At 60.3% G+C, this 46,287-nt stretch carries 49 protein-coding genes and 2 pseudogenes; 16 read left to right on the top strand and 35 right to left on the bottom strand.

Annotated elements, in window-relative coordinates; all coding sequences use genetic code 11:
* On the bottom strand, positions 1 to 455 hold a 455-nt coding region (locus FFR93_RS38085), incomplete at its 3' end, for a Crp/Fnr family transcriptional regulator (RefSeq protein WP_171049333.1).
* Positions 456 to 514: 59 nt separating this feature from the next.
* Between FFR93_RS38085 and FFR93_RS38080 the strand changes: the two genes are divergently transcribed.
* On the top strand, positions 515 to 1,033 hold the full coding sequence (locus FFR93_RS38080) for a hypothetical protein (protein ID WP_246661417.1): 519 nt from the start codon (positions 515 to 517) through the stop codon (positions 1,031 to 1,033).
* A gap of 1,062 nt (positions 1,034 to 2,095) precedes the next feature.
* Positions 2,096 to 2,974, top strand: coding sequence for a sugar phosphate isomerase/epimerase (locus tag FFR93_RS38065; RefSeq protein WP_138396942.1), 879 nt, complete (start codon positions 2,096 to 2,098; stop codon positions 2,972 to 2,974).
* 278 nt (positions 2,975 to 3,252) lie between these two features.
* Here the strand turns inward: FFR93_RS38065 and FFR93_RS38060 are convergent, their stop codons facing one another.
* Positions 3,253 to 4,017, bottom strand: coding sequence for a DNA polymerase III subunit epsilon (locus FFR93_RS38060; protein ID WP_171049332.1), 765 nt, complete (start codon positions 4,015 to 4,017; stop codon positions 3,253 to 3,255).
* A gap of 521 nt (positions 4,018 to 4,538) precedes the next feature.
* On the opposite strand from FFR93_RS38060, the gene FFR93_RS38055 reads away from it, so the two are divergent.
* The gene (locus tag FFR93_RS38055) at positions 4,539 to 6,506 is read left to right on the top strand and encodes a methyl-accepting chemotaxis protein (RefSeq protein WP_246661416.1); all 1,968 of its coding nucleotides are present in this window, start codon (positions 4,539 to 4,541) and stop codon (positions 6,504 to 6,506) included.
* A gap of 117 nt (positions 6,507 to 6,623) precedes the next feature.
* Here FFR93_RS38055 and FFR93_RS41790 read toward each other — a convergent pair.
* The 8 genes and pseudogenes from FFR93_RS41790 to FFR93_RS38015 form a co-directional block, all read right to left on the bottom strand.
* Positions 6,624 to 6,851: pseudogene (locus FFR93_RS41790) on the bottom strand (two-component sensor histidine kinase); the annotation flags it as partial.
* 491 nt (positions 6,852 to 7,342) lie between these two features.
* The gene (locus FFR93_RS38045) at positions 7,343 to 9,235 is read right to left on the bottom strand and encodes a PhoX family phosphatase (protein ID WP_138396941.1); all 1,893 of its coding nucleotides are present in this window, start codon (positions 9,233 to 9,235) and stop codon (positions 7,343 to 7,345) included.
* Positions 9,236 to 9,547: 312 nt separating this feature from the next.
* Positions 9,548 to 10,051 carry a protein tyrosine phosphatase gene (locus FFR93_RS38040; RefSeq protein WP_138396940.1) on the bottom strand — a complete coding sequence of 168 codons (504 nt, stop codon included), beginning with the start codon at positions 10,049 to 10,051 and terminating at the stop codon, positions 9,548 to 9,550.
* Positions 10,052 to 10,249: 198 nt separating this feature from the next.
* A complete protein-coding gene (locus FFR93_RS38035; RefSeq protein ID WP_138396939.1) occupies positions 10,250 to 11,407 on the bottom strand; it encodes a glutathionylspermidine synthase family protein in 1,158 nt (385 codons plus the stop codon).
* Between the two features lies 1 nt (position 11,408).
* Positions 11,409 to 12,002: a DUF1190 domain-containing protein gene (locus FFR93_RS38030; protein ID WP_138396938.1), complete on the bottom strand. Its 594-nt coding sequence runs from the start codon at positions 12,000 to 12,002 to the stop codon at positions 11,409 to 11,411.
* A gap of 11 nt (positions 12,003 to 12,013) precedes the next feature.
* Positions 12,014 to 12,415, bottom strand: coding sequence for a DUF350 domain-containing protein (locus FFR93_RS38025; protein WP_138396937.1), 402 nt, complete (start codon positions 12,413 to 12,415; stop codon positions 12,014 to 12,016).
* A 33-nt stretch (positions 12,416 to 12,448) separates the two neighbouring features.
* Positions 12,449 to 13,108 carry a YjfK family protein gene (locus tag FFR93_RS38020; protein ID WP_138396936.1) on the bottom strand — a complete coding sequence of 220 codons (660 nt, stop codon included), beginning with the start codon at positions 13,106 to 13,108 and terminating at the stop codon, positions 12,449 to 12,451.
* Entirely contained in the window at positions 13,105 to 14,160 is a 1,056-nt protein-coding gene (locus tag FFR93_RS38015; protein WP_138396935.1) for an ion channel, read from the bottom strand. Before FFR93_RS38015 ends, FFR93_RS38020 begins: the two co-directional genes overlap by 4 nt.
* Before the next feature lie 100 nt (positions 14,161 to 14,260).
* Between FFR93_RS38015 and FFR93_RS38010 the strand changes: the two genes are divergently transcribed.
* Positions 14,261 to 14,707 (top strand): YjfI family protein, encoded by a 447-nt coding sequence (locus FFR93_RS38010; RefSeq protein ID WP_138396934.1) that lies wholly within the window; start codon positions 14,261 to 14,263, stop codon positions 14,705 to 14,707.
* Entirely contained in the window at positions 14,704 to 15,438 is a 735-nt protein-coding gene (locus FFR93_RS38005; protein ID WP_138396933.1) for a PspA/IM30 family protein, read from the top strand. The genes FFR93_RS38010 and FFR93_RS38005 overlap by 4 nt, the downstream gene beginning before the upstream one ends.
* A gap of 132 nt (positions 15,439 to 15,570) precedes the next feature.
* Here FFR93_RS38005 and FFR93_RS38000 read toward each other — a convergent pair whose 3' ends face one another.
* Entirely contained in the window at positions 15,571 to 15,963 is a 393-nt protein-coding gene (locus tag FFR93_RS38000) for a nuclear transport factor 2 family protein (RefSeq protein ID WP_138396945.1), read from the bottom strand.
* Positions 15,964 to 16,165: 202 nt separating this feature from the next.
* Here FFR93_RS38000 and FFR93_RS42025 point away from each other — a divergent pair, with 202 nt between their 5' ends.
* From FFR93_RS42025 to FFR93_RS41785, 4 genes are all read left to right on the top strand, one after another.
* Entirely contained in the window at positions 16,166 to 16,288 is a 123-nt protein-coding gene (locus FFR93_RS42025) for a hypothetical protein (protein ID WP_281407924.1), read from the top strand.
* A gap of 226 nt (positions 16,289 to 16,514) precedes the next feature.
* The gene (locus tag FFR93_RS37995; protein ID WP_138396932.1) at positions 16,515 to 17,108 is read left to right on the top strand and encodes a TetR/AcrR family transcriptional regulator; all 594 of its coding nucleotides are present in this window, start codon (positions 16,515 to 16,517) and stop codon (positions 17,106 to 17,108) included.
* Between the two features lie 210 nt (positions 17,109 to 17,318).
* The gene (locus FFR93_RS37990; RefSeq protein ID WP_138396931.1) at positions 17,319 to 17,981 is read left to right on the top strand and encodes a metal-binding protein ZinT; all 663 of its coding nucleotides are present in this window, start codon (positions 17,319 to 17,321) and stop codon (positions 17,979 to 17,981) included.
* Positions 17,982 to 18,251: 270 nt separating this feature from the next.
* On the top strand, positions 18,252 to 18,740 hold the full coding sequence (locus tag FFR93_RS41785; protein ID WP_138396930.1) for a cupin: 489 nt from the start codon (positions 18,252 to 18,254) through the stop codon (positions 18,738 to 18,740).
* Positions 18,741 to 18,801: 61 nt separating this feature from the next.
* Here the strand turns inward: FFR93_RS41785 and FFR93_RS37980 are convergent, their stop codons facing one another.
* From FFR93_RS37980 to FFR93_RS37935, 10 genes are all read right to left on the bottom strand, one after another.
* On the bottom strand, positions 18,802 to 19,527 hold the full coding sequence (locus FFR93_RS37980) for an amino acid ABC transporter ATP-binding protein (protein WP_138396929.1): 726 nt from the start codon (positions 19,525 to 19,527) through the stop codon (positions 18,802 to 18,804).
* The gene (locus FFR93_RS37975; protein WP_138396928.1) at positions 19,505 to 20,164 is read right to left on the bottom strand and encodes an amino acid ABC transporter permease; all 660 of its coding nucleotides are present in this window, start codon (positions 20,162 to 20,164) and stop codon (positions 19,505 to 19,507) included. Before FFR93_RS37975 ends, FFR93_RS37980 begins: the two co-directional genes overlap by 23 nt.
* Positions 20,161 to 20,832, bottom strand: a complete 672-nt coding sequence (locus FFR93_RS37970) for an amino acid ABC transporter permease (protein WP_138396927.1) — start codon at positions 20,830 to 20,832, stop codon at positions 20,161 to 20,163. The genes FFR93_RS37975 and FFR93_RS37970 overlap by 4 nt, the downstream gene beginning before the upstream one ends.
* Positions 20,833 to 20,909: 77 nt before the next feature.
* On the bottom strand, positions 20,910 to 21,695 hold the full coding sequence (locus FFR93_RS37965; protein ID WP_138396926.1) for a transporter substrate-binding domain-containing protein: 786 nt from the start codon (positions 21,693 to 21,695) through the stop codon (positions 20,910 to 20,912).
* 4 nt (positions 21,696 to 21,699) lie between these two features.
* Positions 21,700 to 22,449 carry a GntR family transcriptional regulator gene (locus FFR93_RS37960; RefSeq protein ID WP_138396925.1) on the bottom strand — a complete coding sequence of 250 codons (750 nt, stop codon included), beginning with the start codon at positions 22,447 to 22,449 and terminating at the stop codon, positions 21,700 to 21,702.
* Between the two features lie 247 nt (positions 22,450 to 22,696).
* Entirely contained in the window at positions 22,697 to 23,467 is a 771-nt protein-coding gene (locus tag FFR93_RS37955) for an amino acid ABC transporter ATP-binding protein (protein ID WP_138396924.1), read from the bottom strand.
* A gap of 12 nt (positions 23,468 to 23,479) precedes the next feature.
* Positions 23,480 to 24,139, bottom strand: a complete 660-nt coding sequence (locus FFR93_RS37950; protein WP_138396923.1) for an amino acid ABC transporter permease — start codon at positions 24,137 to 24,139, stop codon at positions 23,480 to 23,482.
* 4 nt (positions 24,140 to 24,143) lie between these two features.
* On the bottom strand, positions 24,144 to 24,806 hold the full coding sequence (locus FFR93_RS37945) for an amino acid ABC transporter permease (RefSeq protein ID WP_138396944.1): 663 nt from the start codon (positions 24,804 to 24,806) through the stop codon (positions 24,144 to 24,146).
* Positions 24,807 to 24,969: 163 nt separating this feature from the next.
* Positions 24,970 to 25,806, bottom strand: a complete 837-nt coding sequence (locus FFR93_RS37940; protein WP_064713197.1) for a transporter substrate-binding domain-containing protein — start codon at positions 25,804 to 25,806, stop codon at positions 24,970 to 24,972.
* Positions 25,807 to 26,231: 425 nt separating this feature from the next.
* Positions 26,232 to 26,879: a TetR/AcrR family transcriptional regulator gene (locus FFR93_RS37935; protein WP_138396922.1), complete on the bottom strand. Its 648-nt coding sequence runs from the start codon at positions 26,877 to 26,879 to the stop codon at positions 26,232 to 26,234.
* A 234-nt stretch (positions 26,880 to 27,113) separates the two neighbouring features.
* Between FFR93_RS37935 and FFR93_RS42020 the strand changes: the two genes are divergently transcribed.
* Positions 27,114 to 27,239 (top strand): hypothetical protein, encoded by a 126-nt coding sequence (locus FFR93_RS42020; protein ID WP_259664310.1) that lies wholly within the window; start codon positions 27,114 to 27,116, stop codon positions 27,237 to 27,239.
* Positions 27,240 to 27,446: 207 nt separating this feature from the next.
* On the opposite strand, the gene FFR93_RS37925 is transcribed toward FFR93_RS42020, so the two are convergent.
* Positions 27,447 to 27,860 (bottom strand): type II toxin-antitoxin system VapC family toxin, encoded by a 414-nt coding sequence (locus FFR93_RS37925; protein ID WP_138396921.1) that lies wholly within the window; start codon positions 27,858 to 27,860, stop codon positions 27,447 to 27,449.
* Positions 27,857 to 28,105, bottom strand: coding sequence for a hypothetical protein (locus FFR93_RS37920; protein ID WP_064709517.1), 249 nt, complete (start codon positions 28,103 to 28,105; stop codon positions 27,857 to 27,859). The genes FFR93_RS37925 and FFR93_RS37920 overlap by 4 nt, the downstream gene beginning before the upstream one ends.
* Positions 28,106 to 28,357: 252 nt before the next feature.
* Between FFR93_RS37920 and FFR93_RS37915 the strand changes: the two genes are divergently transcribed.
* A complete protein-coding gene (locus FFR93_RS37915) occupies positions 28,358 to 30,175 on the top strand; it encodes a HAMP domain-containing methyl-accepting chemotaxis protein (RefSeq protein WP_138396920.1) in 1,818 nt (605 codons plus the stop codon).
* Positions 30,176 to 30,219: 44 nt separating this feature from the next.
* Here FFR93_RS37915 and doeB read toward each other — a convergent pair whose 3' ends face one another.
* The 10 genes from doeB to FFR93_RS37865 all read right to left on the bottom strand — a co-directional run bounded on the left by doeB (position 30,220) and on the right by FFR93_RS37865 (position 39,825).
* Entirely contained in the window at positions 30,220 to 31,227 is a 1,008-nt protein-coding gene (gene doeB, locus FFR93_RS37910; RefSeq protein ID WP_138396919.1) for a N(2)-acetyl-L-2,4-diaminobutanoate deacetylase DoeB, read from the bottom strand.
* 7 nt (positions 31,228 to 31,234) lie between these two features.
* A complete protein-coding gene (gene doeA / locus FFR93_RS37905; RefSeq protein ID WP_138396918.1) occupies positions 31,235 to 32,416 on the bottom strand; it encodes an ectoine hydrolase DoeA in 1,182 nt (393 codons plus the stop codon).
* A 32-nt stretch (positions 32,417 to 32,448) separates the two neighbouring features.
* A complete protein-coding gene (gene eutC / locus FFR93_RS37900; protein ID WP_138396917.1) occupies positions 32,449 to 33,441 on the bottom strand; it encodes an ectoine utilization protein EutC in 993 nt (330 codons plus the stop codon).
* Positions 33,438 to 34,439, bottom strand: coding sequence for a hydroxyectoine utilization dehydratase EutB (eutB, locus tag FFR93_RS37895; protein WP_138396916.1), 1,002 nt, complete (start codon positions 34,437 to 34,439; stop codon positions 33,438 to 33,440). The genes eutC and eutB overlap by 4 nt, the downstream gene beginning before the upstream one ends.
* Positions 34,440 to 34,443: 4 nt before the next feature.
* The gene (eutA, locus tag FFR93_RS37890) at positions 34,444 to 35,223 is read right to left on the bottom strand and encodes an ectoine utilization protein EutA (RefSeq protein ID WP_064709522.1); all 780 of its coding nucleotides are present in this window, start codon (positions 35,221 to 35,223) and stop codon (positions 34,444 to 34,446) included.
* Position 35,224: 1 nt separating this feature from the next.
* Complete coding sequence (gene ehuD, locus FFR93_RS37885; RefSeq protein ID WP_138396915.1) at positions 35,225 to 35,884, bottom strand: ectoine/hydroxyectoine ABC transporter permease subunit EhuD; 660 nt, start codon at positions 35,882 to 35,884, stop codon at positions 35,225 to 35,227.
* 4 nt (positions 35,885 to 35,888) lie between these two features.
* The gene (gene ehuC / locus FFR93_RS37880) at positions 35,889 to 36,548 is read right to left on the bottom strand and encodes an ectoine/hydroxyectoine ABC transporter permease subunit EhuC (protein ID WP_138396914.1); all 660 of its coding nucleotides are present in this window, start codon (positions 36,546 to 36,548) and stop codon (positions 35,889 to 35,891) included.
* A 78-nt stretch (positions 36,549 to 36,626) separates the two neighbouring features.
* Complete coding sequence (gene ehuB / locus FFR93_RS37875) at positions 36,627 to 37,475, bottom strand: ectoine/hydroxyectoine ABC transporter substrate-binding protein EhuB (RefSeq protein ID WP_138396913.1); 849 nt, start codon at positions 37,473 to 37,475, stop codon at positions 36,627 to 36,629.
* Between the two features lie 56 nt (positions 37,476 to 37,531).
* Positions 37,532 to 38,317, bottom strand: a complete 786-nt coding sequence (gene ehuA / locus FFR93_RS37870; protein WP_138396912.1) for an ectoine/hydroxyectoine ABC transporter ATP-binding protein EhuA — start codon at positions 38,315 to 38,317, stop codon at positions 37,532 to 37,534.
* A gap of 122 nt (positions 38,318 to 38,439) precedes the next feature.
* A complete protein-coding gene (locus FFR93_RS37865; protein ID WP_138396911.1) occupies positions 38,440 to 39,825 on the bottom strand; it encodes a PLP-dependent aminotransferase family protein in 1,386 nt (461 codons plus the stop codon).
* Positions 39,826 to 39,925: 100 nt separating this feature from the next.
* Between FFR93_RS37865 and FFR93_RS37860 the strand changes: the two genes are divergently transcribed.
* From FFR93_RS37860 to FFR93_RS37840, 5 genes are all read left to right on the top strand, one after another.
* Positions 39,926 to 40,423, top strand: coding sequence for an Lrp/AsnC family transcriptional regulator (locus FFR93_RS37860; protein WP_138396910.1), 498 nt, complete (start codon positions 39,926 to 39,928; stop codon positions 40,421 to 40,423).
* A 119-nt stretch (positions 40,424 to 40,542) separates the two neighbouring features.
* A complete protein-coding gene (locus FFR93_RS37855; protein ID WP_138396909.1) occupies positions 40,543 to 42,039 on the top strand; it encodes an NAD-dependent succinate-semialdehyde dehydrogenase in 1,497 nt (498 codons plus the stop codon).
* A gap of 26 nt (positions 42,040 to 42,065) precedes the next feature.
* Positions 42,066 to 43,445 carry an aspartate aminotransferase family protein gene (locus tag FFR93_RS37850; protein WP_138396908.1) on the top strand — a complete coding sequence of 460 codons (1,380 nt, stop codon included), beginning with the start codon at positions 42,066 to 42,068 and terminating at the stop codon, positions 43,443 to 43,445.
* A 13-nt stretch (positions 43,446 to 43,458) separates the two neighbouring features.
* Complete coding sequence (locus FFR93_RS37845; RefSeq protein WP_064709530.1) at positions 43,459 to 44,532, top strand: alcohol dehydrogenase family protein; 1,074 nt, start codon at positions 43,459 to 43,461, stop codon at positions 44,530 to 44,532.
* 158 nt (positions 44,533 to 44,690) lie between these two features.
* Positions 44,691 to 45,083, top strand: coding sequence for a DUF4112 domain-containing protein (locus tag FFR93_RS37840; RefSeq protein WP_138396907.1), 393 nt, complete (start codon positions 44,691 to 44,693; stop codon positions 45,081 to 45,083).
* A 28-nt stretch (positions 45,084 to 45,111) separates the two neighbouring features.
* Here FFR93_RS37840 and FFR93_RS37835 read toward each other — a convergent pair whose 3' ends face one another.
* Positions 45,112 to 46,149 (bottom strand): Gfo/Idh/MocA family oxidoreductase, encoded by a 1,038-nt coding sequence (locus FFR93_RS37835; protein ID WP_064709532.1) that lies wholly within the window; start codon positions 46,147 to 46,149, stop codon positions 45,112 to 45,114.
* A gap of 26 nt (positions 46,150 to 46,175) precedes the next feature.
* Positions 46,176 to 46,287 (bottom strand): annotated as a pseudogene (locus FFR93_RS37830) (trehalose utilization protein ThuA); the annotation flags it as partial.

Below are 46,287 nucleotides of genomic sequence, written 5' to 3'. Positions count from 1 at the left end.
AGCTCGCCGTCGTTCCATGCGAGCCAGGATTCAAGACGAGCGGCCACTGTCTTCAGGCTGGCGATCTCCGCGCGCTTCCTGGTCTGCTGTAGCTGGAAGGAAAGATAGGACGCCCAGCCTTCCGCGAATTCCGGATCGCTGCGCAGGGCACGTCTGATCGAATGGATCGGAACCGATGTTGCGTCCACGTCGGTGACGGCGACGGCGTCACAATGGTAGACGCTGGAGAAGACGGAAGCTTCCGCAAGGACCAGCTCCGCTGACGCCCGCTGCAGCACCGCAACGTTGCCGTCGGCCTGATGCCGAACGAGATGAACGACGCCGGACTCCACGAGATACAGGCTTCCCACCTCGTCGCCCTGGTTGAAGAGGTGCCGACCGGCGTCGAATGTTCTTCTTCCGCTCGAGAGGCTGCGGACTTGATCCAAGAGGATGTCGGACATGACTTCGATCATGTCCGACATCCGGGCGGTAAGCAATAGTGGTAGCCCCGTCCGCAATTGGAGCGCAATCGATGAAGTCCCTGCTTGTCAGCTTTACGTTCGCCATTCTCGCCACGCAGGCGTTGGCCCAAGGGCCGCACCACGCCACGTCGCCATACGCTCAGGAGGCGGGAAGGGAGATCAAGTCCTTGTCGGAAACGGACGTCGACGAATTGACAAGAGGGGGCGGGTGGGGTTTTGCGAAGGCGGCCGAGCTCAACGACTATCCGGGCCCCTCGCATGTGCTGCAGATGAAAGATCGGCTCGGACTGAGGGACGATCAGCTCCGCGAGGTGCAGAAAGCCTTCGACCTCATGCAGGCTCGGGCGTTGGAGGAGGGCAGGACCTTCGTCGAAACCGAGCGGGCGCTCGACAACGCATTCAGGAATCGGACCATTACGGAATCCATGCTTCAAGACCTGATCGCCAAGGCCGAGGTGAGCCGATCGCGGCTGAGGTTCATTCACCTCGCGGCACATCTTGAGGTGACACGGGTTCTCGGCGCCGACCAAATCGCGGCCTACGGCAGGCATCGCGGATATTCGAAATAGCCTGTGGAAATCCCGGTTGGAATTGACGTTCCCCACACCGACCTTGGCGAAGATTGCCGTGAGGGCAGCAAACCCCGCTGATCCATTGTCCGCGCTCTCAGAGGCTGACCTGTCGAGCGAGATCATGAATCCGCCGAGAAGACTGGTCGTGAGGAACAGGCGAAGCTCCTGCGGCAGACCGGAGCGCACCGTGACCGGCGCAACTCCGTGAGTTCACTGACGAACGCCTTGTCCGGGCGTTGATGAAACAACGTGACATCGCCAGCGGCGGGCCCTTTTCCTCTCAAGCGCTTGTGATAGGCTCAGTGCGAACGATCCGCATGCTTACTCCCAGTGGTAGAAGATGAGCTCCACGTACCTGCCCGCCGAGCGGCTCCAGCAGATCCTCGACAGTGCGGTGGACACCGGCATCAATCATCCTTGGTCCCGACGGCATTGTTATCAGCTGGAGCAAAGGGCGAGCAATCTCCTTTGGAGTGAAGATGAGATGCTATCCTGCTCGAGATCTTTCCACCGTAAATGGATGCAGCAGGCTTGCTTGCGGCCGAACTCAACGATGCAAGGGCAAAGGTGGTGGCGGAGGGGCATCTTCCCGTCCGCAGTTATCTGGCAGTTCCCGTCGTTTCCCGCACCGGTGATGTGATCGGGGGATTGTTCTTCGGGTACGCCGCTATCGATTGTTCAGCGAGGAATCCGAAGGGGCTCCGGCTGTCGTTTTGGAGCTGGTGCGCGCTCGTGGAAAGCTCTCATTCGTTACCTGGAGCGGCTCGTTGCCAGTCAACAGCATCACCGGCAAGGGCATCGACATCTTTGGATGCTGGCACTGGAATTACAATGTCCATGCAGACGAATTGTTGGAGCGGGTGCGCGACTCGAGGCCCCTCGTTGATAAGCAGATATGCGATCTCCGAGATTGGCGCTGCATCTGCACTTCAGGAAACAGCAAATTGCGGGAAGGTCCTGCTTTACCCTGGCGGCGCTCCGAAAGGCTGAGCGCCGCCGACATCGGAGAGCGTTCGAGGTGTTACGGCCCGATAGGCTATTAGATTTGGGAGACTGATCATGACCTTCAGACTGGGTGGCTACGGGATCGATTACAACGGTGATCCCGAAGCCTACGCGCGAGAGCACGTCGAATTTGGCTACAATGCCGCGTATATGCCAAACATCAAACTTGAGAGCCGCGAAGAGATCGCTGCACTGGTAAAGGCATTCGCCACTGCAGATGTTGTCGTTGCCGAAGGCGGCGCATGGAAGAACCTCATTGCTCACGATGAGGCGACGCGAAAAGCTAATCTGGAGTACGCCGTACATCAGCTAGCCCTCGGCGAGGAAATTGGGGCAGGCGCCGTTGTCGCATTCCACGGTACTGTCGGACATCCGGGGGATCCCTGGCAGTTGAGCGACAATTACGATTATGGTCCGCATCCGGACAATCAAAGCGAGGCTGGGTTCCAGCGAGCCGTCGACACCGCCCGCTATGTCATCGACTTGGTGAAGCCGAAGCGTACCAAGTTCTGCCTGGAGATGGTTCCATGGCTGGTGACGGACACGCCAGAGAACTATCTGAAACTGCTAAAGGCGATCGACCGGCCTCAGTTCGGCGCACACATCGACGCTGCAAACATGGTCATAACACCCAGGTTGTATTTCAACACGGGCAAGATGATACGGGATTGCTTCGCCCTTCTCGGTCCTTGGGTCGTCTCATGCCACGCCAAGGACCTGGTGATGAAGGGAGGGCCGGGAACAATCTCCTTTCATCTGGATGAAGTCGTGCCTGGCGAAGGCAATCTGGATTACGATGCCTATGTAACTGAAATCGCCAAGCTGAAACGTGAGGTTCCCCTGATGCTGGAGCACTTTGATGTCCCGGGCTACCGTCGCGGTCTTGCACACATCAAGGCGGTGGCGCGCAGGGCCGGACTTATTGCGGGGTAGGGACGCACCACTCGGCATTCGGCTGACGAAAGGTCGTCAGTGCGTAATAGCCAAGCAGCCATGGTGTCTTGGTTGAACGCTAGGGGTGACGCTCGCAAAGGCCGACGCTACGCGGCCACTGACGAAGCTGATGGCTGACCGAGACGTTGAGGACGGTGGCGTCAGGCCTCGAGTCGACCGCCAGCTTAGATCTAGAATAGGATTGCTCCTGCGCAAGAGGGCTGCGACGACGAAATACGACCGCCGGGCGTATAGCGATCGGTCATTCGCCGTCGACCTCAGAGAAAGGACTTCTGCGCCGGCTCGACGACTGACTGCTCGGTGTACTCACCCCGACGCCTCAGTTCGGTCTGTGCACTGAAGCGGATGTCAGCATCCCGGTCTCGGGCAAACTCTTGCAGCGTTTCGTCCGTCAGCCGATCCCAGCCCTTTCCTCGATCCGGTCCCGATGGGACGCGAGGCAGGAGTCCAGGCTCGTTGCTCCAGCTCAGAAGTTGCAGAAGTGATGACGCGTTCAGGAGATCGCGAAGATGGTGCGCGGTCACATAGGCGTCCGGCATGGCGCGATGCGCTGGCAGGCCGATCTCATGGACGAGACCCGAAGGCATGCGTTGATACCGAAGCATCTGGTTGGAGAACCGCGGCAGATCCGGCCAGACCCGCATCGCGCACTTCCATGTGCAGATCCATGGTGTGCCGCCGGTGAATCTTGGTGTGCAATAGCGCTGCTCGAACGCTGCTCGGTGCGCTGCGAGCGCGTCGATCCGGCCGGATGGCCGAAGAATGCTTGCGGCAATCTCTTTCCAGAAGGGTGCGTCTGCGACCTGAACGTCGAGGATATGGTGGATCGCCATAGTGTCCGCCGTGATCGGACGGCCGGGATTTACTAGCAGCGCGCCGCGTTCGGCCGTGACCTCCCAGGTGCCATCGCTATCTTGGATGACGTCCTGCCATCCGATCTCGCAAACGTCGTTCGCGCCGTTGCCGCCGGTCTCAAGATCGATAACGCGAACTCTAGGTCTAAAGGTCTCGATGGCGGTCACCTGCTATCCTGGATCACTGCTTCCATTATAAATCAAGATCGAGCCGCGGTTGTTCCTCCTTCCCATTGCCACGCCGGGCGACGATTGCAATCCGGTAAACCGGATCCCCGGAGGCCAGCAATCATTTGTTTAAGGCGGTCTTGGACAAGCCTGTGAATGATGAAACATTGCAACGCGGAGTCGCCGCAATGCTCCGCGTCGCACTTGGGGACTTTCCATTCTTGGCAGCATGCGAGATTGGGTCGCTTCCACTCACCTGCGTGGTCGAATGTTCGACCAGAAAGAATATTTTCAGCTCATTACATTCGATTTATCCAGGCGCGCAGTCCTCTTCTGTCCGTTATCGTACCGACGATACAGTCTAAGCGCTTGTATTTACAAGAATTCGGGCGGGTGCTTTACCAAGCCTTAAATCAAATCCCTCAAATTTTAGGGGTCCGGAATGAAATCGGTCTTAGCTGTTCCCCAATGCAGATGAATATGCGCGAGGCGGGAGCATCCCGCACGCACTGGAGAGTATTTTGTTCGCATTCATTGCCAATCTTCGGACGATGGCCAAGCTCGTTATATCGTTCAGTCTGATCCTTCTGGTTGGACTTGCCGTCAACCTTATCAGCATGGGATCGTCCAGCACACAACAGGAAGCGACGGGCTGGACTGAGCATACGTACAAGGTTCTTCGGGCAGTCGATGAAATGATTGCGGGGATGGTCAATCAAGAGACTGGCTTGCGTGGTTATCTGCTGGCAGGCGACGAGCAGTTTCTCGATCCGCAAAAGGCGGGGGAAACTCAGTTCAGGGTAGCCTTTGAACTGACCAAGCGCTTAACGTCTGACAATGCCGCACAGCAGAAGAGGCTGGCGGACCTTCAAGTTCAGGTCGATGGTTGGACGAACGAGGTGATGAGCGAGGAAATCGCCTCGATGCGCGAGGCCACGACCATCGACCAAGCTCGCGACATGGAGATCTCTGGCGCTGGTAAGAAGTATATGGACTCCATCCGTGCGATCGCGAAAGAAATATCTGACGAAGAAGCCTCGCTGCTCGACGAGCGTGCAGCGGCTTCTGCGGCTGCAGCCAACCGCACTTTTTGGAGCATCGTCTTTGGTATTGCGGCCACCATCATCGTCATAGCAGTCTCACTGGTGCTGTTGTCTTCAACCATGATCAGACCAATCCAAGCGATTACCGCATCTATGAAGAGACTTGCAGGTGGTGATGCTGACGCGCCAATTCCCTACGCAGGACGCGCCGATGAGATCGGCGAGATGGCAGCTGCGGTCGAAGTGTTCCGCACCAACGCATTGGAGAACCGGCGCCTTGAGCAGCAAGCGAACGCGCAGCGCAACGAGTCCGAAGAGCAGCGCCGCAGGACTGCCGAGCAGGAACGCATTCGCGCCGAGGCGATGTTTGAGGCGACATCCGGCTTGGCGGATGGCCTGAAGCAGCTTGCCGCCGGCAATCTCGCCTTCCAGCTCCCGAAGTCCTTTGCCGAGGAGTTTGAGAGCCTGCGTGCTGACTTCAATCAGGCCGTCGCCCAGCTGAGGGAGACGATGGCTTCAGTCTCGGAGGCGGCCGGCTCGATCGATTCCGGATCCCGTGAGATTGGCCAAAGCGCTGAGGATCTTTCGAAACGCACCGAGCAGCAGGCCGCCTCGCTCGAGGAAACGGCTGCGGCCCTCAACCAAATCACCATCAATGTGGCCAGTTCCACCAAACGTGCCGAAGAGGCCCGCAGCGTCGCGATACAGGCAAACGACAGCGCCCGGCAGTCTGGTGCGGTTGTCGCCAATGCGGTCGATGCCATGGGCAAGATCGAGCAATCCTCGAACCAGATCTCCAACATCATCGGCGTCATTGATGACATCGCCTTCCAGACCAACCTTTTGGCGCTCAATGCGGGGGTGGAAGCGGCGCGCGCAGGAGACGCGGGCAAGGGCTTTGCCGTGGTCGCTCAGGAAGTCCGTGAACTGGCCCAGCGTTCGGCCACTGCTGCCAAGGAGATCAAAGATCTGATCCGCAACTCATCTGTCGAGGTCGGAAATGGGGTCAAGCTCGTCAGCGACACAGGCGAAGCGCTGAGGACGATCGAAACATACATCGTCACCATCAACCAACATATGGACGCGATTGCCACCTCGTCGCGCGAGCAGTCGGTAGGGCTGTCCGAGGTCAATACTGCCGTCAATCAGATGGACCAGGTGACCCAGCAGAACGCCGCCATGGTCGAGGAAGCGAATGCCGCCGGAGCCACACTTGCAAATGAGGCGAGTCGACTGCGCGGCTTGATTGGACAGTTTCAGCTCGGTACCCAGACGGTTGATCCGCTCGCGTCGCAGCGGCGAACAAGCGCCTTCGCGAAAGCCGGAGTGACCCCAGCTCCCGTTGCCTCGCCTGTCCGCGGCATGATCGGCAAGGTCGCGAACGCATTCGCGGTGAAGGGGTCTGCGGCTGTCGCAGTGGCGAACGAAAGCTGGGAAGAGTTTTAAGTGGTAAATTTCAGGCGGGAGCTTGAGAAGTCCCGCCCGAGTATCACGGTTCCTGAAGAACCGCTTCGCAACTCGCGGCCGGCGCTCGAGTGGCCAAAGCCACCCAGGCGCGTCCGAGTGGCGTAGCACTGACCGGTCGGACAGGAGGCCGGCCCGGCAGGAGTGCCGGATCGATCTCTGGCAGCGACGTTACGAACTGCGGAGCGGCAATTTTTTGACCGAGCCAGACCAGCCGACCAACGTCGATCACACCGCGGGTCGGCCGCGCGGATCGAACAGCGCGATACCCTCGTTCATGCTGCGGAAGGTGGAGCGGATGGTGCGGGCGGCGGCCTCCGCCTCTTGGTACTGCCTCCATCATTGAGGACGTCGAAGGAAAAATCGAACGCATAGTTCCATAAATCGTCTTATGCTACTTTTTAAAGTAAGGGGGGCGGATTCCATTTTCAAATGCAGCTAGGAGAATAACCGCCATAGTTACAAGGAGGATGGAATGGCCCGCTCTTTCGTGCAGTTGAGTTTGGACGAACGCGCAGATGCATGCGAGGAAGATCAGTCAGGCAGAGATCGCACGCACCCTCAGCCGTGACCGCTCGACGTTCTGCCGTGAGCGTCGTCGAAACTACTGGCATGATCGCGAAGTTCCTCTCGTCCAAGGTACTGGCATGTGACGGCTCGGCGCCGTCTGCAAGGATGCAGACGCGCTTTCAGGAACCATGGACCATTTGCGCGAGGACATCGAGAAGTCGACGAACCGCGATCAAAGGCGATGTTCGAGACCTGCGAGGGGGCGCTGAAACCAGCGCCTCCCAATCTGTCGTCGTGACGCTCAGTGGCTATCCGACAAGCGCATTGTCGGCGCGCTTGATCGCAAGGATGGTCGAGCGCGGCAATTTGCCTTCGCCGTCTGGAAAGGGCGCATCGGGGTGCTGAATGCCGACGAACATCGTCCGCTTGTCCGCCGACCAGGTCATGCCGGTGACTTCCGAGCCTTTCGGGCCGGTCAGGAAACGTTCGATGCGGCCGGTCGCCGGGTCGCCGGCAAGCATCTGGTTGTTGCCCTGGCCGAGGAAGTCGCCTTCGTTGGTGTCTTCGCCGTCCGTCTGGATCCACAAGAGACCGGTCGAGTCGAACATCATGCCATCAGGCGAGTTGAACATGTTGCCGGAGTTGATGTTGGACGAGCCGGCATAGGCATCCTTGTGAACGTCGGGATTGCCGGCCATGACGAACAGATCCCACTTGAACTTGCCGCTGGCATGGTCCTCATTTTCCGGATACCAGCGCACGATCTGGCCGTAGGCGTTTTTCTCGCGGGGATTGGCACCGCCGACCGGCATTTCGTCGCCGCCGGCATTCTTCTTCACGCCACGATTGGTGTTGTTGGTCAGCGCGCAATAGGCCTCGATGGCGACCGGGTTGATGGCGACCCACTCCGGACGGTCCATGGTCGTGGCACCGACCTTGGAGGCGGCCTGGCGGGTGAAGACGTGGATCTCGTCCATCTTCATGCCGGTCGTTTCCGGCGTCAGCGCCAGCCACTCACCATTGCCGTCATCAACAAACTTGGCGACGTAGAGCGTGCCTTCGTCGAGCAGTTTGGAGGTGTCGACGCCCGGCACGTAGATGCCGTTCGAAACGTATTTGTAGAGGAACTCGCCACGTTCGTCGTCACCCATGTAGACGACCACGCGACCATTGCGGGCAATCACGACAGCGGCGTTCTCGTGCTTGATGCGGCCGAGCGCGGTGCGCTTGATCGGGGTGGACGTGGCATTGGACGGATCTATTTCCACGACATAACCGGCGCGCCGGGGTTCGTTCGGGTTTTTCGACACGTCAAAACGGGGATCGAAGACCTCATAGCCATACCGGGTTTCGGCTGCGATGCCGTAGCGCTTGAAGTCGTCGGGCATGGCAAAGTTCGGATCGGACGAGCCAAAATATCCGTTGAAGTTTTCCTCGCAGGTGAGATAGGTGCCCCACGGCGTCTTGCCGGCGCCGCAGTTGTTGAAGGTCCCAAGACAGTCGGTGCCGTTCGGATCGGCTTCGGTCTTGATAAGATCGGAACCGGCGGCCGGACCGGAGATCTTCATCGGGGTCAGATGGGTGATGCGGCGATTGAACGGGCTGTCGACCACGATTTCCCAGCCCTTTTCGCCTTCGGCGACTTCCATGACGGTGACACCCTGCAGGTTCTGTAGGATCTTCACATCGTCGGCGCTCTTCGGCATGCCCTTTTCATTGTGCGGAAGATTGATTTCGTTGTTTACATATTCATGGTTGACGGCGATGACCTGACGGTCGCCGATCACGAACAGTTCCATGCCGTCGGTGTTCTCGCCGAAGACCTTGTCGGAGTTTTCGACGCTTACGCCGTTGGCAAGATCGAGATCCGGGATATTGGAAAACAGCGGCTGGCCCCACTTCGCGAGCGGCTTCCAGGCATAACCTTCCGGGACATGCACGGTGTTGTCGGTGAAGACAGGGATCGGCTTGAACGCGAAGCGCGAATCGGTGTCCTGCGCCTGCGCCGAGGTGGAGGACATCAGATTGCCGAGCGTCCCCATTGCGGCGGCAGCTGAACCGACGGCTAGGATGCCACCGAGGAAACCGCGGCGTGAAACAGCCGATTCGACGACGCGGTCGAAATCGGTTTCGGCCGGCGGTGGGTTTTGCAGTTCGTCCCATTCGTCCCAGGACAATTTGCTGGTGTCGATATTAGCCATGGTGCTTCTCCTTTGTTGTTTCTTGGAACAATTCCGACAGCGGCTTTATCTTTGTAAGATCACAACCGGATGATGAACGAGTGACCGTCGGCATGAGGTGGGTGAAGCTGTCTCTGGAGCGTCATTCTCTGCAAAAGGCCAACTCCAACCAACTTTCCGCCTCCGAAATGCAAGCCGGAAGATGATCACGGTGGACGGGGATCTGCTTGCCCATTGTCAGGAAACGGCGCTCGATGCAGCCACACGAACCACCCTGTAGCTGGCCAGGTTGCCTGTTCTCTGAACGTCGCTAACTATTCCAGCGTCAGAGCCCTAAGCCTTCTCCGCGTCACCAATGTCCTTGATGTGGTGCTGCAGGCTCATCCGATCCAACGAAGCAAATGGCAGGTTGATAAAGATGTTCAGGCGCCTCTCCAACCCGGTCAGGACCTGCATAAAGGCCTGCTTGCGTTGCCAAGCCTCGTCTTCGACAAGGATCGGGTCAGGACAGCGCCAATGCCCGGTGATCGGCAGGCCCGGCCATTCCGGAAGCGCTTCGCCGGCGGCGGTATCACTGAGGGTGAAGACAAAATCCAGGTCGGTCGCCCCAGCATCCGCAAAATCCCGGAAATGCCGAGGCTTGATGTCTTCAATCGGGTAGTCTTCGTTCCGAAGCAGCTGCAGGACGGTGGGCTCGATCACCGGCGCCGGATCGACAGCAGCGCTGAAGGCTTTGAATCGTCCCTTGCCGATCTTGTTCAGGATTGCTTCAGCCATCACGCTACGTGCGGAATTGCGCCGTGATAGAAAGAGCACGCGATAGATTCCGTCCTGCATCAATCCCCCTCGGATAGCGATATCGGAAATCGATAGAGCTATGCCAAGGTTCGGTGACAGTTTTATGAAGCGGAACGACTGTGGCCTCCCCGACGACAAGGGCAGGCAAAGCAGTCCAAAATCCTGCCGGTGTCCGACGCTCAAAAACGGCCTCGCGTTTGAGACCATGGGAGACGGACGACTGCTTCGCCGATCCATTTACCCGACTATGACGTGCGGCACGAAACGCGATAGATTTGCGGTTATACGCGAGCGGTCCTCGCGGACGGCAAGGCCGCAGGCACGGTCGCCGGCGATCCAGCTGCCAAGCACGGCAAAACCGCTGTCGCTTTCGAAAAGCGGTGCATAGGCCTGAACGATGAACCCTTCGTCGCCATAATCGCCGGGCGCGGAAATCAGCTCCCTCCCCTCTCGAAATATCGTCACGTTCTCGCCTTCTCTCGACAAGAGTGGTTTGCGCACGTAGTCGGTCAGGGTCGAAGCGGCCGGGTCATCGTGGAAATAACTCGGCAGCAGGTTCGGGTGATTGGGGTGGCGCCGCCAGAGCAGCGGCAGAAGCCCTTTGTTGGAGAGCACGGACTTCCAGGCGGGCTCAACGAAAACATCGCCGGAGCGCGCCAGTTCGCGAGCGAAGGGCTCGCGCAGCATGAATTCCCATGGGTACAGCTTGAAGCAACGGTCGATCACCCGATCCTTGAGGTCGGTGTAGCGACCCTGCGCATCGATGCCGATCTCCCGAATGTCCAGAAGCTCGACGCGATGGCCCGCCTGCACCGCACAATCCATGAGGTAGACCGTCGTGCCTCGATCCTCCTCATTGTCGGTTATCGCGGCGAAGTGGAAGATTGACTCCTTGGGAAATTGGTCGAACGCCTCGACAAGGCTTTCCTGCAGGAAATTATACTGGTCCGCATCTTTGGGCAGAACACCCAAAGCAACCTGATCGGTCAGCCAGTTGAACTGGAAATAGGCCGTCTCGAATACCGAGGTGGGGGTATCGGCGTTGTATTCGAGCAACTTGGCCGGGCCGTTGCCGTCATAAGCAAGATCAAAACGGCCATAGAGGTGCCGGTCGCGGCGCTGCCAAGATCGCTGCACCACATCGCGCAGATCCTCCGGAATGGCCAGCCTGTCGAGCGACTCTTCGCTGCTGACGATCTCGCCGACCAGATCCATGCACATATCATGCAGTTCCTGGCTCGGCTCCTCGATCTGCATCTCGATCTCATCGAGCGTGAACGTATAAGCGGCATCATCGAGCCAATAGGGCTCACCATACATGACGTGAAATCCGAAGCCGACGGCCCGCGCCTTGTCACGCCAGTCAGGACGCGCCGGAAGGGTGATGCGATTCATGTCAGCCGCCGAAACTGAAGGACGAACGGCCGCCGAAGCCTTGCCGGGCAACGGTGCGGGTATTGACGTTGACCGGCTTGACACTCTGGCGCGAGGGCACCGTCACGCTGTCGCTGCCCGAACGAACGGTGGTTGTGACCGTCTGCCCCGAGCGGTTGCGATAGATAGGCGTCGAGCCGTAATAGGAACCACTCGCCTCCTGGCGCCGGCGATAGTCGTAATAGTCGCCGATATTGTTGAGTGCCGAAGACAGCACGTAGCCTGCCAGGAACGGCACGAAGAAGTTGCCGCCTCCGCCGCCATTGTTGGTGACAGTGTTGGCCGGCTGTTCGGTGCACTGGCCCTTGCCGTATTCGGCCTCGCAGGCGGCCATGCCATTGAAACGCGGCGCTGCGGCGAGATGGGCGCGCATGGCATCCTGATAGCCGGTCTGGCAGACCTGCCGATCCATGCCAGCGGCCACGCATTGGTCGACGGAAGTGAACATTATATCCGAAGGAGCTTCCTCGCCGCAGCCGGACAGCGCCAGGGTTGAGGCAGCGATGGTGCCAAGGGCCAGGAAAGGTCGCCTGTGCCCGCTCATGCGTCTGCGCATCTTTCCCTCCCTCAATAGGTCATGCAGGCGGCGTTGAGAATACCGACGACGAGCGCGATTCCGCCGCCCCATATACCGGCAGCGATGTCGTCGGCAGTGATCTTGTCATGCAGATCTTTCATGGTGAAGTTTGCTATGTAGAAAGCGAGGATCTGCGCCAGAGTGCCTATCACCGCCCAAATGATATAGTCGACGATGCTGACCGAATTGGCTGCGGCCGAAGCCAGAGGCAGGCTGAAGCCGACAAGTGCGCCTAAGAAAGCCGTGACGGCCGCAAGATTGCCGGCGCGAATAAGCTGAACCTCCTTTTGCGGGGTCAACCAGGTATAGATCACCGCGAAAACCGCGTATGCGGCAAGACCGACGGCGAAATAACCGAGGAAGGCAGGCAGGCCCGCCACGTAGTCGAGCATCGAAAAAGTCCTCCATTGAAATCGACAAGTCTCTCAGACGCGACGAACGTCGGCCGGAGCCAATCCATAACCGATCAGAAATTCCACCGAGCTGCCCGCCTGCCTCTGTCCGAGATCGAGGTCGCGCTCGACGTTGATCAGAAGCATCTCCCGCGTCGAGCCAAGTGGGCGGTAATACAACATGCAGGTCTGATGGATGGAGCGCTGCGCCTCACCATCGTCGACCTTTTCGACAAATTCCACTAGTTGCGCCCGTTCCGGCCCGTCGCCCCAGAATCGGTTATAGAGGATCCCATCAGCATCATAAGATGGCTGGCCGATCAGGCCATTCGGCCCGGTCCAGCGGTTCCATTCGCTTTGGCTGACGGGCACGACGCTGTCCCAAGGCTGATAAAAGCTGATGTCGTCGATCGCTTCACCCGGCTTGCCCGCCGCCGACATCACCTGAATCATCCGGTTCTCTTCATCATAATAGCGCGACAGAACGGTTGCGGCATCGAGTGAAACCTCACCGTAGCCGGCGATGATGAACGGCCCGCTTCGAGGCAGCGGCATGGCCGGCTCACCGCCCAAAGCATCGGCTTCGAGGGAGAGGAAATCGATCTCGAGCGCCCCGCCTATGGCCGCGCTCAGCGGGCCAAGCTCTTCGGCCAAGGGCTTCTCATTCTTGTTTCCGCCGAACCAGCCGATCATGTCACGTCTCCCAATCGAGCCCAGGCAATGACAGCGGGATCTAGCCGCATTCCGCTGATGTAGTAAAGGGTCTCGCCGCCCTGCATCAGCGTCTCGTCCCGGCAATTGAGGTCCGTTACGCCGTGGCTCAGCATGCCTACGAGCGTTACATTATGCCGACGCTTGAGGCTTAAAAACACGTCGCCATAGGACAGGGGCGTTTCCAAGGGCGGCACCGCCAGGGAAAAGGCCGTGTCAGTGGATGCGGCCGATAACAACCGTGCGGCTATTTCCGAAGAGCCCGGATCCCGTGCGGAGCGCGACAGAAGCTCCTCGGCGAGCGAACCCACAGCCTCGACACGCGGCCGACGCTGCTTGACCATCTGCGCTGTGCGATCATCGGCGAAATAGGCTACGATATGGGCATTGGGCGCCTGATCCTCGGCAATCAGGACGGCGGCCAGCGTTTCATCGTCATTTGCTCCGCGCGCTATGATCGCACGCGCCTTGGCCACTCCGGCCCGCAGCAAAGCGTCGGCATCGGCCAGCCGCTCCGTTCTGATATAGTCGGCATAATTGCTGGCGGGATTTTCCGGCAAGTCCTTGGCGACCAGAACGGTCATCGGTTCGTTGGCATGCCGCTCGGAATGCAGCAGCCGCAGCGTTTGGTATGTCTGCCCCTCCTGCCAGCCCAAAACGATGATATGACCGGTACGTTCGCTGTAATCACCCAGTCCGCGCATGCGATTCCTCCAGATCGTACCGATAGCCGTCAACAACTTGCCAAGAACAGCGGTAAAGATGGCAATGCCACCAGGCAGGACGACCAGAACGGTGATGATGCGGCCGAGTCCTGATTTCGGGGAAAGATCGCCATAGCCGACAGTCGTTGCCGTAACCATATAGTAATAGAGAAAATCGACCGGGCTGCCGACGAGATCGTCCTCGCCGGCCAGCAAAAAGAGCAGGTAGGAAGCAACCAGATGGGCAACAAGGATAAGCAGAAGGGCTGACCACGCCAATTCGCTGAGCGACAGATATACACGCCGCAGTAATGAAGCGATAAATGGCAAGCGATTCCCCCCGTTCTAAGCTGTAGCCTACCGGAATTTATTTCGCGCGCCAGACCTTTAAGTTGTAATCCGACTACCCAGATATTTGCGACGCCAACCGATGGAGGACCTTTTGGAGACCTGGAACCTTACGACTTTAACGCGCCTATTCGCGGCCGATCCGGAAGCGCTGGGCGATGTTGATGTAGCCGTACCCGAACATGGAGACGTCATCTGCGTAACCCTTAAGGAAAGAGGCGATCTGGACGTCTTCGTCACGGTGAGCGGAGAGCGCGATATTCTCGTCAGCGTTGTCCTTGCACCATGCAAAGACGTGCCCAACCGGGAAGCCTTCGAACGGATGGTTCTCAAGACGCACAAGTTCGTGCCGCTGTCGAGCTTCGGCATCACCACGATTGATGGCGAGGAATGGTATGAATTGTTCGGCTCGCTGTCGGCGCGCTCGTCGGGCGAGACCGTGGTCGAGGAAGTCGCCATACTGGCTGCCAATGCGGTCGATGCGGCGCACATGATTGAAGAATGGAAAAGCGGGGAGATTGCAGCGTGAGCACCTGGGGAAAGATTTTTACCGCCATTCGCGGCGGCATTAACGAGGCAGCGGAAGCGGCCGCCGACAGCCAGTCAATGCGCATCCTCGACCAAGAAATCCGCGATGCCGAACAGTCGCTGCGCCGGGCGCGCTCCGATTTGGCCGGCATCATGGCGTCGAACAAGAGCGTCATGCGCCGGCTCGAAGAAAACCGTGCGAAGGAAGCCAAGGACACCGACAGCGCCCGGGCGGCGATCTCAGCGGGCCGCACGGATCTCGCGCAGGGTCTCGCGCAGCGCATTGCCAACAGTCGCGCCGAAATGCAGCGAGACCAGGACGAACTCGATCGGCTGCTGCCTCGCCAGCAGCAGATGCTGCGCACGATCCAGGAGACCGAATCGCGTATCGCGCAGATGAAGCGCGAGGTGGAGAATGTCAAAGCCAATGAGTCGCTGCTGCGGGCTCAGTCGGCGATTGCCCATAGCCAGTCGGGCATCAACACCCGTCTCGGCAGCGCCGTCCAAAGTCTCGAACGCATCAAGAAGCGCCAGGAAATCACCGCCGGCCGCATCGAAGCCGGCGCTGAACTGGCAGCGCTGGAAAACGGCAGCGATCTCGATCGTCAGCTGCGCGAGGCCGGCATTGGCAGTTCGAGTGAATCGGCAGACGACATCCTTGCACAGCTGATGATACCGAGGCATTCCGCCGACCCGGTCTTGCTGCCAGCGCCCGCCGGCAACAAAGACTGAAAATTCCCGGAGCGGCGGCCCGTCGACAAATTTATTCCTGAAGACGGAGCGGCCGCACGAGGAACTTCGGTGGATCTCGCAAAGGCGAAGATCTCTTTCGTCACGGACGGCAGTGAAAAGCCGATCCCGTGGCTATTGGCGCCCGACGGCTGTTGCCTGCGACCAGACAACCATCCATTCGCCTTCGCGCTGTTCATAAGTATCTGTGTGCCAATATTCCGCAGGCGGCACGGCGTGTCCGTTGAAGAAAACTTCGAGGCGCGCACGATACCGTATCACGGCGACGGGTCCATGGAGGCGAACCGCAATGTCACCCGGCTCCCAAAACCGATATTTGATGTGTCCGGCTGCGACGGCGCCTAGATATTCATCGCGCGAGAGGGCCACGCCGATTGGCGTGATCAGTTGAAAATCATCGGCGTGAAGAGGTTTGGCTGCTGATATATCGGCTTCGACCAGTGCACGCAGTCGGGTCCGCTCGATCTCACGGATGTTGTCAGCCTCAGTTTGAACATCGCTTGTCATTCTCAACTCCTGAATGCATTTGCTTTTCGCGGCGCGGTCAATTTCGACGAGCGGTGCCACAAGGCCCGATGGATGAGGTAAGGGCGACCTTTTGCACTTTCCCGGAATGGGCCGCGCGCAACACGCGGAGAGCACCCTCCCGCGCTGTCCGGATGAGTCCTGCCACATCCCACACCACGCCGCTTGGAAATGGAAACGCCGTATGGATGACATAATCACAGCCCTCGACCGCGTCCGCCCAGCAGAGGTCTTGGTCGAGGCCGGCTTCGACGAAGTTGAGACTTTTGGCGAACGGCTGGAAGCGCGACGGGATCTCCGGCGCTGAATGGATCCCCACGAATGCTTCCACGAACGCGATAACCTTGTTGCAGCAACTGCAGCGCCACATGCCCGCGGAGGAAGCCACTGATACCTGTGACGAGGGCCGTGTATCTTTCGGCAATGCCGACGGGTTTATCATCCTACTCCTACGATGGCGCCAATTAGACAATTGGACTCAATTTGTCCATGTGGCTTTTGACACCTCTGACAAATAATGTCAATGTGTCCATATGAAGGATGAAGATCGCAAATTAGCCCACATCCTGGATTCGGCGCTACCAGTGTTCGCCCGGTACGGTTTTCAGAAGACCACTATGGCGGATATTGCGCGCACGGCGGGGATATCGCGCGCTTCGCTCTATCTTGCTTTCAACAGCAAGGAAGAACTGTTTCGGGCCGGTTCAGCCCGTGCGCACCGATTGACGATGGCCGAGGTGGAGGCGGTGCTTGATCGGGTGGGAGACGTAATTGATCGCATTGCAGCTGCCATTTCCGCCTTCCAGGAAGGGTTGATCGCCCCGTTCGGCAAAAGCGAAAACGCCAAGGAACTGTTCGATGCGAACATGGAGCTCGCCGAGGACATAACGATCGCCGCCCGATCGAAGCTCATCTCGCTACTGTCAGAGGCCGTGGAGGACGCCCAAGATCGAGGGGAAATCGATTTGGCGGCATCAGGAGCCCGACCTGCCGACCTCGCTGCCCTTATTGCGGCTGCGATGGATGGAATAAAGCACAATTTCCGCGCCGATGGCTCATCCGATGACTCCATACGGCTGTTGATGCGGGTTTTGCGATTGGCACTCATGCCCGAAAGCAGAAGGTGACTGCCCGATGCGGGGTTGAACCGGAGCTTTTGCAGCGGTGGGCGCCTTCTGAGCCCTGGATGTCATGCATTTGAATGGTGATCACCACGCGACGCGCATCAGCGGTTTCCCCCTTGCGCTTGCAGTCAAAGCACGCTAATCGGCTTGTGTAATGTTATTACATCACGAACAAGCGAAGGCCGTGCCGGCCAATCGAAAGGATTTCGGTGAATGACCAAGGCGATCACAACACTCAGCTACGCACTGGCTGTATCCGCAACATTGACCTTTGCAGGAACGGCAGGCGCCCAGTCATCTTCGGGAAGCAATCACAGCCACAGCCATTCCCGCGATAACAAGGGGTCGGTGTATGATGGGTATTTCGATGACGATCAGGTAAAGGCGCGTGAACTGTCAGACTGGGAAGGCGACTGGCAGTCGGTCTACCCCTATCTTCTTGACGGAACCTTGGATCCTGTGATGGTGGACAAGGCGAAACATGGCGACAAGAGCGCCGGAGAATATCGTGCCTACTACGACACCGGATACAAGACTGACGTCGACCGGATCGTCATCAATGGAAAAAAGGTTACGTTTTTCCAAAGCAAGGACTCGGCGACCGGAGACTACGAGACGGATGGGCACGAAATCCTTACCTACAAGAAGGGCAATCGAGGGGTTCGTTTCATCTTCAGGAAAATCGCCGGTCATGACGCCGCACCTCGATTCATCCAGTTCAGCGACCACATCGTCGCTCCCGAGAAGGCCGATCACTACCACCTTTATTGGGGCAATGACCGCGCCGCGCTGCTGAATGAGGTCACCAACTGGCCGACCTACTACCCCGCGAGGCTGACTGGTAAGCAGATCGCCGAAGAGATGCTGAGTCACTGACTGGCCGAGGCGACCGCACATAGGCGGAGCGGGGGCCAAAGCGCCTCTCATGTGCTTGCTTGGAGCGTGGAGCATCCGGCGGCAGCTGCCGGGTCTCCGCTATCCTCACCTAGGCTGCAGCGCGCGAGGAACCTTTGGCAATCACAGAAGTTTCTGAAGTACGCGATCGTCAATGACTTCAGTCAAAAGAGCCGCAATCTACCTGTGTGAACAGCTTCAACGGCTCTGCGCCCTCGCGCCGCGGCATCGGTGACAAACTAGGCATTCAACATGCACGTCGAAACGACAATTTTCGAGCCGAGCGACTGGGTCCCGAACAATCAGCGCCTTCCTGTGATACTTTACAAGGGGGTTTTTGGCGACCACGGACATTGTGACTTCAAAGGTCGCTTCGCAGCAAGCGGTTGGGCAGGCATCTGGACAAACGGTGTCTTTGATTATCAGCACTACCATACCAGCGCACATGAGGCACTCGGAGTGGCATGGGGTAGCGCCACTCTTCTAATTGGCGGTCCCGGCGGTCAAGCAATGAAGGTCACGGCGGGGGACTGTCTGGTGCTGCCAGCCGGGACAGGGCACCAAAATCTCGGCTGTACGTCGGACTTCCAGGTTGTCGGCGCTTATCCTGAGGGACAGCATGCCGACATTCAGACCTCGGCTGCATCAAGCGAAATGCTCGCAAGAATCTCGTCAGTACCCATCCCACACAGCGACCCCGTCCAAGGCCCGTCGGGATTTCTCACCGAGAGCTGGCGGTAGCCATTCGCCAACAATCGTGCGGCCGCAAGACCGGTTCGAGAATGGGATGCGCGAAGCGCGCCTAGCTGACACCGAGAAACTGCCTAAGCTCGGCAGTCTGCGGATTGGCGAAGACATCCTCCGGGCGGCCTGCTTCATGGACCCGGCCCTGATGCATGAACACGACGCGGCTGCAGACGTCGCGGGCGAACTTCATCTCGTGGGTGACCATGAGCAGCGTCATTCCCTCGGCGGCAAGTTCGCGCACCACGGCCAGCACTTCGGCGACCAGTTCAGGATCGAGCGCCGACGTAATCTCGTCGCAGAGAAGTGCTGTCGGCTGCATGGCGAGCGCGCGGGCGATGGCGACGCGCTGCTGCTGGCCGCCCGACAGCTCATCCGGATAGGCGTCGAACCTGTGCCCCAGCCCGACCCGCTCCAGCATCCTGCGAGCGGTCGCCTCTGCTTCAGCCTTGGGAGTCTTTTTGACCACCGTCTGCGACAGCATGACATTGCCGCCGGCGGTCAGGTGCGGGAATAGGTTGAACTGCTGAAAGATCATGCCGACCTTGAGGCGCAGCGCCTTCAGATGGACTTCGTCATCGAGAAGCTGCGCGCCGGCGACGGAGATGGATCCGTCGGTGATGGTCTCCAGGCCGTTGATGCAGCGAAGCAGGGTCGACTTGCCCGAGCCGCTCTTGCCGATAATGGCAATGACCTCGCCAGGCTCGACGTTGAGGTTAATGCCTTTTAGCACCTCGTTGGTTCCGTAGCTCTTGCGAACGTCAGTGATTTCGATGAGCGACATTGAGCTTCCTTTCCAGGATCTGGCTGCTTTTCGACAAGGGCCAGCAAAGGGCGAAGTAGATGAGAGCGACGAGCCCATAGACGGTGAAGGGCTGGAAGGTGGCGTTGGTAACCACGGTGCCGGCTTTCGACAATTCGACGAAGCCGATGATCGAGGTCAAGGCGGTCCCCTTGATGATCTGAACGGAGAAACCGACGGTCGGCGGTATAGCGATCCTCAGCGCCTGCGGAAGGACGACGTAGCGCAACTGCTGCAGACGGCCCATCCCGAGGCTGGCGGATGCCTCCCATTGGCCCCTCGCAACCGCTTCGACGCAGCCTCGCCAGATTTCACTGAGGAAGGCGGCGCTCCACAGGATCAGCGCCAATCCAGCCGCAAGCCAGGCCGGCACGTCTATTCCGAAGAGGCCAAGGCCGAAAAAGGCGATGAAGAGCTGCATCAGCAGCGGCGTTCCCTGAAAGAGCTCGATGTAATATTTTGCGAATACCCTGGCGGCTTTGCGCCTGCTGATGCGCAGAAATAGCAGACACAGGCCGACCATACCGCCGCCGATAAACGAGACCAGCGAAAGAAGGATCGTCCAGCGGGTGGCGAGCAGCAGGTTGCGCAGGATGTCCCAGAGTGTGAAGGTGATCATCGTGCTGCTCTCCTCGGGAAAATGGACAAGCCGATCAGACCCAGCACCTGCCGGAGCAGGATCGCCAGCGCGAGATAGATTGATGTCGACACGATATAGGCCTCGAAGGCGCGGAAAGTTCGCGATTGGATGAAGTTCGCCGCGAAGGTCAGATCCTCGGCAGCGATCTGCGATACGACTGCCGAGCCGAGCATGACAATGACCACCTGCGACGAGAGTGCCGGCCAGATGCGCTGCAGCGACGGCACGAGAACGACATGACGGAAGGTCTCCAAGCGCGTCATGGCGAGGCTCTCGCCTGCCTCGAACTGTCCTTTCGGCGTCGCCTGGATGCCTGCACGGATGATCTCGCAGCTATAGGCGCCGAGGTTGACGACCATCGCGAGATTGGCGGCCGTCAATTCGGAGAGCTGAAGGCCAAGCGATGGCAGACCGAAAAAGATGAAAAAAAGCTGGATCAGAAATGGAGTGTTGCGGATCAGTTCGACATAGGCCGCAACGACCGGCTTCAGCCAAAGGGGCCCGAGTGCCCGCACCCAGGCGCAGAATATGCCCAGAGAAATGCCGAGCACACCGCCGAACGCGATCAGCTCCAGGGTGATCAGTATGCCCTTGATGATCTCAGGGTAATATTGAAGCAGCCAGCCGAATTCGAAATGGTAGCTCAAGGAATGTCCCCTCCTGCGGTGACGGGGCGCATGTCATCCCACGGGGCGCGGGAGACATGCGCAATATCCGGATTTCCTTACAGATCGGACGGCAAATCGGCGCCGAGCCACTTTTGCGATATGGCGTTCAGCGTCCCATCGGCTTTGGCTGCGGCGACAATGCTGTTCACTTTCTCCAGCAGCGCAGACTGTTCCTTGTTGAGGCCGATATAACAGGGCGAGTTCTTGATCAGGAACTTCAGCTCAGGGCGTTTGGGAGGATTTTTGGCAAGGATTGCCGCCGCTACGACGTTGCCGGTAGCGACGATGTCGACCTGGCCGGACAGGAACGCCGAGATGGTGCCGTTATTGTCCTCATAACGCTTTATCGTCGCATCGGCCGGCGCGATCTTCGTCAGTTCGAGGTCCTCCACGGCGCCGCGTGTGACGCCGACGCTCTTGCCCGCGAGATCTTCGGCCTTGGCAACCGAAAGATCGGCTGGCCCGAACACGCCATTGAAGAAGGGCGCATAAGCGACCGAGAAATCGATCACCTTTTCGCGCTCCGGATTCTTGCCGAGGCTTGATATGACGAGATCGACCTTGTTCGTCTGGAGATAGGGGATGCGGTTAGCGCTTGTGACCGGCACGAGCTCGGCTTTGACGCCCAGCTTTTCAGCAATGAGATTGGCCATGTCGATATCGTAGCCCATCGGTGCCATGTCGGTGCCGACGCTGCCGAAAGGCGGGAAATCCTGCGGGACCGCGACACGCAGTGTGCCGCGGGCGGTAATGTCGGCCAGAGCATCGGCGTGGGACGGCGAATTGAAGCTGAAGGTTGCGGCCAGGGCCGCGATTGCGAAGAAGATTCGTCTTGTCAGCATGTGTTCATTGCTCCTTTGAAGTTGCGGTTTTGCGGTCAGAGTGTCGGGAGATGGAGGCCGCAGTGCTGGGCGGAAGCGATAGCGACTTGCGCAGATCCGAAAGCGGATCCGGGCGCGCAGTGAGGTCGAGGCCCATTTCCACTTCATCAAGATGTTCGACGGAGAGCTCCGCAGCTCTGCCGAAATCACCTTCTTGCAGGGCCTCGAAAATGCGGCAGTGACCCTCGTGGGACTGCGCCGCATGAAATTCGGATTGATAGAGCATCGAAATGAGGATCGTCCGTGCGGTGAGGTCGCGCAGGATATCGACGATGATGGTGTTCCCGCTCAGTTCCGCGATACGGATATGGAAATCGCCCATCAAATAGGTCAGGCGCTGGCGGTCGCCCGCCGCCATCGCATTCCTCTCCTCGTTCAGATGGGTGTCGAGCGCCTTGCGTCCCTCCTCCGTCAGCACGCCCATACTGCGCAGCAATCCTGCCTCGATGACGCGCCTCGCCTCATAGACAGCGACCGCGTCCTCGGCAGATGGCTCAACGACGAACCAGCCTCGCCGGGGGCTGACATGCACGATGCCGCGTGCCTCCAGGCGCATCATGGCTTCGCGAACGCGGGTTCGGGACACTGCGAAGAGCGCCGCCAGCTGGTTTTCGCCAAGACGCGTGCCCGGCCGGATCTTGGCCGAAAGGATCCCTGAGACGATCGTTTCCTCGATGGACTTCTGCGTGGTTTCGGATGCGTGGCTGTCTTGCATACAAGGCAGAAAGCAAGGCTCGTGCCAAAGATCCCGTACTCAGTATTTTTAAGCTGTCTCGGATGTTTCGCGGGAAATTTGCCTTCGGGGAATGCAGACTGAACGTAATTTGTGCGAGCGCACATCCCTCACCCGACATCGGCCCCATCGCCGATCCCGCCGCTCAGAACCCGACCGGCTCGAAGCCAGCGGATCGATCAGTCCAGCGGCGCCGACGACAGTTTTGACGGGCAACCGCATCGCCGCTTTAATTGAAGCTCGAGGTTTTGAGGAATTCCGCCAGCCGCTCGGTCTTCGGGCGCACAAACATTTCCTTCGGATCGCCCTCCTCGCAGATGACGCCCTGATTCATGAAGATCACGCGGGACGAAACCTCGTAGGCGAAGCGCATCTCATGGGTGACGAGCAACATGGTCATGCCGTCGGCGGCAAGCCCTTTGATAACCTGCAGGACTTCGCCCACCAATTCCGGGTCAAGCGCTGAGGTCACCTCGTCGAACAGCATCAGCCGCGGCGACATGGCGATAGCGCGGGCAATTGCGACACGTTGCTGCTGCCCGCCGGAGAGTTGACCGGGATAATGGTTGGTGCGGGCGGCGAGGCCGACCCGGTCGAGCCATTTTTCGGCAATGATGCGGGCTTCAAGCTTCGTCATCTTCTTCACCTTGACGAGGCCGAGCATGACGTTTTCGGCCGCACTCATATGCGGGAAGAGATTGAACTGCTGAAAAGCCATGCCGGTCAGCGCGCGCTGGCGCGCAATTTCCTTCTCGCTCTTGCGCCGCCGCGTCCCGCCGTCGACACGATAGCCGATTTCCTCGCCGTCGAGGCTTATCGTGCCGCCCTGGAACTCCTCGAGCATGTTGACGCAGCGCAGCAAGGTGGTCTTGCCGGAACCAGACGAGCCGATGATGGAGATGACCTCGCCTTCCTGCACGGCGCAATCGACGCCCTTGAGAACTTCGTGGATGCCATAAGTCTTGCGCAGACCCTTGATGTCGAGAATGGTCTTGGCCATCGGGGAGTCTCCTCAGGACGGCAGGGCGGTCTTGCGCTCGACATATTTGCCGAAGTGCTCGATGCCGTAGTTGACGATAAAATAGAGACCGCCGGCCAGAAAATAGAACTGGAGGCTCATGAAATTACGGGAAATGATCTCCTGCGTGCGCAGTAGAAGCTCCGCGACGCCGATGACGGAAAGCAGCGTCGAGGCCTTCACCATCTCGGCCGCCGTATTCACCCAGGCCGGCAGACACTGGCGCATGGCCTGCGGCCACAACACCGAGGTGAAAGTCTGGGTAAAGGTCAGGCCGATCGCCTTGGCGGCTTCGGTCTGGCCCTTCGGAATCGCTTGAAGCGCTCCGCGCACGATTTCGCCCACGTGGGAAGAGCAGAAGACGGCAAGGGCGAGGACTCCGGCGGAGAAAGGTCCGAGATCGAGACCGACCGCAGCGGAGACGTAATAGCTTGCCAGCACGAGCACGAGCACCGGCGTACCGCGGATAATGTCCGTATAGGCACGCACGATCAGACGTAGGACGACGCCGCCGTAAACCAGCGCCAGGCCGACAAAAACGCCGAGAATGGAACCTGCGAGAATGGCCAGCAGAGAGATCGACACCGTCATGGCCATGCCGTTCATGACGACATAGCGGGCGATCCAGAGTTGTTCGAGAAATGTGTGAGACATAGGATTATCTCGGCAGGGCCAGACGGCGCTCGACGAGGCGCATCAGGGCGGCGATGAGGAAACAGGTCGCAACATAGAGGGCTGATGTAACCATCCAGGTTTCAATGACGCGGAAGCTCTCGACGTTGATCTTGCGGGCGGCGAAGGTCAGTTCGGGCACGGCGATGGCGGCGGCGAGCGAAGTGTCCTTGAAGAGCGAGATGATCGTCGAGGAGAGCGACGGCAACACGTTGCGCAGCATCAGCGGAGCGATAATCGAACTGCGGATCTGCATCCCCGTCAGGCCGATGGCGAGGCCGGCTTCCGTCAATCCTCTCGGGATGGACAGCAGTCCGGCGCGGAACACCTCGGCGAGATAGGCGCCAGAATAAAGTGAAAGAACCAGCACGAAGCTTTTCATCTTGTCGAGGCGCAAGCCCATCTGCGGCAGCGCGAAAAAGGCGAAAAGCACCAGGACGAGAATCGGCAGGTTGCGAATGACAGTGACATAGACGCGCGCCGGCACGAGCGCAAAGCGGCTCCTCGACGTCAACGCGAAGGCCACGACCAGACCGATCGCGGCCCCAATCAGGATCGAGATCACTGCAAGGCCGAGGCTGAGGGCAAGTCCGCTTAAGAGAAAGTCGAAATTGCGCCAGACGGCAGCGAAATTCAGCGTGTAACCCATGCGGGTCCTTTCAGACCAGAGCATGCCGCCAAACCTACCAGCGGCACCGACGACGTCATGCTCCAATCATTCGATTCAGAACCGGATTCAGATCTTGGCCCGACCTGGGCCAAGATCACCCTGTTCCAGCGGAGCGGGATTGAGCTCCCGCCCCGCATCGCGCTCACTGGAATTCAACGGGAAAGCCGATCTGCGGCGGCGTCAGATCTTTTCCGAACCAGGTCTTGAACGACTTGGCGTAGAAGTCGAACTCGACACCCGTCATCGCTTCATGAAGAGCGGTGTTGACGAAGTTCAGCCAGTCCTGATCACCGCGCTTGACGGCGCAGGCATAGGTCTGGGGGTTCCAGCCGTAGCCGGCGTCCTTGTAGCGGCCCGGGTTCTGCGTCATGTACCAGGCGAGCGACGACTGGTCCGTGGCCGCGGCATCGGCACGCCCCGACTCCAGCGCCTGATAGATCAGGTCGACGGATTCGTACTGGTCGACGGTCGCCTCCGGCAATGCGGCATGCACCATCGCTTCGGCATAGACGTTCTGGAGAACCGAGATGGTGACCGAGGAGCCGGCAGCCTTCAGGCCGGCATAATCGGCATATTTTCCGTCCGCCTTGAGCATCAGGCCGACGCCCTCACGATAATAGGGAATGGTGAAGGCAACCTGCTGGGCGCGCTCGCCCGTAACGGTCATGAACTGGCAGGTGATGTCGACCTTATCGGTGGTGATGTTCGGAATGCGGGCGTCCGACGACTGGTTGACATATTCAATCTTATCCGGATCGCCGAAGAGGGCCTTGGCGATGATGTGGCCCATGTCGACATCGAAGCCCTGCAGCTTGTCGTCCGCGCTTTTGAAGTGCCAGGGCGCATTGGTGCTGCCGGTGCCGAGCACGAGATGGCCGCGGGCCAGCACTTCGTCAAGCTTGCCATCGGCGAGCACAGGCGTCGACATCAGGGCGGCGACGGCCAGTGACATTAGGCCGGTGCGAAAGGAAATGATCATGGCGTTCCCCTTTTGTGGATGTTTGGGTGATCCAATATACCGGACATGTGTCTATTTTATTGGATTTTGATATCAAGTGCTATCGGAGATGAATTGTCAATGGGGCGTGCCGAAAAACGCGCAGCAGAATGCTTACCGATGTTTTCGGCAGCACTTTTGCGTTGGCATTCGATATCCCTCGCCGCGTCGGCCACCAGCCACCGCGTACCGGCGAGCCTGCGTGGCTTTTTCCCTCGCCCTAACCTTCTCTCGGCTTGCGGCGCAGACGCGCCCTTCGAGAGGCTAATGGGGACGGAGAGGCTGCAGCATCCCCGCCGCCTCTTTTACAGGAGAAGGCGCCGCCAAGTGGATGAGCCGCAAGCGGCAATCACTTGATCCAGGGATTGCGCGGCATAAGAACGAGGCTTGCTGCGCGATCGACCGCTTCAAGCGGCCCCGACGCCGGCGGCAAAGATTGCGATGCAGCGGTGAAGATGGGCAAGCATCAGGGTTCGGTCCGGCCAGGCTTGCACGCGGCCTTCCGGCGGGCCGATGCCGCCAAAGATCATATCCATCAGCATGCGGGCGCCGCTCTCCGGATCATCCAGCGACAGCCTGCCTTCCGCACGGCGATCTCTAAGCCAATCGGCGAGATACTGCCGGCTGGCGAGTATGCCTTCGCGCTGGAGAATATCGATAAGCTCGGGAAACTGCGCGGCTTCGCGAAAGACAAGCTGCAGGAAGCCAGCGCGTTCCGCATCCATATCCTCGTCCATGTCGATCATGAAGATACGCTCGAGACTCTCCGCGATCGAGATATCTTCAGGTGGCCGCGGCAGGTCAAGCATCAGGCGCCGATGCGCGCCGACCACAGCTGCAAACAGCTCTTCCTTGCTCTGAAACAGCTTGTAGAGCGTCTGCTTGGAAACACCCGCCTCCGAGGCGACTACCGCCGTGGCGCTTCCGGCATAGCCAAATTTTACGAAAACGCGGCGGGCGACTTCGACGATATGAGTGCGCTTGTCTTCGTCGCTGGAGACTTTCGGCCGGCCCCTTTTGCGCGGCTCATCTGAGCTCTCGTCGGTGATATTCATGACGATCAGGCCGCTTTGCCGGAATGCATGCCGACGATCCTAAAAAGCAGCCGGGAATATCGGATGGACGATTTTTTCGGTCGTGGCATTAGCAATTTCGATTTAGAGAACTCGTCAGTTTGCAATACGACGTCCGCATCTTAAGGCATTCTGTCCTGTAGTACGGTTTCAGCAAAAAAATCAACCACGAGCGGGCAGGTCGACTAAGACACGTCCAGCAGCGCCGACAAATTGATGCCCCAACTGATGACGCTGGCGATAAACCGCTTCGATCAGTCCGGCTCCGGCAGCGAGGATGGCGGCGGCGCCGGCATGGACGTTGCCGATCTGGATACCGAGGCGGCAAGGCTTAACTCGTGACGGGCCGGCCGTCGGACGTCAGGGAAGGTCAGACAGGCCGGCTCTGCCAGGAAGATACGGACGGGCTGATTGAACTGCTGCGATAGATCGGCAAGCTCCACGATATGCTGATGCGATTGGCCTGAGAGCGCCGTCGCAGAGCACGATTTTCAGCAATCTACAGAAACCCGTCGGCGGATTAATTCCCGCTGTCAGTGCTTCGGGAAATCAAAACTCCCAAGGGGAGATCAATTCGAGGTCCGTGGTCGCGAAATCGCCCAGGTTTCGGGTGGCAAGTCGACCGCCATTGACCCGCGCAATAGCTGCGATCATGCCATCCGGCGCTGACATGCCGCGTCCTTGGCGAGTTGCGGTTCCCATGATCTCACCATAGGCAAGAGCGGCCTCCTCGGTCAGGCCAAAAATCCGGTCCGCGAAGCGGCGACGCCAATCGGACAGTCCTTGTTCGAGGCGCTCGGCTCTTTGATCAGGCCGGATCTTCTGGATACCGTAGGCGATCTCGGCAATCGTCACCGTCGGCAGAGCCAATTCAGCATCATGACGAACGAGCCATGCGATCACCGCTTCATCGGGTGATTTTCTCAACGTTTCCGAAACAATGTTGGTATCGAGAAAAATCAAAGCTCGATGCCCTTATGCGCCTGCCGGCCTTCCTTGAGGACAGTCTCAAGGTCGATATCCGTTCCGCTTTGCTGCGAAAGCCTGGTGTAGAAAGATGACGCCGGCTCCCGGCCGGCCTGGCGTATTTCATAGGATTCGAGCGCCCGCTCGACGATGTCGGCAATCGAGCGGTTTTCACGGCGTGCCAGCCGGTGGGCAAGATCACGCGCCCTCGCGCTTCGTACCGAAAGCTGAGGTTCAGCCATGTTCATCTCCTTTGCGATACATATAGCGACCTCCCGTTTAGCCATCAAGATGGCAACTGATGGCTTGGTACCGAAAATATGTTGGTTGTCTTCAACCATCCCAATTTTGGACGGCTGCCTCCTTGCCAGGACGGTTAGTCGACTTCTCATCCGAATAAGAAATTAACCACATTTCAGCGTTCTTGAGAAATAATGCTCTACGTAGATCAGGCGTCTCGAAGAAGAGAGCCGCAAAGTTATTTGGAGACAGTCTTGGCACTTACTATTGCGCGCAGCTTGGTGGCCTTCGGCGTCGCTGTTTCGACTGGCCTTTTCATGTCGATCGGATTACAGCAATCGGCGCTCGAGCGGCTGAAAGTCAACGGTCCGGTTTACGAGCAGGTGGTCTACGGCAAGGATCTCATCGCCGATATCCTGCCGCCGCCGCTTTTCGTGGTCGAATCCTACATGCTCTCTTTCGAAGCCAGCAAATTTCCCGAACTCACCGAGACCAATCTTGCCAAGATCGCAAGTCTGAAGGCCGCTTACGACGACCGCCGCGCCTATTGGAAAACCACCCGGCTACCGCAGGCTTTGAAGGACGAGCTCGAAAATGGTGTGCTGACCAAGGGCGATGCATTCTGGAACGTGATGAACCGCGAGATCATCCCCGCGCTGAAGGCAAAGGATGAAGACAAGGCGCGTGGTGCGATCGAGCAATTGCGCGTCGCCTTCCATACGCACCAGGATGCTGTGGAGAAACTCGTCGCACACTCCGACGCTTTCCTGAAGGGCGAGGAAAAGAACGCCGCTTCGGAAATCGTAACCTGGACGATCTATGCGGGAGCTGCCGGCTTCGGCTCCTTCGCCCTGCTGCTCGCGGGCCTCTATTTTCTGCGCCGTCGGGCCATCGTGCCGCTGGATGGCATGAAGGCCTATATGGGCAACCTCGCCGAAGGCGATTTTTCGACCGAGGTTCCCTATTCCGACCGCTCCGACGAGATCGGCGCCATGTCCAAGGCCGTGGCGGTGTTCCGCCGCAATGCGCTGGAACGACAAGATGCTCAAAAACGAGAGACGGCGCTTCGCGACCATGAATTCCAGCGCGAACGCAGCCAGATGGCTGAAAAGGCCGCCGAGGAGCAACGACGCGAAACGGTGATCGAGGAGCTGACCTACGGTTTGGACCAGCTTTCGCTCGGCAATCTCAATTGCCGCATCACCACAGCCTTCGCACCCGCCTATGAAACGTTGCGTGCCAAATTCAACGACAGCCTGGATGCGCTTTGCGTCTCGATGGCGGAGGTCGCCCAGACCTCCAGGCAGGTCGGCAGTTCCTCCTCCGGCATCACGGATGCCGCCGACAGCCTTGCATTGCGGACCGAACAGCAGGCGGCGATGCTTGAAGAGGCTACGAGCGCGCTGGGCGAAATGAACGCCAAGGCCAAGGACGCCTCGAACCATGCCGGCAAGGCGACCGGCATGATGGCCGAGACCCGCAGCAGCGCCGAACATTCGGCAGCCATCGTTCGCGATGCGATCGCCGCCATGCAAAAGATCGAAGGTTCGTCAACCCAGATCGGCGAGATCGTCAACGTCATCGACGAGATCGCCTTCCAGACCAACCTTCTGGCACTCAACGCCGGCGTCGAAGCCGCCCGCGCAGGCGAGGCCGGCAAAGGCTTCGCCGTTGTGGCGCAGGAAGTGCGTGAGCTAGCTCTCCGCTCAGCCAATGCCGCCAAGGAGATCAGATCCCTGATCTCAACCTCATCGTCTCAGGTTTCCACCGGCGTGGAGCTCGTCAACCGCACCGGCAAGGCGCTTATGGAAATCGAAGGCCAGGTCGAGCAGGTCGCCGGGCTGATCGCCCGCATCGTTTCGGTTTCTTCTGAGCAGGCGCTCGCAATCGGGGAAATCAATGCCTCCGTCAACGCGCTCGATGAGGTCACCCAGCGCAACGCCGCCATGGCCGCGGAAACGGTCTCAGCCTGCCGTGCGCTCGGCAGCCAGACGCAGACGCTGGAAGGAATTGTCAGTCGCTTCCAGACCGATGCGGCAGCTGCAGAATCAAAATCGCGCAAGGTGGCTTGACCTTGATCGGCCAGTGACATTCATCTCACGCGCCTGCCGTGATTTCAATTCGTCACAACCGCCACGACCCCGACGCAGTCGCCTGATTTGACCAGGCCCGGGAAATGCCGCGCACAGAGAATGCCGTCCATTGCTGCACGGATCTCGCGCGGCGCCTCACCCGTCCTACCGGTCGGGTGGATGCAAGCGATGACGTCATCCTTGGCGACCGCTTCACCGAGATCGACGATAGGTTCGATCAGTCCGCCTTCTTCTGCGAAGGAGAAACAGCGGCCGTCCGGCATGTCCAGCCAGGTCGTAGGACCGGTATCGACGGCGCCGCCGACGATACCGGCATGACGCAGAACGTTTATAGTGCCGCGTTTGGCAATCGCCGCACTTCTCGCCGTGGCGGTACCTCCACCGCCGAGTTCAGTCGTGATAAAGATCTTGCCCATTTCCTCGGCCGCCGTGTCATACATGCCGACTGCATCGATCTCCAGCATCTTCATCGAAAAGGGTGCGGCAAAAGCTGTCACGAATTGGAAAGCCTGGGCCTCCTGTTGTTTGTTCGGCACGATATGGGCCGCGCAGAACGGGAGAAAATCGAGCGTCTTGCCTCCGGAGTGGAAGTCGAGCACAAGATCGGCCATCGGCAGAAGCACGCGCTGGAAATAATCGGCGATCTTCTCGGTCACCGTGCCGTCCGGACTACCCGGGAAGCTGCGGTTCATATTGCCCCTGTCGATCGGCGAGGTCCGGGTTCCCGCCAGGAATGCCGGATAATTCATCGCCGGCACGATAATGACCGCGCCTCTCACCTCTTCGGCCCGCAGCGTGCGGGCGAGATCGAAAAGCGCGATCGGCCCTTCATATTCATCACCATGATTGCCGCCGGTGAGCAGCGCCGTCGGTCCCTCGCCGTTCCTGACGACCGTGATTGGAACCATCACCGAGCCCCAAGCGGAATCGTCGCGGCTGTAGGGCAGCCTGAGGAAACCGTGTTGGACGCCTTCGGCGGCGAAATCCACCGTCGCGCTGATCGGCGACGGCCGCAAGCCAGTCTCTGTCATGACAGCCTCAATCCTTGACCATCAGCTTGCGCGGCACGCTGGCGAGGCATTCGACACCGCTCTCGGTTATGAGGATGCTCTCCGTCGTTTCGAAACCCATGTCCTCGAGCCAGAGGCCGGTCATGAAATGGAAGGTCATGCCGGGCTTCAACTCCGTCCGGTCGCCCGGCCGCAGGCTCATGGTGCGCTCGCCCCAGTCCGGCGGATAGGAAAGCCCGATCGGGTAACCCGTACGGTTGTCCTTGACGATCCCGTATTTCTTCAGCACCGCGAAGAAGGCATTGGCGATATCCTCGCAGCTATTGCCGGGTCTCGCGACGGCAAGACCCGCTTCCATGCCTTCCAGTGTGGCTTTTTCAGCGTCGAGAAAAGCCTGCGTCGGCTTGCCGAGGAAGACGGTCCGCGACAGCGGCAGATGATAGCGGTTGTAGCACCCGGCGATCTCGAAGAAAGTGCCCTCCCCCTTCTTCAACGGCCGGTCGTCCCAGGTCAGATGCGGTGCGGATGCTTCGACGCCGGACGGCAGCAGCGGCACGATGGCCGGATAGTCGCCGCCGATGCCGTCGACGCCGCGCGTGCCGGCATCATAAATTTCCGCCACCAGATCGCATTTACGCATGCCGACCTCGATCTTGTCGAAGATGCGGGCGTGCATGGCTTCTACGATCCGGGCCGCATTGCGCATGTAGCGGATTTCGGTCTCGCTCTTGACCGCGCGCTGCCAGTTGACCAGCGCGGTCGCGTCGACGAAACGTGCATTGGGCAGATGCCTCTGCAGCGCTGCGAAGGCGGCGGCCGAAAACCAGTAATTGTCCATCTCGACGCCGATCGTCATCTTGGCGAAGCCGCGCTCCGTCAGGATGCCGGAGAGGTAGTCCATTGGATGACGCTCGGTCGACTGCACGTAATGATCGGGATAACCGACGATGTTATCATGCTTGAGATAGGCGGTGAGCTTGGCGCCATTGGCGTCCTGACCGCGGCCGAACCAGATCGGCTCGCCCTGCGGCGGTACGATCACGGCCTGGTGCACGTAGAAGGACCAACCGTCATAGCCGGTCAGCCAGGCCATGTTCGAGGGGTCGCTGACAACAAGCAGATCCACACCCTTCGCCTCCATGGCACGCCGGGTTTTTTCCAGCCGCGCGGCATATTCGCCGAGCGAAAACTTCAGATTGGGCTGGGTCATATCTCTTCCCTTCTTGTCCGGCGCCGCGCCGGTCAGCTTTCGAATGTGGTGCCGGCATTCGTCGCGCCGGCGCGGGCAAAGGCGAGCGTGGCGATGGCGGTGTCCTGAATGCCAGTTCCCGTGAGGTCGGCGATGGTGATCTGGTCGCTGCTCGTCCTGCCCGGCATCAGGCCGGAAACGATCCGGCCGAGTTCGGCGAAATCAGCATCCCTATTGACGAGGCCTGCTTCGATCGCATGGTGCAACTCGCCCATCCGGCGGGTCTGCTTCAGGCTGTCGGCGACATAGAGACCGGCGCCGGCTATGGCCGCGGGATCGATCTCGTTCTTGTGCTCAGCATCCGATCCCATGGCCGTCAGATGCTGCCCGGCTTCGAGCCAGCCGGCGTCGATGATCGGTTTTTCTGCCGGCGTTGTGGTCACGATGATGTCTGCGCCGGACATTGCTTGCCGCGGGTCGGATATCGCGTTGACGGGAAAGCCGAGCCTGGCCGCCAGCTCCGCAGCCACGCCCTCGGCCCTCGCCGCATCCCGCGCCCAAATCCTGGCGTCACGGATCGGCCGCACCAGCGTCAGCGCTTCCAGCTGCAGCCGCGCCTGCATGCCGGCGCCGAAGATCGCCGCCACGCTGGAATTCTGGCGCGACAGATGCTTCGCCGCGACGGCGCCGGCCGCGGCCGTGCGCACGTCGGTGAGATAGCCGTTGTCGAGGAGCAGCGCCTGCACCAATCCGGTTCGGCTCGACAGCAGCACCATCATGCCATTGGTGCTCGGCAGACCGATTTTTGGATTGTCGAAGAAGCCGGGGCTGATCTTGATCGCAAAACCCTCGATGCCGGGCACGTAGGCGGTCTTCACATCGACCTCACCCCGATACTCCGGAATGTCGAGCCGCAAAATCGGCGGCATGGCGACCGCTTTCGTCGCAAGCGCGGCGAAAGCCTGCTCGATACAGGCGACGGCATCGCGATCGAGCACCACCACGTTGCGCAATTCCGCTTCCGTCAGAATGATCATGCGGCTCATGGTCTATCCTCCGCGAACGCCGCACCCTCGCCGTTGATCACTCGGCGGTGCTGTTCCATGTCGACATTCCGCCCCGAAAGGATTGCAACGACAGGGCCGCCCGAGCTGATCTTTGCCGCCAGCAGCGCCGCAATTCCGACCGCTCCAGCCCCCTCGACGATCTCGTCCTCGCAGGCAAAGGCATGGCGCACGCCTGCGGCGATCTCGGCCTCCGTCAACAGGACGACGTCGTCGAGAAGCGCGCGGCACATGGCGAAGGTCAGGCGATTGTCGAGGCCGATGCCGCCGCCGAGAGAGTCGGCAAGGCTCCTCACCTCCTCGACCTGCACCGGCCGTCCGGCATCGAGGCTCGCCTTCATCGCCGCGCCCTGTTCCATCGTCAGGCCGATCACCTTCGTCTTGGGATTGACGCCCTTGACCGCGGCGGCGACGCCCGCCGCAAGGCCGCCGCCGGAAAGCGGCACCAGCACCGTGGCCACCTCAGGCAAGGCGTCGACGATTTCGAGCCCGAGCGTCCCCTGCCCGGCGACGACGTCAGGATGGTCGAAAGGCGGGATCATCACCAGACCCTCCTCTCGCACCAGCCGGTCCACTTCCTGCTGCGCCTCGTCCTGCGATCGGCCGACGATGCGCACATCGGCCCCGAGATTGCGGATTTCCGCAACCTTGTTCTCCGGCACCAGCCGCGACATGCAGATCGTCGCGACCGCGCCTTGCGCCTTCGCGGCGTGGGCAAGCGCCCGGCCGTGATTTCCGGTCGAGGCGGCGACGACGCCGCGCGCGCGCTCTGCCGGTGACAAGGACAGCACCGCATTGGTCGCCCCGCGAAGTTTGAAGCTGCCCGTCGTCTGGTGATGTTCGAGCTTCAGCCAGACCGGAACGCCGGCAATCGCGGCAAGCGATGCCGACAGCACCATCGGTGTTTCGACGACCCGGCCGGCGATCCGCCGCGTCGCTGCGCGAATATCCTCCAGTGAAACCGGCAAGGCGCTCACCATGATCTCAGCCTTCCCCATAGGGCATGGTCATCAGCTGACCGAGCTCGGGCCGCACCCGATCATCACCGCAAAGCCTCAGGCAGGCCCAGGCGGTTGCGAGATTGCTGGTCACCACCGGCTTGCCGGCCTCGCCTTCGATGCGGGCGGCGACCTGTGCGGCGCGCAGAGCCGTGCAGGAAATAAACAGCGCATCGGACTGCGGCGCCAGCGCCTCACGCGCGAAGGCCGCGATCTCATCCGGCGCGATCCGCGCCATCTCGCGGTCGTCGCTGAGGCCGAGGCAGGTAAAGCGGTCGATCGCAAAGCCGAGATCCGCGAAATATTCCGCCATCGGCCGGCTGGTCTCGATCGTATAAGGCGTCAGCACCGAAATCCGGCGGGCGCCGAGCGCCTTCAGGCCTTTCACCGCCGCCGCCGTCGGCGTCACCACTGAAACACCCGGCTTGGTCGCATGGATCGCCGCCTCGATATTGCGGTCGCCAATGACGACCGAAGCGGATGTGCAGGAATAGATGATCGCATCCAGCGCTTCGTCCGGCAGAATGAGCCCTGCGCCTTGCGTCAGCGACGGCTGCATCTTCAGGAGATTTTCCGGCGTCACCGGGTTGGCGTAGTGGATGCGGCTGACATAGACGCCGATCCGGTCGCTGGCGACCATACGCCGGAAGTCCACCTCCGTCGTATGGTCGGTCGACAGAATGACGAGGCCGATGCGCTTTTCCAGCGGCCGTTCGTCAAGTCGTGGCAGTCGGCCGGCGGGAATGATCTCGATTCCTGCGGTCATATCAATCATCCATCCTAGCATAGCGTTCCTCGAGCCAGCGCAATCCGACGACCGAGACCAGGCTGATGACGAGGAAGAAGATGCCGACGAGCGTCATCGGTTCGATATAGCGATAGTTGCTGTTGGCGATGCTTTTGGCCTGGTTCATCAACTCGAGCACGGTGATCGCCGATAGCAGCGGCGTTTCCTTGAACATGGCGATGAAATAATTGGCGAGCGCCGGGATCATCGGCGGGATCGCCTGCGGCAAGATTACGTGGATCCAAGCCTGGCGCGTCGTCAGATTGGTGGCCTTAGCCGCTTCCCATTGTCCGCGCGAGACGTTCTCGATGCCGGCGCGATAGACCTCCGCGGTATAGGTCGCGTAGTGAATGCCGATGCCGATGACACCGGCGGTGAGCGGTGACAGCCGGATGCCGATATCGGGCAGCACGTAGAAGATGAAGTAGAGCTGTACCAGCAGCGGCGTCCCGCGAATGAATTCCGAGACGAAGCCGACCGCCCGGGAAATGGCGGCGACCGGGGATCGCCGCGCGATGGCGAGCGCCAGCCCGACGACCATGGCGACCGCAGCGCCGAGGATGGTGGCAAGAATGGTGATCTTGAACCCTTCGAGAAGGGTCGGCAGGATCTGCCAGACGAAATCCCAATCCCATTCCATATGATCAGGTCCTCACGCCGTCGAGGCCGCGTGTCATCCGCCGCTCCAGCAGGCGCATCGCCGCCGAAATGGCGGAGGCCATGAGGAAATAGAGGATGAGGATCGCCGCAAAAGGCACGAGCGTATTGCCCGTCTGCGCCCGCACCACCTGCGCCTGGAAGGTCATGTCCGTCAGCGAGATCAACGACACGACGGCCGTGCCCTTCAAGAGCTCGATCGCGTTGTTGCAGAAGGTCGGCAGCATCAGCGGCAGCGCCTGCGGCAGGATGACGTGGCGCATGCGCTGGTAGCGCGACAGGTTGAGCGCGATGCAGGCTTCCGACTGTTCGCGCCCGACCGCCTTGACGGCGCCACGCACCACTTCCGCTCCGTAAGCGCCGACATTCAGACCGAGAGCCAGCACGCCCGCCTGCAGCGGCGTCAACGTCAATCCCGCGAAAGGCAGCACGAAATAGACCCAGAAGAGCTGGACGAAGATCGAGGTGCCGCGAAAGAATTCGATATAGGCGGTCGCCAGAGCCCGGAGGGCAAAGAAGCGCGACAGGCGGCCGAGGCCGGCCAGGAAGGCCATGACGAGTGCCAGCGCCGAGCCCATGATCGTTAGCTCGAGCGTCACCAGGGCGCCCTGAAGAATCAGCGTCAGATAGCCGGACCACACCGACATCGGCAACTCACTTCTCTATGGATCGTGCGAGAGGCGAACCGGCCATGGCGGAACGCATGGCCGGCTGTTCACACCAAGTTACTTGGCTGCGGCGCAGAGCTTTTCGCGGCTCGTCGACATCGCCGCCTTGGCCGAGAAACCATAGGGCTCGATGATCTTGGCGAATTCGCCCGATTCCTTTAGCTTCTTCAGCTCGACGTCGAAGGCGTCACGCAGCGCGACATCCTGCTTGCGGAAAGCGGCGCCGTCGCAATAGACCGGCGCATTGACGACGGGGGCGACGGTTTCGAGATTCGGATCCTTCGCCTTCGCGATCAGATCGTGGATCGACAGGACCGGCAGCGAATAGACGTCGATGCGGCCGTCCTGCAGCATCTTGATGCCGCTCTGCCCATCCGGAACCACGATAACGCGGTCACGCGGCACGCCGGCTTCCAGCGCCAGCTTCTCTTCCGTGCCGCCGCCCGGCGCGCCGATCTTGGCGTTCGGATTGTCGGCGATATCCTTGTAGCTCGTCAGCTTCAGCGGATTGCCCTTCTTGAGAGCAAAGGCTTCGGCGTCGCAGAGGATCGGTTCGGAATAGGCAACGGCATTGCAGCGTTCCGGCTTCATGAAGAGGCCTGCCGTAATCGCGTCGTGTCGGCCGGCCTGCAGGCCGGGAATCATCGCCCCGTATTCCGAGATCGAGGCGACCACTTCCTTGACTCCGAGCTTTTCGAAGATTACCCGCGCCACATCGGGCGCGGCACCCGAAACCTTGCCGTCGGCGCCGACGGCCGTGAACGGCGGCTCGTTGGCGATGGCGATGCGGGCAAAGCCCTGTTCCTTCAACTGCTCGAGCTTGTCGTCGGCGGCGTAAGCCTGCCCGCCGGCCGTCACCAGCAGCACCGACAGGCTGACGGCGCTCAAAAGGTATCCTGCTTTCATCGTTCCCAACTCCTCTGGCTTTCCTTGCGCTCTGTTTTTGCGGGCAATCTCTGACGTCAGACGCGGTGCCCTGCCGCGATGATCTTGCGCAGGAAGATCTGCGTCCTCTCCTGCGTCGGGTTGCGGAAAATATCGCCGGGCCTGCCTTCCTCGACTATCTTGCCGCGATCGAAGAACAGCACGCGGTCGGCAAAGTCATGTGCGAAGCCCATTTCGTGGGTGACGAGAAGCATCGTCATGTCAGTCTCGGAGGCGAGGCGGCGCATGACGTTCAGCACCTCCTCGACCAGCTCCGGGTCGAGTGCCGAGGTCACCTCGTCGAACAGCATGATCTTCGGCGACAGCGCCAGCGCCCTGGCAATGGCGACGCGCTGCTTCTGCCCGCCGGAAAGCTGCGCCGGCACGCTTTTCGCCTTGTCGGCAAGGCCGACCATATCCAGAAGCTCCATCGCCCGCTTCTCGGCCTGCGGCCGCTTAATGCCCTTGGTCAGCATCGGCGCCAGCGTGACGTTGTCGAGGACGCATTTATGCGGGAACAGGTTGAAGTGCTGGAAGACCATGCCGATCTTTTCCCGCATGCGATGCAGGTGCCGCTCATCGGCCGCCACCAGCCCGCTGCCACCAGGCATGTGGTAGAGCTGCTCGCCGTCGACCTCGATGTGGCCGCCGCTGATCGTCTCCAGCGTCATCAGGATGCGCAGGATCGTCGTCTTGCCGGAGCCGGACGGCCCGATCAGCGCCAATTTCTCGCCCGGCATGACATTCATCGACAGGCCGTCGAGCACGGTCAGCGGACCGTATCTCTTGACGATGTTGTCGATGCGAATGATGGGCGCAGGCATTCATGTCTCTCCTTGTTGAGACAAGCAATGACCTAACGATGACGGCCTACGAAAATCATGTCAATTCGTAAAATAATATCATGACAATTATTCTGCACCTGCCGACAAATGCGGCGGCAGCGTCAAATCGCAAGCAGCAGTTCCTCCGGATTTCCCTGCGCCAGCGAGGCAACGATCCCGAGTCCTGTCCGCAGTTCGCCTTCCGTCGTCGAGCCGAGCGAGATGCGCACCGCCGGCGTCCAGCCGTGATCGGTGGTGTGGAAGGATTTGCCCGGCGCGATCGCCACGCCGCGCAGCCTTGCCTGCGACACGAAACCATCCTCTGTATGGCTGCCGGACAGCGGCAGCCATACATGCAGGCTTTGCGGGTGCGTTCGATAGGACAGGCCGGCCAGCATCTCCGCCGCGATCGCGTGGCGTCCGACAAGGGCGCGGCGCTGCCAGTTGACGAGTTCCATCGCCGTGCCGTCGCTGACCCAGCGGCTGGCGATCTCGGCCATGGCAGGTGTGGCCATCCAGCTGGAAACGAGATGCCGGTTGGCGACGGCGGCGACATAGCGGTCGGGCGCAACGAGATAGCCGATCCTTAGGCCGGGAACGGTGATCTTCGTGAAGCTCGTGACATAGAGCGTGCGCTCCGGCGCGAAGGCGGCCATCGGCGGCGGGCGGTCCTCGACCATAGGCCCGAGAATATCGTTTTCGATGATCGCTATGTCATGCTTGGCTGCCACGGCGGCGAGCGCCTGCCGGCGCTCGGCACTCATCAGCGCCGCCATCGGATTGATCACGGAAGGCTGCAGGAAAATAGCCCGGATCGGCCCTGTCCGGCAGGCCTCGTCAAGCGCCTCGGGGATCATACCTTCCTCGTCAATCGCCAGCCCCTGAAGGTGCAGGCCGAGATAGCTGGAGAGCGGCACTAGCGTGTGATGGCTGATCGCCTCGGTCGCTAAGGTCGAACCGGGTGGGGCGACACTCATCAGCGCCACTGTCATGCCCGAGGTCGCCCCGTTCGTCACGCTGATGTTCAGCGGCGACGCCTCGAGCCCGCAGCGCGCCAGCCATTCGGTGGCGACGACGCGGTGACGCGGGAACACCATATTCGGCCGGAATGACAGGGCCGAGCTGGAAGGCAGGTTTTCGGAAAGCCAGCCGAAGGCCTGGCGCATTTTTTCCAGATGGATCTGCTCGCAGACCGGCTTCAGGATCGACAGATCGATCACCTCGCCCAGCCGTTCCGGCAGATAAGGCGGTTCCGGCTCGCGCGGCCGCGTCTGCACGAAGCTGCCGCGCCCGATCTCGCCCGATATCAGCCCCCGGCGGTTCAACTCGTCATAGGCGCGGCTCACAGTCTGCACGGAAAGATGCAGATCATCCGCCAGCTTGCGATGCGGCGGCAATTGCGTGCCATCGGAGAGCTTGCCGTCGGTAATCGCGTTGGCGATCTGCTCGGCGAGCGAGAGATAGGCAGGCCGGCGGAGTTGCGAGGGATCGGGGCGCCAATTTGTCATGATTTAACACTGATGAAAATCAGTTCAATTGACAATGCCAAAATGCGCTTCCATTGTCTTTTCACCGCGTTTGAAATGATTTCTTTCTAAAGAAAGCACCATGAAGCTCGACGCCATAGACCTGCGCATTCTCGACGCCGTCCAGCGCGACGGCCGCATCACCAAGCTGGCGCTCGCCGAAAAGGCCGGGCTGTCGCCGACGCCGTGCTGGATGCGGTTGCGCAAGCTTGAAAAGGCGGGGATCATTACCGGCTACCATGCCCGGATCGCCCCGCGGCGCATCGCCCCGGTCGCCAGCGTGATGATGGAACTGACACTCGCCAATCATCGCCAGGCTGATTTCGAACGCTTCGAGCGCGCTGTTGCTGCAACCCCCGAGATCGTCGCCTGCTGGTCGGTCGGCGGCGGCGTCGATTATATTCTGAAGATTTTGGCTGCCGATATCGATGCCTATCAGCGGCTCGTCGACGGGCTTCTCGACCGTGAGCTCGGCATCGACCGCTACTTCACTTACATCGTCACAAAAACCGTAAAGGAGGACACCGTCCTTCCGGTTTCTTCCTTCGCCGCCCCCGGCGAAGAACAGAGCGCCTCGTAGACATTCTCTCCAGCAGGCGGCCGTCCTTTAGACCGTCTGTCTGTTTCGACCATCGGCAATGGACAATCTCTCGCCCGCTCTCGTGGAAGACTTGCGTCAACGCCACGAGGAGATTGGACATGACCGCCGTTTTTGCCCGCGCCGCCTATCATGATGCGTTGTCGCGGTTCGCCGACCGTCATCTCCTGCGCGATCTCGCCTATGTCGGCGGGCGCTGGATTGCCGGAGAGACAGGCAAGAGTTTCGCCGTGACCGATCCGGCCTCATCGGCAAGGCTGGCCTGGGTTGCAAGCCTCGGTGCGGAGGAGACGGCAATGGCGATCGATGCGGCATCAGGGGCCTTTGCGGAGTGGCGCGCGATGCTGCCGCAGCACCGCGCAGCGATCCTGCGGAGATGGCACGCGCTGATGCTCGCCGCGAAAGAAGATCTGGCGCTGATCATGACGCTCGAACAGGGCAAGCCGCTTGCCGAAGCGCGTGGTGAGATCGACTACGCCGCCTCCTTCATCGAGTGGTATGCCGAAGAAGGCAAACGCCTGAACGTCGAAAGCGTCACCAGCCATCTGGCGGGTGCGGAAATGATCGTCCGGCGCGAGCCGCTCGGAGTTATCGGCGTCGTTACGCCGTGGAATTTCCCTTCTGCCATGCTCACCCGCAAGGCGGCCGCAGCACTTGCCGCCGGCTGCACGGTCGTCGCCCACCCCTCCTCGGAAACACCGCTTTCGGCCCTCGCGCTTGCCGAGCTCGGCGAGAGGGCCGGCATTCCCGCCGGCGTCTTCAATGTGGTGACCGGCCATGCCGCGACGATCGTCGGACAGATGTGCAGCGACAGCCGTCTGCGCGCCATGAGCTTTACTGGTTCGACCGAGGTGGGCCGTCTGATCGCCGCCCAATGCGCGCCGACCATGAAACGGCTGGTAATGGAGCTTGGCGGCCACGCTCCACTGATTGTCTTCGACGATGCCGATATCGAAAAAGCAGTCGATATTGCCATCGACGCCAAATTTGCCACATCGGGCCAGGATTGCCTTGCCGCCAACCGCATCTTCGTCCAGCGGCGCATCTCCGATGCCTTCGCCAAGGCTTTTGCCGCTCGCATCGGCGAGCTGAAGGTCGGCGCAGGGATCGAGGGTGGAAGCGAGATCGGGCCGCTCATGCATGAACGCGCCGTTGGCAAGGTCGAGGACCAGGTCGCCGACGCCTTGGCGCGTGGCGCGCGGCTCGTTGTCGGCGGCAGCCGCCATGAGGCCGGCCCGCTCTTTTATCAGCCGACGCTTTTGACGGATGTGCCAGCGGATGCTCTGATCATGCGCGAGGAGACCTTCGGGCCTGTGGCGGCGCTTGCCACCTTCGACACGGAAGAAGAGGTCGTCGGCCGTGCCAACGATACCGAATATGGCCTCGTTGCTTATGTCGTCACCGAGAATGGCGCGCGCCAGATGCGCCTCGGCCGCGCGCTGGAATATGGCATGGTGGCGATCAATCGCGTGAAGATCACCGGTGGCCCCATCCCATTCGGCGGCTGGAAGCAGTCCGGTCTCGGCCGTGAAGGCTCACGTCACGGGCTCGAGGCTTTCACCGAGCTCAAATATCTCTGCATCGACACTGCCGCCTGAGCGCCCATTTCAAAAGAGGATAGGACATGCTCGACAAAAGCAACGAACTCACCGCCTGTGACCGCGACCACTTCTTTCATCCCTCGACCCACATGGGCACGCACGCCCGCGGTGAGACACCGACGCGCGTCGTCGCCGGGGGCGAAGGCGTCTACATCACAGACACGAGCGGCCGCAAAAGCCTCGACGCCTTTGCCGGACTTTATTGCGTCAATGTCGGCTACGGCCGCCAGGAGATCGCTGACGCTATTGCGGAACAGGCGAAGAACCTCGCCTATTACCATGCCTATGTCGGCCACGGCACGGAAGCGTCGATTACGCTTGCGAAAATGATTATCGACCGCGCACCCGCCGGCATGAGCCGCGTCTATTTCGGCCTCTCCGGCTCGGACGCCAACGAGACCAACATCAAGCTGATCTGGTACTTCAACAACATTCTCGGCCGGCCGGAAAAGAAGAAGATCATCTCGCGCTGGCGCGGTTATCACGGCTCCGGCGTCATGACCGGCAGCCTCACCGGTCTTGCGCTTTTTCACAATGCCTTCGATCTGCCGCGCGCCCCGATCCTCCACACCGAAGCGCCCTATTATTTCCGCCGGCCCGATCGGTCGATGAGTGAGGAGCAATTCTCGCAATATTGCGCCGACAGACTGGAGGAGATGATTCTAACCGAGGGGCCAGATACCATCGCCGCCTTCGTTGGCGAACCGATCCTCGGCACCGGCGGCATCGTTCCGCCCCCTAAAGGCTATTGGCAGAAAATCCAGGCAGTGCTCGACAAATACGACGTCCTGCTTCTCGCCGACGAGGTCGTCACCGGCTTCGGCCGTCTGGGCACGATGTTCGGTTCGGATCACTACGGCATGAAGCCGGACCTGATCACCATCGCCAAAGGCCTCACCTCAGCCTATGCTCCGCTTTCCGGCACTATCGTCTCGACCAAGATGTGGCAGGTGCTGGTGCAGGGCTCCGATCAGCTTGGCGCAATCGGTCATGGCTGGACCTATTCCGCCCACCCGATCTGCGCCGCCGCGGGCATCGCCAATCTGGAACTGATCGACGAACTCGGCATCGTCGAAAATGCCGGCAAGACCGGCAGTTATTTCCGGTCGCAACTGCAAGAGGCGGTTGGCAGCCATCGCAACGTCGGCGAAGTCCGCGGTGATGGGCTGATGGCGGCAATCGAATTCGTCGAGGACAGGGACGACCGAAAATTCTTCGATGCCGGCCGCAAAATCGGTCCGCAGGTCGCTTCCGCCCTTCTCGACCGCGGCGTCATCGGCCGCGCCATGCCGCAGGGCGATATTCTCGGCTTCGCTCCACCGCTCTGCCTCACCCGCGAAGAAGCAGACGTCGTCGTCAAGGCGGCAGCGGACGCCATTAAAAGTGTTTTCAAAACCATCTGAGGAGAAGAGCCGCATGACGATCCCGGAAAAGATGGCGGCGGTATTGCTCACCGGCCATGGCGGCTTGGAAAAGCTCGTCTACGACAGGGACGTCCCGGTCCCGAAGCCAGCGCAGGGCGAGGTGCTGATCCGTGTCACGGCCTGCGGCATGAACAATACCGATGTCTGGGTGCGCGAAGGAGCCTACGGTACAGAGGACGACCCTTCCGCTGTCTCCACCTGGCGCAGGCAAGGCAATACGCTGACATTCCCTCGCATCCAGGGCACCGATACCGTCGGCCATATCGTCGGCGTCGGCGCGGGCGTTGAGCCCGGACGCATCGGCGAACGCGTCATGGTCGACTTCTCGATCTATAATCGCGACGACGACAGTCTTGCCGACATCGATTACATGGGCCACGGGCGGGATGGGGGCTACGCCGAATATATGGCTCTTCCGGCCGAGAATGCCCATGTCGTGGCGACCGATCTGAGCGACGTCGAGCTCGCCACCTTCTGCTGCGCCTATCTCACAGGCGAACGGATGCTGGAGCGGGCAAGGCTTGTCGCCGGCGAGCGCGTTCTCGTCACCGGCGCCTCGGGCGGCGTCGGTTCAGCGATCATCCAGCTCGCCCGCGCTCGCGGCGCCATCCCGATCGCGGTCGCAGGTCCCGGCAAGGAGGCGGCAATGATCGATGTAGGCGCGGAAGCGGTTGTGACCCGGGGCAAGGGCGATCTTGTCGAAGCCGTCCATTCCGCAGGTCGTGGCCAGCCGATCGACGTCGTCGCCGATCTGGTCGGCGGACCGCTGTTCAACGATCTTCTGAAGGTTCTGCGTCCGGAAGGCCGCTATACCACGGCCGGGGCCATCGCCGGCCCCGTCGTCCAGCTGGATCTGCGGACCATGTATCTGAAGCAGCTCGAGCTGCACGGATCGAGCCAGGGGAGCCGCGCCGATTTCCGCCGGCTCATCGGCTATATCGAGAGCCGCAAAATCCGACCTCTCGTCGGCGGCGTTTATCCGCTGTCGGATTTCCACCGGGCACAGACCGAATTCATGGCGAAGAATTTCGTAGGCAAACTGGTCGTTGTACCCGACGAGGGATGATTTCCCTCGCGCCGCCAGCGAACCTTATTCGGCTTGCGGCGTTTCACGGCCATGAAAGACCGTTTCGATTGTCTCAGGCCCTCGTTGCGCCGGATGATGGGAGCCTTTCCTGCAGTCATGAAGGAGGCGCAGCGATCCGTCGCGCAGCAAGGCCGCTGATGCCAGTTTCCAATACAACGAGATACCCCACCTCTGCTGAACTCGTCAGAATTCGCCGCGCTGCCGCCGTCGCTCGGCTTATGGATACCGCGGTCAGGTTGCCTTTCGGCGTAAGAATCGGCGCAGACTCGGTTCTCGGCCTCATCCCGGCCGTCGGCGACGTTGCCGGTTCCCTTATCGGCCTTTTCATCATCGACGAAGCGAGGCGTCTCGGCCTTCCCGCCCATAAGCTCGCCCGCATGGCGGTCAATCTCGGCGTCGACGCCGCCTGCGGCACGGTTCCGCTGGTCGGCGATCTGTTCGACGTCTATTTCAAGTCTCACCGCCGGAACGTCGGCATCATCCTCGAGCATTTCGGCATCAGCGAGGACGAGCTGAACCGGCATATCTGACGAGCCGGCCGCCCTAACAATAACCGGGCTAAAGCTCAGTCAGGGCGCCCGCCGTCTTGACTGCGTGATCAAGAACAAATTGCAGCTTGGCGGCATGGCCGAAACCCGGCTCATCCGGCTCCCCTTTTTGCACGGCGTTTGCAAACCGCTCAAAATTGGTGATGACCGGCTCAACCTCGATCTTGCGCCAGATCGCCTTGTCGGCATCGGCGCCTTCACAGACCCTGAGTGTCGAACCTTCAGGCGTATGCACCACCTCCAGTGCGCCCTTGTCGCCATGCAAGCGCAGGCGCAGTTCGTTCAGATGGCCGGTCGCCCAGCGCGTTGCATGGATGACGCCAGCCGCACCATTTTCGAGTTCGGCCATCATCAGGAAGCTGTCATTTGCGTCGAGGTCATATTCCCCGATCCGATTCCCCGGGCTCTTGTCGAAAACCTTAAGATGCGATGCCGCCGCCTTGACGTCGCTTCCTGCCGCAAAGACCGCGAAGTCGAGAATGTGAATACCGACATCGCCCAGCACGCCATTGGAGCCATGCTTTGTCGACAGCCGCCAAAGCCATTGCGACTCTTTGGTCCAGTCGCCCCAGGCCTTGGACACCAACCAACTTTGGAGATAGGACGCTTCGAAGTGGCGGATCGCGCCGAGACGCCCGTCCAGTACCATTCTTCGCGCTGCCTGCAGCGGCGCCACATTACGATAGGTAAGGTTTACCATCGTGACCTTGCCGGAGGCCGCCGCGGCGTCGGCCATCTCTTTGGCCTCGCGGTAGTTGACCGCCAGTGGCTTCTCGCAGAGCACATGCTTGCCAGCGCCGAGTATCTTCATTGTTGTGGAATAATGCGCGCGATCCGGCGTGACATTGGTGACAGCGTCAAACTCCCCCCAAGCAAGGGCGTCATCGAGCGATGTGAAAGTGAGCGGGATACCATGCCTGAGCGCGAAGGCCCGCAGCCGGACCTCGTCCGTATCGACGGCAGCGACAATTTTGACGCCGGCGATTTCCGAGAAATTCATGGCGTGGGTATTTGCCCATCCTCCGGTTCCGAGAATGATCAAGCGCATTTTTGTCCTCATGGTCTTTATCGAATTCAGCGGTAACCGGCTTCGCCGGCCTGGTGCAGTCTCGGGCCGCGTTCGACGATCGGCTCCAGTGCCTTTTCTACCGGCACATTCGGAGCGTCGGTAATGCTCGTCAGAGCG

The organism is Rhizobium sp. MHM7A, from assembly GCF_005862215.1.
Classification (GTDB): Bacteria; Pseudomonadota; Alphaproteobacteria; order Rhizobiales; family Rhizobiaceae; genus Rhizobium; species Rhizobium bangladeshense.
This window is presented reverse-complemented; position numbering and strand designations above follow the sequence as displayed.

Bases quoted from the DNA above. Each gene is read 5' to 3' on its own strand.
- FFR93_RS38080 (WP_246661417.1), top strand. From the start codon at position 515: ATGAAGTCCCTGCTTGTCAGCTTTACGTTCGCCATTCTCGCCACGCAG.
- FFR93_RS38065 (WP_138396942.1), top strand. From the start codon at position 2,096: ATGACCTTCAGACTGGGTGGCTACGGGATCGATTACAACGGTGATCCC.
- FFR93_RS38045 (WP_138396941.1), bottom strand. From the start codon at position 9,235: ATGGCTAATATCGACACCAGCAAATTGTCCTGGGACGAATGGGACGAA.
- FFR93_RS38040 (WP_138396940.1), bottom strand. From the start codon at position 10,051: ATGCAGGACGGAATCTATCGCGTGCTCTTTCTATCACGGCGCAATTCC.
- FFR93_RS38035 (WP_138396939.1), bottom strand. From the start codon at position 11,407: ATGAATCGCATCACCCTTCCGGCGCGTCCTGACTGGCGTGACAAGGCG.
- FFR93_RS38030 (WP_138396938.1), bottom strand. From the start codon at position 12,002: ATGCGCAGACGCATGAGCGGGCACAGGCGACCTTTCCTGGCCCTTGGC.
- FFR93_RS38025 (WP_138396937.1), bottom strand. From the start codon at position 12,415: ATGCTCGACTACGTGGCGGGCCTGCCTGCCTTCCTCGGTTATTTCGCC.
- FFR93_RS38020 (WP_138396936.1), bottom strand. From the start codon at position 13,108: ATGATCGGCTGGTTCGGCGGAAACAAGAATGAGAAGCCCTTGGCCGAA.
- FFR93_RS38010 (WP_138396934.1), top strand. From the start codon at position 14,261: ATGGAGGACCTTTTGGAGACCTGGAACCTTACGACTTTAACGCGCCTA.
- FFR93_RS38000 (WP_138396945.1), bottom strand. From the start codon at position 15,963: ATGACAAGCGATGTTCAAACTGAGGCTGACAACATCCGTGAGATCGAG.
- FFR93_RS42025 (WP_281407924.1), top strand. From the start codon at position 16,166: ATGGATGACATAATCACAGCCCTCGACCGCGTCCGCCCAGCAGAGGTC.
- FFR93_RS37995 (WP_138396932.1), top strand. From the start codon at position 16,515: ATGAAGGATGAAGATCGCAAATTAGCCCACATCCTGGATTCGGCGCTA.
- FFR93_RS37990 (WP_138396931.1), top strand. From the start codon at position 17,319: ATGACCAAGGCGATCACAACACTCAGCTACGCACTGGCTGTATCCGCA.
- FFR93_RS41785 (WP_138396930.1), top strand. From the start codon at position 18,252: ATGCACGTCGAAACGACAATTTTCGAGCCGAGCGACTGGGTCCCGAAC.
- FFR93_RS37980 (WP_138396929.1), bottom strand. From the start codon at position 19,527: ATGTCGCTCATCGAAATCACTGACGTTCGCAAGAGCTACGGAACCAAC.
- FFR93_RS37975 (WP_138396928.1), bottom strand. From the start codon at position 20,164: ATGATCACCTTCACACTCTGGGACATCCTGCGCAACCTGCTGCTCGCC.
- FFR93_RS37965 (WP_138396926.1), bottom strand. From the start codon at position 21,695: ATGCTGACAAGACGAATCTTCTTCGCAATCGCGGCCCTGGCCGCAACC.
- FFR93_RS37960 (WP_138396925.1), bottom strand. From the start codon at position 22,449: ATGCAAGACAGCCACGCATCCGAAACCACGCAGAAGTCCATCGAGGAA.
- FFR93_RS37955 (WP_138396924.1), bottom strand. From the start codon at position 23,467: ATGGCCAAGACCATTCTCGACATCAAGGGTCTGCGCAAGACTTATGGC.
- FFR93_RS37950 (WP_138396923.1), bottom strand. From the start codon at position 24,139: ATGTCTCACACATTTCTCGAACAACTCTGGATCGCCCGCTATGTCGTC.
- FFR93_RS37945 (WP_138396944.1), bottom strand. From the start codon at position 24,806: ATGGGTTACACGCTGAATTTCGCTGCCGTCTGGCGCAATTTCGACTTT.
- FFR93_RS37940 (WP_064713197.1), bottom strand. From the start codon at position 25,806: ATGATCATTTCCTTTCGCACCGGCCTAATGTCACTGGCCGTCGCCGCC.
- FFR93_RS37935 (WP_138396922.1), bottom strand. From the start codon at position 26,879: ATGAATATCACCGACGAGAGCTCAGATGAGCCGCGCAAAAGGGGCCGG.
- FFR93_RS42020 (WP_259664310.1), top strand. From the start codon at position 27,114: ATGCCCCAACTGATGACGCTGGCGATAAACCGCTTCGATCAGTCCGGC.
- FFR93_RS37920 (WP_064709517.1), bottom strand. From the start codon at position 28,105: ATGGCTGAACCTCAGCTTTCGGTACGAAGCGCGAGGGCGCGTGATCTT.
- doeB (WP_138396919.1), bottom strand. From the start codon at position 31,227: ATGACAGAGACTGGCTTGCGGCCGTCGCCGATCAGCGCGACGGTGGAT.
- doeA (WP_138396918.1), bottom strand. From the start codon at position 32,416: ATGACCCAGCCCAATCTGAAGTTTTCGCTCGGCGAATATGCCGCGCGG.
- eutC (WP_138396917.1), bottom strand. From the start codon at position 33,441: ATGAGCCGCATGATCATTCTGACGGAAGCGGAATTGCGCAACGTGGTG.
- eutB (WP_138396916.1), bottom strand. From the start codon at position 34,439: ATGGTGAGCGCCTTGCCGGTTTCACTGGAGGATATTCGCGCAGCGACG.
- eutA (WP_064709522.1), bottom strand. From the start codon at position 35,223: ATGACCGCAGGAATCGAGATCATTCCCGCCGGCCGACTGCCACGACTT.
- ehuD (WP_138396915.1), bottom strand. From the start codon at position 35,884: ATGGAATGGGATTGGGATTTCGTCTGGCAGATCCTGCCGACCCTTCTC.
- ehuC (WP_138396914.1), bottom strand. From the start codon at position 36,548: ATGTCGGTGTGGTCCGGCTATCTGACGCTGATTCTTCAGGGCGCCCTG.
- ehuB (WP_138396913.1), bottom strand. From the start codon at position 37,475: ATGAAAGCAGGATACCTTTTGAGCGCCGTCAGCCTGTCGGTGCTGCTG.
- ehuA (WP_138396912.1), bottom strand. From the start codon at position 38,317: ATGCCTGCGCCCATCATTCGCATCGACAACATCGTCAAGAGATACGGT.
- FFR93_RS37865 (WP_138396911.1), bottom strand. From the start codon at position 39,825: ATGACAAATTGGCGCCCCGATCCCTCGCAACTCCGCCGGCCTGCCTAT.
- FFR93_RS37860 (WP_138396910.1), top strand. From the start codon at position 39,926: ATGAAGCTCGACGCCATAGACCTGCGCATTCTCGACGCCGTCCAGCGC.
- FFR93_RS37855 (WP_138396909.1), top strand. From the start codon at position 40,543: ATGACCGCCGTTTTTGCCCGCGCCGCCTATCATGATGCGTTGTCGCGG.
- FFR93_RS37850 (WP_138396908.1), top strand. From the start codon at position 42,066: ATGCTCGACAAAAGCAACGAACTCACCGCCTGTGACCGCGACCACTTC.
- FFR93_RS37845 (WP_064709530.1), top strand. From the start codon at position 43,459: ATGACGATCCCGGAAAAGATGGCGGCGGTATTGCTCACCGGCCATGGC.
- FFR93_RS37840 (WP_138396907.1), top strand. From the start codon at position 44,691: ATGCCAGTTTCCAATACAACGAGATACCCCACCTCTGCTGAACTCGTC.
- FFR93_RS37835 (WP_064709532.1), bottom strand. From the start codon at position 46,149: ATGCGCTTGATCATTCTCGGAACCGGAGGATGGGCAAATACCCACGCC.